The sequence below is a fragment of the Hydrogenophaga bisanensis genome (assembly GCF_042665135.1).
Taxonomy (GTDB): Bacteria; Pseudomonadota; Gammaproteobacteria; order Burkholderiales; family Burkholderiaceae_C; genus Hydrogenophaga; species Hydrogenophaga bisanensis.
On sequence record NZ_JBHTBX010000011.1, the window covers coordinates 53,937 to 105,734 of the forward strand.

Sequence of the window (51,798 nt, forward strand, 5' to 3'; positions counted from 1 at the left end):
CGCTTGGTCAGGCGCCGGACGATCGGATAGGCGCCCAGCGCCACCGCCAGGGCCACCAGACCGAGCATCCACGCAAAACCCGGGGGCGACTGCACCCAGTCGCGTGTGCGCGAGGACGACAGTGGGCTGTTGGGCGGCCGGTTGGGGCGGGGCAGCTGGATGTACAGGGTCTGGCCGTCCTTCATCTCGACCTGGAACTCCAGGCCAGCGCCCGGCACGCGCACCGCCTGCGCGGGGGCTTGCGCCAGGATGTCGCCATCGCTGTCGCGGATGATGAGGGTGCGGGCGGCGCGGTTGGTGTTCTGCTCGCGCTCCATGTCCATCGCGACCTGCCAGAGCCAGCCCACCACCAGGGTGAGCACGGCCACGGCGGCCACCACGGCCAGCCAGATGCGCAGGTACAGCTTCTGTCCGAGCAGGCTCTTCATTCCTGCTGCTTCGCAAACACGTAGCCGACGCCGCGCACGGTCAGGATGCGCTTGGGCTCCTTGCTGTCATCTTCGATGGCATTGCGGATGCGGCCGATGTGCACATCGATGGAGCGGTCAAAGGCCTCCAGCTCGCGGCCGCGCACCGCCTCCATGATCTGGTCGCGCGTGAGTACCCGGCCCGCCCGCTCGGCCATGGCCACCAGCAGGTCGAACTGGTAGGACGTCAGGTCACAGGCCTGGCCGCGCACCTGCACCATGCGGGCGTCGCGGTCAATTTCCAGGGAGCCGAAACGCAGCACCGGGGTGGTCCGCTCGGGCGAGGCGCCAGCCTCTCCCCGCCGGCGCAGGACAGCGCGGATGCGGGCGAGCAGTTCGCGCGGCTCGAAGGGCTTGGGCAGGTAGTCGTCGGCACCGAGTTCCAGCCCAATGATGCGGTCCATCGGGTCGCCCTTGGCGGTGAGCATGAGGACGGGCACGCGGGACAGGCCGTTGGGCAGGGCCCGGATGCGCCGGCACACCTCCAGGCCGTCGATGCCGGGCATCATCAGGTCCAGGATGACGAGCTCGGGTTGCAGCAGGGGCAGCTGCTCCAGGCCGCTCTCGCCGTCGCCGGCGTGGGTCACCTCGTAGCCGGACTGGCCCAGGTAGGCGCTGACCATCTGGGCCAGGCGGGCGTCGTCCTCGATCATCAGCAGTCGGGAAGTCATGGCAGGCAGTGTAGCGGGGAGATATCGGCGTTTTCCATGATGCCCGGACCCTGTTACCCGCCCTTGCACCTCGCGTAAAGTTGTGTGAATGTCCACATCCCTACCCTGGTCTGCCGAAGCACCGGACTGGCCCGCCCCATCGTTTGACGCCTTGCTGACCCGATGGCAGACCCGGGATCCGTCGCGCACGCTGTTGGCCTGGCGCGACCCGGCCGACGCCGCCAGTGCCTGGCAGCGGCTGGATGTGGGCAGTTTCGCCGCCGCGGTGGAGCGCATGGCCGCCGGTCTGCATGGGCAGGGCATCGGTCAGGGCGACCGGGTGGCCTGGCTCGGGTTCAATCACCCGGGGCAGCTGGTGCTGCTGTGGGCCCTGGCCCGCCTGGGGGCGGTGTTTGTCCCCCTCAACCACCGGCTCTCGCCGGCCGAGTGGGCGGCGGTGCTCGCCGATTGCTCGCCACGGCTGCTGGTGCATGACGCGGCCTGGGGCGAGCAGGCCAGGGCGCTGGGCGCATGGCCCGGGAGCATGGCCCACGAACGGGTCTGTGCGGTGGATGCGCTGGCGCGGGTTTCAGCGGAGCCTGCGCCAGCGCACCCCGACGATGCCACGCAGCCGCTGCTGCTGGTCTACACCTCGGGCACCACCGGGCACCCGAAGGCCGCGGTGCATACCCAGGCCAACCTCCTGGCCAACATGGCGATCGCGGGCCAGGTGCAGGCCCTGTCCGAGCAGGATGTGGTGCTGACCGTGCTGCCGCTGTTTCATGTGGGCGGGTTGTGCATCCAGACGCTGCCGGCGCTGGCGGCCGGTGCCCAGGTGCTCCTCATGGCCCGTTTCGACCCGGGTGCCACCCTGCAATCCATCGCTCAGGACCGCCCGACGCTGACCCTGCAGGTGCCGGCCACCTTGCAAGCGCTGGTGTCGAATCCCGCCTGGTCCACCACCGATGTGTCGTCCCTGCGGGCGGTCTGGGCCGGCTCCAGTGTGCTGCCACCGGCGCCGCTCCAGGCCTTTCTGGACCGGGGTGTGCCGGTCTGCAATGTGTACGGCAGCACCGAGACCGGGCCGTTTTCGGTGGCGCTGCCGCCGGCGTTTGCGGCCAGCCATCTCGGTTCCTGCGGCTGGCCGGCACCCGGTGTGCAGGTGCGCCTGCTGGGTGTTGACGGAGGCGAGGCCGCGCAGGGCGAGGTCGGCGAATTGTGCGTGCGTGGGCCCAACGTGGTCGCGCGCTACTGGCCCGACCGACCTGCGGTGGACACCCAGGGGTTCTTCCACTCGGGCGACCTGGCCCGGCAGGCACCCGATGGCAGTTACACCGTGGTCGGGCGGGCCAAGGACATGATCATCTCCGGCGGCGAGAACATCTACCCGGCCGAGATCGAGAACCTGCTGGTGCAGCATCCCGAGGTGGCGGAATGCGCCGTGATCGGTCAGCCGGATGCGCGCTGGGGCGAGGTGGCGGTCGCCTGCGTGGTGCTGCGCGAGCCGCAGGCGCCGCAGGCGCAGCCGTGGGCCGAGCGTGTGCAGGCGTTCCTGGACGGGCGGCTGGCGCGCTACAAGTGGCCCCGCCGATGGGTGGCGCTGGATCGGCTGCCGCGCACGGCCTTGGGCAAGGTGCAGAAGGGCGAACTCAGGGCGCTGCTGGACGCACGGCCACCGGCGTGAAGCGCGCGGCCAGCGCGATCAGCAGCAGCACCGGCAGACCCAGCGCGGCGGTGGCGGTGAAGAAGGTCGGGTAGTCGTAGGCGTCCACGAAGGCGCCCGAGAAGCCGGCGAGCCACTTGGGGGCCAGCAGCATCATCGAACTGAACAGGGCGTATTGCGTGGCCGAGTAGCTCACATTGGTCAGGCCCGACAGGTAGGCGATGAACGCGGCCGACGCGATGCCGGCACTCAGGTTGTCCGCCGACACCACCGCGATCAGCGCCGTCACGTCGTGTCCGTGGCCCGCCAGCCAGGCAAACAGCAGGTTGGTGGCGGCCGACAGCACGGCCCCGAGCATGAGCACCCGCATCACGCCCAGACGCAGCGACAACGCACCACCCAGAAAGGCACCGACCAGGGTCATGATCACGCCGTAGACCTTGGTGACGGCGGCGACCTCGTCCTTGGTGTAACCCATGTCCACATAGAACGGGTTGGCCATGATGCCCATCACCACATCGCTGATGCGGTAGACACCGATCAGCGCCAGGATCACCGCGGCGTGCCAGCCGTAGCGGCGCAGAAAATCGGCAAACGGCTCGACCAGGGCGCCGCGCAGCCATTCGGTGGCGTTGCGGGCGGGTGGCAGCAGGGCCGGCACCGGTTCGCGTGAAGCCAGCACCGTGACCATGCCCACCAGCATGGACGCGGCCATGACCAGGTACGCAGTCATCCAGGCGCCGTTCTGGTAAGCGGCTGCGCCGGTGAGGCCGGCCGGCACCTCGGCACGGGCGGCCAGCCAGAGTACCCCGGCGCCCGCCCAGATCATGGCCAGCCGGTAGCCGGTCTGGTAGGTGGCGGCCAGCACACCCTGGTGCTGCGTGTCGGCTGACTCGATCCGGAAGGCATCCAGCGCGATGTCCTGGGTCGCCGAGGCGAAGGCCACGACCAGGGCACACCAGACCACCGTGTCCAGCGCGCTGCGCGGATCGGACAGTGCCATCCCCACCAGACCGGCTGCCACCATGAGCTGTGACACCAGCAGCCAGCTGCGTCGCCGTCCCAGTGCCCGGGTCAGCCACGGAATGGGCAGGCGGTCGACCAAGGGCGACCAGACCCACTTGAAGCCGTAGGCCAGCCCGACCCAGCTCAGGTAGCCGATGGTGGTGCGGTCCAGCCCGGCCTCGCGCAGCCGGAAGCTCAGCGTGCCCAGCACCAGCAGCAGCGGCAGGCCCGCCGAGAAGCCCAGCGCAAACATGCGCAGGCTGGCGGGCTCCAGGTAGGCGCGCAAGGTCTGGCCCCAGGTGGGGTGGGGTGCGGCGTCGGCGGCGGATGGATCGGGGCGTGTGATGGCGTTCTCGGTCATCGATGGACAGTTCAGCGGGCCGGCGCGGCTTTGCCTATTATTGACGCATGTGCTTTCTGTGCGATCTCAAATCCTCAACGGTTGCGATGGAGGCGTCCGATCACCGATGGTCGGCGCGTCGCGGTTTCCTGCGCGCAGCGGCGGCCGGTGCGGCCACGGCGCTGGCCGGACCTGCGCTGGCCCAGGTCGATGTGGGCAAATCTTCATCGCTGCGCAAGCTGGTGCCGGCCGAGCAACTGGAGAGCGCCGCCAGCCAGCAGTATCTGCAGATGCTGCGCGAGGCCAGCGGCCAGAAGGCACTGCTGCCTGCTGCCCACCCGCAGGTGCAGCGCCTGCACGCCATCGCCAAGCGCATGATCCCCCACGCGGCGCCCTGGAACGAACGTGCGCGCGAATGGAAGTGGCAGGTCAACCTGATCCAGAGTGACCAGATCAACGCCTTCTGCATGCCTGGAGGCAAGATTGCGTTCTACACCGGCATCCTGGACCAGCTGCGGCTGGACGATGACGAAGTGGCCATGATCATGGGCCACGAAATGGCCCACGCGCTGCGCGAGCATGCCCGTGAGCGCGTGGCCAAAAGCACCGCCACCAACGTCGGACTGCGCCTGGGGGCCGCCTTGCTGGGGCTGGGTGACCTGGGTGACGCCGCGGCCAACCTGGGCTCGCAGCTGTTGACCCTCAAGTTCAGCCGCGAAGACGAGTCCGAGGCCGATCTGGTGGGCCTGGAGCTGGCCGCGCGCGGCGCCTTCAAGCCCCGGGCCAGCGTCAGCCTGTGGCAGAAGATGGCCGCGGCCCAGAAAGGCCGGGGGCTGGAGTTCCTCTCCACCCACCCCAGTGGCCCGACCCGTATTCGCGAGCTTGAAGCCAACGTGCCCAAGGTGCAGGGTCTGTACGAGGACGCGCTGCGCCGGGGTTGAGGCCTGTCAGCGGCCTTCGCCCACGAAAGGATTGAATCGCCGCTCCTCGCCAAAGCTGCTCTCCGGTCCGTGACCGGGGATGAACACCGTCTCATCCCCCATGGGCCAGAGGCGCTCGCGGATGCTGGCAATCAGCTGGGCGTGGTTGCCCTGCGGGAAGTCGGTGCGGCCGATGCTGCCGGCAAACAACACGTCGCCCACGAAGGCGCGCTGCGCCTGTGGGCTGTGAAACACCACGTGCCCTGGTGTGTGGCCCGGGCAGTGCCGCACGTTCAGCGTGCAATGGCCAATCTGCACCGTGTCGCCGTCGGCCAGCCAGCGTGTCGGCGTGAAATGCCCGGCGGGCGGAAAGCCGAACATCTGGCTCTGCTGGGGCAGGGCGTCGATCCAGAACTGGTCGCCGGGGTGTGGTCCGATGATGGGCAGTGCCAGCCGCTCGGCCAGGGCGGCCGTGCCACCGGCGTGGTCGATGTGGGCGTGGGTCAGCCAGATGGCCTTGAGGATCACGCCCAGCAGGCGTGCGGCCTCGATCAGGCGGTCGATGTCGCCGCCCGGGTCGATCACGGCGGCGTCCATGGTTTCGTCACACCACACGATGGAACAGTTCTGGGCAAAGGCGGTGACGGGAATGGTGCGGTACTGAAGCATAGGGTGGATGGGGAAAAGGTGGCTGGCCGAATCAGCGGATGAGTCCGCGCGCGCGCAGGGCAGCGATCTGCTCGTCGGTGTGGCCGAGTTCACGCAGAACGGCGTCGGTATCCTCACCCAGGCGCGGTGCCGGGCTGCGAATGCCGCCGGGTGTGACCGAGAGCTTGGGTACGATGCCCGGCACCTCGACCTCGTAGCCCTCGCGCGTGCGCTGGGTCAGGATCATGTCTCGGGCGCGGTAGTGGGGGTCCTCGGCAATGTCGCGGGCGGTGTAGATGCGGCCGACCGGCACCTGGGCCGCATCCAGGGCCGCCAGCACCTCGTTCACGGTCCGCTCGCCGGTCCAGTGGCCGATGGCGCCGTCGATTTCCGCCACCGATGCCACCCGCCCGGTGTTGCTGGCCAGGTCCGGCCGCTCGGCCAGATCGGGGCGCCCGATGGCCACCATCAAGCGCTTGAAGATGCTGTCACCATTGCCGGCCACCAGCACCTGGCCATCCTGGCAGCGGTAGGCATTGGACGGCGCAATGCCGGGCAGGGCGCTGCCGGCGGGCTCGCGCACCGTGCCGAATGCGCTGTATTCGGGAAGCAGGCTCTCCATCACGTTGAACACCGCCTCGTGCAGGGCCACATCGACCACCTGTCCGCGGCCGGTGGCCTGTCGGTGATGCAGCGCCGCGAGGATGCCGATGACGCCATGCAGCGAGGCCAGCGTATCGCCGATGGACACCCCGCAACGCACCGGCACGCGGCCTGGCTCGCCCGTCAGGTGGCGCAGGCCGCCCATGGCCTCGCCAATCACGCCGAACCCTGGTTTGTCGCGGTAAGGGCCGGTCTGGCCATAGCCCGAGATGCGCAACAGGATCAGGCCGGGGTTGGTGCTGGCCAGTGACGCATAGTCCATGCCCCACGCCTCCAGCGTCCCGGGGCGGAAATTCTCGACCAGCACGTCGGCCTGCGCGATCAGCTCGCGGGCAATGGCCTGTCCTTCGGGCTGGCGCAGGTCCAAGGCGATGGAGCGCTTGTTGCGCGACTGGACCTGCCACCAGACCGAGGTGCCGTCCTTGATCAGCCGCCATTGGCGCAATGGATCCCCGCCTTCGGGAGGTTCGATCTTGATGACGTCGGCGCCCAGATCACCCAGTGTCTTGGCGGCAAAGGGGCCGGCAATGAGCTGGCCCATCTCGACGATCTTCAGGCCCTGCAGGGGGCCGGGCGCGGTGGCGGTGCTGGCGTTCATTGGGCAATGCGGTGGCAGGGACTTCGCGCCGATTGTCCCTCAGTCATGTGCCTTCGCGGCCGTCAGAGGTCGGGAGCCTGACCACTCCCCGCTGCTGCTCAGGCGCTGCATCAGTGCCACCGCCAGTTCCGCCACCGCCTGACAGGCCGGTGAGCGGGGGATCTGGGCCGAACTGCACACCGCCAGTGTGCGGTCGAGCCGGGTAACCGGTGTCACCCTCAGCAGGCCCGCCTGGATCTCGGGCAGCAGGGGCATGACCGGCAACAGCGTGCGACCCATGCCGGCCAGCAGGGTGGTGCGCAGGATGCTGATGGAGCTGATGTCGGCCTCCACGCGCGGCGGGGGCAAGCCGGCCATGGCCGCAGCCGCCTCGATGATGGGACGCACGCCATGCGGGCTGGCCGGCAGGATCAGCGGGCGTGACAGCGCCTGCCGCAGCGAGAGGGGGCGTACCGGGGGGCGGCCTTTGGCCGGTGTCGGGCTGGCGTCCTCGGGTTCGATCAGATGCAGTTGTTCGCTGAGCACCCGGGTCACCGAAAAGCCGCCCAGCTGGCCATCCTCGAACAGCACCGCCAGCTGGATCTGACCGGTGCGCAACTGGCGCGTCAGGTTGCCCGTGAGTTCCTCGGTCAGTTCCAGCGTGACCTTGGGCAGGCGCTGGCGGACCTCACGCAGCAGCGGCAGGGCCAGGGCGTTCGACGCGCTGTGCGGGATGCCGAACACCACCTTGCCCTCGGGTTCCTCGTCGGTGCTGCGGGCGCTGGCCAGCGCTTCCTCGGCCTGACGCAGGATGGACACCGCGTGCGGAAAGAAGCGCTGACCCGCCTCGGTCAGCTCCACGCCCCGGCGGGAGCGGTCGAACAGGGGGGTGCCCAGCTCGTCTTCCAGCTGCGCCAGCTGGTGGCTCAAGGCTGATTGGGCCACGTACACCCGCTCGGCGGCCTTGGTGAAGCTGCCGCTGTCGGCAATCGCCACGAAGTAGCGCAGTTGTCGCAGTTCCATGGGGTTGGATCTTCCATCTGTTTTCCAGATGGTAGCGTCACCATTCTGTATTGGACAGATGGATCTGCCTGACGTCCAATCTCTTCACCAACCCGATCGGACGATCGGCCCTGACGGCCACCCGCCATCAGCCAGTGCCACACCCGGCCAGGCCCTTGTCCGAAGCACTGCTTACCGGTGGTGTGGATCCAGGGTCTCGGCGTCCCCGGATCAGAGTCCGAGTTCGTACTCGATGGTGATGGGCGCGTGGTCGCTGAACTTCTCGCCCTTGTAGATGGATTCGGTGCGCGCCGTGGCCGCCAGAGCCGGTGTGGCCAGGTGGTAGTCCAGACGCCAGCCCACGTTCTTGGCGTAGGCCTGACCCCGGTTGCTCCACCATGTGTAGCAGGCATCGGTCGCGTCGGGCTGCAGTTGCCGGTACACATCCACCAGACCGCCTTCGCCCAGCAGCCGGGTCATCCAGGCGCGCTCCTCGGGCAGGAAGCCGCTGTTCTTCTGGTTGCTCTTCCAGTTCTTCAGGTCCTTTTCGGTGTGCGCGATGTTGACGTCGCTGCAGATGACGAACTCGCGCTGCGCCTTCAGGGCCATCAGGTGCGGGTAGATCGCGTCCAGGAATCGGTACTTGGCCTCCTGCCGTTCCGGTCCTGAGGAGCCGCTGGGAAAGTACACGCTGATGACCGAGAGCTTGCGTGCGGGTGTGTCGAAGCGCAGTTCGACATAGCGCCCCTCGCTGTCGAACTCGCCACCGTCGAAGCCGGTGACCACCTCGCTGGGCTCGTGCCGGGTGTAGACCGCCACGCCTGAGTAGCCCTTCTTCTCGGCAAAGTGGAAGTGCCCGCGCAGGCCGGCCAGTTCCTCGAAGCGACCGCTCACGTCGGGCGCCTGGGCCTTGACTTCCTGCACACAAATACAATCGGGTGCATGCGTGGCCAGCCAGGTTTCCAGCCCTTTGCTGGTGGCCGAGCGGATGCCGTTGAGGTTGAGGCTGGTCAGTTTGAACAAGGACATTCCCATGGTCTCTGAAAAGGGTGCCGCACCGGCCGAAGGTGGTGTGCTGGCGCAGGATTTCGTGCAGTTCTGTGTCGATGCCGGTGTCTTGCGCTTTGGCGAATTCAAGACCAAGGCAGGCCGGATGAGCCCCTACTTCTTCAACGCCGGTCTGTTCGACGACGGTGCGAAGCTGGGCAGGCTCGCGCAATTCTATGCACAGGCCCTGATCGCCAGCGGCATCGAGTTCGACATGATCTTCGGGCCGGCCTACAAGGGCATTCCCCTGGGTGCGGCGGTGGCCATCGAGCTGGCCCGCCAGGGGCGCAACGTGCCCTTCGCCTACAACCGCAAGGAAGCCAAGGACCACGGCGAGGGCGGCACCCTGGTGGGTGCGCCGCTCAAGGGACGCGTGCTGATCGTGGACGATGTCATGAGTGCCGGCACCGCGGCGCGCGAGTCCATTGCGCTCATCCGGGCGGCGGGCGCCGCCCCCCATGCGGTGGCGATTGCCCTGGACCGGCAGGAGAAGGCCACCGAGACCGGTGCCGACGGCGTGCTCAGGGATGTGGACCACAGCGCCGTGCAGTACGTTCAGCGCGAACTGGGCCTGAAAGTATGCGCCATTGCACGTTTGGCTGATTTGATGCAGTATCTGGACTTAAAAGCCGGCGGGGATCTGGACGTCCACCGCGAACGTGTGCTGGCCTACCGGCAGCGATACGGCGTTCAGTGAGGAATCCCCATCTTGCCCAGGACCAGCCGCTTCCCCGTTCTTCTGTCCGGCGCCCGTGCCGGCGCGGGTGCCATGGCGGTGCTGGCCATGCAGGTCGCCGAGGTGCCCGCGCAGACTTCGCGCACGGAGGTCAAGCCGGGAATCTACAGTTGCACGGACGCGAGCGGCCGCCGCATCACATCCGACCGACCCATCACCCAGTGTCTGGACCGTGAACAGCGGGAGCTGGGCAGCAGCGGCACGGTCAAGCGGGTCATTCCGCCCAGCTACACCGCCGATGAGCGGGCCCGCATCGAGGCCGAGAAGCGCAAGGAAGCCGAAGCACAGGCCCGGATCGCCGACGAAAAGCGTCGCGACAAGGCCTTGTTCATGCGCTACCCGAACAAGGCAGCGCATGACCGCGAGCGGGCCGAGGCCCTGACCCAGATCGATGAGGTGATTGCGGCGGTCAACAAGCGGGCAGAGGCCCTGAACCAGCAGCGGCGCGAGATCGACACCGAGCTGGAGTTCTACCAGAACGACCCGAAGAAGGCGCCGGAGTGGCTGCGCCGCAAGCTCGAGGACAACGACCACGAACAGAAGACGCAGCAGCGCTTCCTGTTTGCGCAGGTCGAGGAAAAAGCCCGCGTCAACGCGCGTTTCGATGAAGAGCTGGCTCGCCTGCGTCGGCTCTGGGCGGAACATGGCGTCAGCGGCGGCAGCGGCAATGCCGCCACCGCGGTGACCCGGCCCTGACCGCCGCCTGCCAGGACAAAGGCCCGCATCGCGGGCCTTTCGTCATCGGGCGTCGGGCATTCAGCCCTGCAACTTCTGCTTGAGCAGCTCGTTGGCCTGTTGCGGGTTGGCCTTGCCCTTGCTGGCCTTCATGACCAGGCCCACCAGCGCGTTGAAGGCCTTGTCCTTGCCGGCACGGTACTGCTCGACCATGGGCGCGTTGGCGGCCATCACCTCGTCGATGATCTTTTCCAGCGCGCCGGAATCGTTCATCTGCTTGAGACCCTTGGCTTCGATGATGGCGTCGACATCCTGGCCTTCACCGGCCCACAGCGCATCCATCACCTGCTTGGCTGCGTTGTTGGAGATGGTGCCGTCGGCGATGCGCTTGAGCAGCGCGGCCAACGTCTCGGCGCTGACGGGCACCTGCGCGATGTCCTTCTCTTCGTGGTTCAGCCGGCGCGAGACCTCGCCCATGATCCAGTTGCTCGCCATCTTGGCCTGACCGGATGCCTTGGCGGCGGTCTCGAAGTAGGCGGCCATGGCCGGGCTCTGTGTCAGCGTGGTGGCGTCGTACTCGGGCAGGCCGTAGGCGGCCACCAGGCGCTCGGCCATCTGGCGCGGCAGCTCTGGCATGCTGGCCTTCACCTCATCGACCCACGAACGCGCGATCACCAGCGGCGGCAGATCGGGGTCGGGGAAGTAGCGGTAGTCGGCCGCGTCTTCCTTCGTGCGCATGGCGCGCGTCTCGCCGGTGTCGGGGTCGAACAGCACCGTGGCCTGCTGGATGGCGTGGCCGTCCTCGATCTGTTCGATCTGCCAGCGCACCTCGTAGTCGATGGCCTGCTGCATGAACTTGAAGGAGTTCAGGTTCTTGATCTCGCGGCGCGTGCCCAGAGGCGCGCCCGGCTTGCGCACCGAGACGTTGGCGTCGCAGCGGAACGAGCCTTCCTGCATGTTGCCGTCGCAGATGCCGATCCAGGTCACGATCTTGTGCAGCTCTTTCGCGTAGGCCACGGCCTCGGCGCTGGAGCGGATGTCGGGCTCGGTCACGATCTCCAGCAGCGGCGTGCCGGCGCGGTTGAGGTCGATGCCCGACTGGCCGATGAAGTCCTCGTGCAGGCTCTTGCCCGCGTCCTCTTCGAGGTGGGCGCGCACCAGGCGCACGGTCTTCTTCTCGTCGCCCAGGTAGAACGACACCTCGCCGCCCTGCACCACCGGGATCTCGAACTGGCTGATCTGGTAGCCCTTGGGCAGGTCGGGGTAGAAGTAGTTCTTGCGCGCGAACACGCTCTGCTCGGCGATGTGCGAACCCAGCGCGAGGCCCAGGCGAATGGCGTGCGCCACCGCCTCGCGGTTCATCACCGGCAGCGTGCCTGGCAGGGCCAGGTCCACCGCGCAGGCCTGGGTGTTCGGCTCGGCGCCAAAGGCCGTGGGCGCGCGGCTGAAGATCTTGCTCTGCGTGGCCAGCTGGGCGTGGGTCTCGAAGCCGATGACGACTTCGTAGCCTTGCACCAGCAGGGAAACTTGTTTCTTGTCGCTCATGTTCAGAAGCCCTCCGGCGACTTGGTGTGCCAGTCGGTCGCGCGCTGGAACGCATCGGCCGCTTGCAGCAGTTCGGCCTCACGGAAGTAGTTGCCGATCAGCTGCAGGCCCACGGGCAAACCGCCCGCCCCGAAGCCCGCCGGAACGCTCATGCCAGGCAGGCCGGCCAGCGAGGCCGGTAGAGTGAAGATGTCGGCCAGGTAGTTGGCGACCGGGTCGTCGCTCTTCTCGCCGATCTTCCAGGCGGTGGTCGGCGCGGCCGGGCCGGCGATCACGTCGCATTGGGTGAAGGCGTTCTGGAAGTCCTGCGCGATCAGGCGGCGGATCTGCTGCGCCTTGAGGTAGTAGGCGTCGTAGTAGCCGTGGCTCAGCACGTAGGTGCCGATCATGATGCGCCGCTGCACCTCGGGGCCGAAGCCCTCGCTGCGCGACTTCTTGTACATGTCGATCAGGTCGTCGTACTGCGCGGCGCGGTGGCCGAACTTCACGCCGTCAAAACGGCTCAGGTTCGACGAGGCTTCGGCCGGCGCGATGATGTAGTAGACCGGGATGGACAGCTCGGTGCGCGGCAGCGTGATGTCCACCAGCGTGGCACCGAGCTTCTCGTACTCGCTCAGCGCGGCACGCACGGCGGCCACCACATCGGTCGCACAGCCTTCGCCAAAAAACTCCTTGGGCAGACCGATGCGCAGGCCCTTGAGCGGCTGGGCGGCGCTGGCCCCTTCGCGCGGGGTGCCCAGCAGGCGCGTGTAGTCCTCGGCCGGGTGGTCCAGGCTGGTGGAATCGCGGTCGATGTCCGGACCGGCCATGGCCGTCAGCAGCGTGGCGCAGTCGGCGGCACTGCGCGCCATCGGGCCGGCCTGGTCCAGGCTGGAGGCGAAGGCGATCATGCCGTAGCGCGAGCAGCGCCCATAGGTGGGCTTGATGCCGGTGACGTTGCAGAAGCTGGCCGGCTGGCGGATGGAGCCGCCGGTGTCGGTGCCGGTGACAGCGGGCGCCAGGCGCGCGGCCACGGCCACGGCCGAACCACCGGATGAGCCACCGGGCACACGCGCGGTGTCCCAGGGATTGCGGGCCACGCCGTAGGCGGAGTTCTCGTTGCTGCCGCCCATGGCGAACTCGTCGCAGTTGAGCTTGCCCAGGGTCACGGCGCCGGCCTTGGCGAGGTTGGCAACCACGGTGGCGTCGAACGGGCTCTGGTAACCCTGCAGCATCTTGCTGCCGGCGGTGCTGGGAAAGTCCTTCGTGACGAAGATGTCCTTGTGCGCCAGCGGCACCCCCAGCAGAGGGCCGTGTTCGCCCGACGCGATGCGGGCATCGGCGGCGCGGGCCTGTGCCAGCGTGGCGTCTTCGTTGAAGGCCAGGTAGGCGCCGAGGTTCTGGTGCTGTTTTGCGCGCGCCAGCAGGGCCTGCGCGGCTTCGACGGCAGAGGTCTGCTTGTCAGCGATGGCAGCAGCCAGTTCGGCCACGCCCATCTGGTGGATGTCGTTCAAGCTCATTCAATCACCTTGGGCACGAGGAACAGGCCGCGCTCGACGGCAGGGGCGCTGCGCTGGTTGGCCTCGCGGTTGTTGGGCTCGCTGGCCACGTCGGGCCGCAGGCGCAGGCTGACATGGTCGATGACGGCGGTCGGGTGGGCCAGCGGCTCGACGCCGGTGGTGTCCACCGCCTTCATCTGCTCGACGATGTCGAAGAAGCCGTTGAGCTGGGTGAGCATGCGCTCGGCCTGGGCCGGCGGCATTTCCAGCCGGGCCAGGTTGGCGATGCGGTCGATGTCGGACAGGGTCAGGGACATGACGGGATGTTGAAAGTGCGCGTCAGGGGCGTGAAAGCTGCCGGTGGTCGGCTGACCCCCGAAACGGCGTGTAAATTGGGAAGAAACCGCCCCGTTGCGTGCAGTTATGCACAGGGGATACGGTATTATCCGTGGTTTGGCGGCGAAACCGGCGTGCGAGCGCTTTTTGCCGCCGAATCAACCACTTAGGCCTCCGGATTTCACCCCCTTTCTCGGCGACGGCCGGGCGACGCCCTGACCGTGCCCCACAGGTAACCTCGCACCATGTTTGAAGCGTTCCGTCGGCAGTTTTCCACCGACCTGGCCATCGACCTCGGCACCGCCAACACCCTCATCTACGTTCGCAACAAGGGCATCGTCCTGGACGAGCCGTCGGTGGTGTCCATCCGCCACGAAGGCGGCCCCCAGGGCAAGAAGACCATCCAGGCGGTCGGCCATGAGGCCAAGGCCATGCTGGGCAAGGTGCCCGGCAACATCGAGGCCATCCGCCCGATGAAGGATGGCGTGATCGCCGACTTCACCGTCACCGAGCAGATGCTCAAGCAGTTCATCAAGATGGTGCACCCGCGCTCGATGTTCAAGCCGAGCCCGCGCATCATCATCTGCGTGCCCTGTGGCTCGACTCAGGTCGAGCGCCGGGCCATCCGCGAGTCGGCCCTGGGCGCTGGCGCGTCCGAGGTCTACCTGATCGAGGAACCCATGGCCGCGGCCATCGGCGCCGGCCTGCCGGTGTCGGACGCTTCGGGCTCCATGGTGGTCGACATCGGCGGTGGCACGACCGAGGTGGGCGTGATCTCGCTGGGCGGCATGGTCTACAAAGGCAGCGTGCGCGTGGGTGGCGACCGCTTCGACGAGGCCATCATCGCCTATATCCGCCGCAACTACGGCATGCTGATCGGCGAACCCACGGCCGAGGCGATCAAGAAGCAGATTGGCAGCGCCTTCCCCGGCTCCGAGGTCAAGGAGATGGAGGTCAAGGGCCGCAACCTGTCCGAAGGGGTGCCGCGCAGCTTCACCATCAGCTCCAACGAAATCCTCGAAGCGCTGACCGATCCGCTGAACAACATCGTCTCGGCGGTCAAGATGGCGCTGGAGCATACCCCGCCCGAGCTGGGTGCCGACATCGCCGAGCGCGGCATGATGCTCACCGGTGGTGGCGCGCTGTTGCGCGACCTGGACCGCCTGCTGGCCGAGGAAACCGGTCTGCCGGTGCTGGTGGCTGAAGAGCCGCTGACCTGCGTGGTGCGCGGCTGCGGCATGGCCCTGGAGCGCATGGAGCGCCTGGGCACGATCTTCACCAGCGAGTGAGCGGACGCCGAGCCCGCCCGCAGGACTGACACCACCGCGACCGACCTGACATGCCACTGGGCACGCTGGACCGGACGCCCCCGCCGTTCTTCAAACAGGGCCCGTCGGCCCTGTCCAAGCTGGTCGTGTTCAGTGCGCTGGCCCTGTTCCTGATGGTGGCCGATCAGCGTTTTGGGGTGGCGCAGCCGCTGCGCTCGGTGCTGGCCACGGTGCTCTATCCCCTGCAATGGCTGGTGATGCAGCCGGTGGACGCGGTGCGGCAGGTCGGCGACTACGCCAGCACGGTGCACGCGGCCCGGCAGACCGAGGCCGAGGCGCGCCGTCAGCTGGCCGATCAGGCCCAGCGCAGCCTTCAGGTCGAGCAACTCGCGCTGGAGAATGAACGTCTGCGGGCCCTGCTGGCGATGCGTGATCGCGTGCAGACCAGTGCAGTCGGCGCGCAGGTGCTCTACGATGCGGCCGACCCCTATTCGCGCAAGGTCATCATCGATCGGGGGCAGGCGCAAGGCATCGAGCTGGGATCGCCGGTGATTGATGACCTGGGGGTGCTCGGACAGGTGACGCGCGTGTACCCGCTGGTGTCCGAGGTTACCCTGCTGGTGGATCGCGACCAGTCGATTCCGGTGCTCAACGCGCGAACCGGGGTCCGCAATGTGGCCTTTGGTCAGCCGGGCGTCCAGGGTGATGGACTGGAGCTGCGCTACACGCTGGCCAATGCCGACATCAACGAGGGCGATCTGCTGACCACCAGCGGGGTGGATGGGGTCTATCCGCCGGGACTCCCGGTGGCCCGGGTGATCAGTGTGGAGCGGCGGGCCGAATCCACCTTCAGTCGCATCCTGTGCGAGCCGCTGGCGCGCACCGATGGCGCGCTGCATGTGCTGGTGCTCACGCCCTTGACTTCCAGCCAGCCGGCCAGGCCCGAGGTTGATTCGGCCCAGGCCCGTGCCCCGCTGATCCGCCGTGCCGGTCCGGGCAGGCCCGAGGAGCCGCGACCATGATCATGCGTCCTGGTCAGCAATTGCTGCTGCCAGCCAATCCGGTGTTCATCTGGTTCAGCCTGCTGGCGGCGCTGTCGCTGAACATGCTCATGAACGTGGGCCTCTGGGGGCGTGCGCCGTGGATCCCCGATCTGCTGGCGGTGGTGCTGGTGTTCTGGAGCGTGCACCAGCCCTTGCGCATCGGTGTGGGCGTGGCCTTTCTGTTCGGGCTGGCGATGGATGTGCACCAGGGGGCGCTGCTGGGGCAGCATGCGCTGGCCTACACGGTGCTGGGTTTCTTTGCCATCTCGATGCATCGGCGCCTGCTGTGGTTTCCGGTGCCCAATCAGGCGATCCAGATTCTGCCCCTGTTTGCGGCGGCTCACCTGCTGTCGTTGCTGGTGCGCCTGCTGGCGGGTGATGGTTTTCCGGGTTGGTCCTACCTGCTCACACCGGTGTTCGAATCGATTCTGTGGCCGTTGGCGAGTGTGATTCTGCTGGCGCCGCAGCGGCGCGCGCCCGATCCCGACGCGAACCGTCCGCTGTAGTCGCCATGACCGAGATCAAGGACGTCGAAGCCGATCTCTCCCGGTTCCGCCTCCGGGTTGTGGTGGCGGGCCTGGCGGTGCTGGTGGCCTTCGGGCTGATCGTGGCCCGCATGGTCACCCTGCAGGTGCTGCGCCATGAGGATCTGTCGGCACAGGCCGAGAGCAACCGCACCGCCGTGCTGCCGGTCGTGCCCAACCGGGGCCAGATCCTGGACCGTCACGGCCGCGTGCTGGCGTCCAACTACTCGGCCTACACCCTGGAGATCACGCCCTCCAAGGTCGAGGACCTCGATGAGACCATCGAGGCACTCTCCGAGGTGGTGGAGATCACCCCGCGTGACAAGCGGCGCTTTCGCAAGCTGATGGAGGAGTCACGGCGCTTTGATTCGCTGCCCCTGCGCACCCGCCTCACGGACGAAGAGGTGGCCCGCTTTGCCGTGCAGCGCTACCGGTTTCCCGGCGTGGACGTCCGGGCCCGCCTCTTTCGGCAGTATCCCCACGGTGAAACGGCCAGCCATGTGATCGGCTACATCGGTCGCATCAACCAGCGGGAAAAGGAGGTCATGGACGACTGGCCCGATGAGGAGCAGGCCAACTACCGGGGTACCGAATACATCGGCAAGCTGGGGACCGAGCAGAGCTATGAACGTGAGCTGCATGGCATCACCGGCTTCGAGCGGGTCGAGACCTCTGCCGGGGGGCGCGCGGTGCGGTCGCTGGCCAACGAGCCCGCCACGCCGGGCAACACGGTGGTGCTGTCCATCGACATCAAGCTGCAGCACCTGATCGAGACGATGTTCGGCGAGCGCCGTGGCGCCCTGGTGGCCATCGACCCGCGCAATGGCGAGGTGCTGGCCTTTGTCTCCAAGCCCACCTTCGACCCCAATCTCTTTGTCGAGGGCATCGACGTCGAGAACTGGAAGGCACTGAACGAGTCGGTCGACAAGCCGCTGCTCAACCGTGCGCTGCGCGGCACCTACCCGCCCGGCTCCACCTACAAGCCCTTCATGGCACTGGCGGCCCTGGAGACGGGTACCCGCAAGGCCTCGACCGTCATCAACGACCCGGGCTTCTGGATGTTCGGCAACCACCGCTTCCGCAGTCACGGTGACCACGGGCTGGGTGCGGTCGACATGCGGCGCAGCATCATCAAGTCGAGCAACACCTACTACTACTCCCTGGCCAACGAGATGGGGGTGGACGCCATGCACGACTTCATGAAGCCCCTGGGCTTCGGGCAGATCACGGGGATCGACCTCAAGGGTGAGGTGCGGGGCGTTCTGCCCAGCCAGGAGTGGAAGCGCAACGCCTACAAGCGGCCAGAGCAGCAGAAGTGGTATGCCGGCGAAACCATCTCGCTGGGTATCGGCCAGGGCTACAACAACTTCACGATGCTGCAACTGGCGCACGCCATGGCCACGCTGGCCAACGGCGGGGTGAAGTACCGCCCGCGCCTGACCATTGCCACCGAGGATGTGGTGACCCGTGAGCGCCATCCGCTGCCCGACCAGCAGCCCGAATCCCTGGGGTATCGCCCCGAGCACGTGGAGACGGTCCTCTCGGCGATGCACGCTGTGACCACCGAGGGCACGTCGACCCGCGTGTTTGCGGGGGCGGGCTACGCCAGCGGAGGCAAGACCGGTACGGCTCAGGCGGTGACGATCGGACAGAAGGACCGCTACGATGCCCGCAAGCTGGAGGAGCACCAGCGGGATCACTCGCTCTATGTGGCCTTCGCACCGGTTGAGAAGCCGACGGTGGCGCTGGCCGTCGTGGTCGAAAACGCCGGCTTCGGTGCGGCCCACGCCGCACCGATTGCACGCCGGGTGTTTGACTACCTGCTGATGGACCAGTACCCGAATCCGCAGGATCTGGCGGCGGTGCAGAAAGGTCAGGCGGCGGCGCCGATCGGGACGCCACTCAAGGCCAGCGAGGTGCCTTGGCCTCCTCAGTAGGTCAGCGGACCCAGGCGTCGTAGCCGGTCTTGAGAATCAGGGCGATCACGACGACGATGAAGGCGCCACGGACAAAGCCGCTGCCGTGCTTGAGCGCCAGGCGGGTGCCCAGGAGGCTGCCGACCACGTTGGCCACCGCCATCGCCAGCGCGAAATGCCACCAGACATGGCCCTTCCAGGCAAACAGCATGACCGCCGCCAGGTTGGACGTGGTGTTCAGCAGCTTGGCGCTGGCGCTGGCGTGCAGGAAGTCGAAGCCCAGCCAGCGCACGAACAGGAAGATGAAGAAGCTGCCGGTGCCCGGTCCGAAGAACCCGTCGTAGAAACCGATGGTCAGGCCCAGGACCGCGGCCGCCAGGGCCTCCCGCCGGCCCTCGAACCTGGGGGCATGGTGCCGCCCCAGGTCCTTGCGGGCGAGGGTGTAGATGAGCACACCCAGCAGGATGACCGGCAGCAGGCGGCGCAGGAAGTCCGGTGAAATGACCGTCACGGTCCAGGCGCCAGCCATCGACCCGGCAAAGCACACGGCGGCCGCCGGCAGCAGGGAGCGCCAGGGCATGCTCACCCGGCGGGCATACTGGACGGTGGCCACGCCGGTGCCCCAGATGGAGGCGCTCTTGTTGACGCCGAACAGCGTGGCGGGGTGGGTGTTGGGGAAGACCGCGAACAGGGCGGGGACCAGGATCAGGCCACCGCCGCCCACGATCGAGTCCACAAAGCCGGCAAACAGCGAGGCCAGCGAGACGATCAGCAGTTCCATGAGGTTCCGTGGGGTGGGCTGCTGACGGGGCCGGGCATGGGATACCGGCCGCGACCGGGAAGTGACGCCCGGTCACGTCAAGGTGACACGGTCAGTGGTGGTGGCCCACCACCTCGCCGGCTGCCAGTTTGTAGACGGTGCCGCAATACGGGCACCGCGCCTCACCGGTGCGGGCCACGTCCAGGAACACGCGCGGGTGCCCGTTCCACAGCTTCATGTCGGCCTTGGGGTTGGGGCAGAACACGCCGCCGTGCTGGTTGAGGTCAGCGGCCTTGAGTTCGACAGTGCTCTTGCTCATGGCGGTGTTCCTCAGACCTTCGTCAGCCAGTGGGCGTACTTGGGATTGCGGCCGTTGACGATGTCGAAGAAGGCCGCCTGGATCTTCTCGGTGATCGGGCCACGTGAGCCGGCACCGATCTCGATGCGGTCGAGCTCGCGGATCGGAGTGACTTCGGCGGCGGTGCCGGTGAAGAAGGCCTCGTCGGCGATGTAGACCTCGTCGCGGGTGATGCGCTTCTGGATGATTTCCAGGCCCAGGTCCTTGGCGATGTGGAAGATGGTGTTGCGGGTGATGCCGTTGAGTGCACCAGCCGACAGGTCGGGGGTGTAGATCACGCCGTTCTTGATCACGAACAGGTTCTCGCCCGCGCCCTCGGAGACGAAACCGGCCGAGTCCAGCAGCAGCGCCTCGTCGTAGCCCTCGTCGGTGGCTTCCATGTTGGCCAGGATGGAGTTGGTGTAGTTGCTCACCGCCTTGGCCTGCGTCATCGTGATGTTGACATGGTGGCGGGTGTAGCTGCTGGTCTTGACGCGGATGCCGCGCTTGAGACCGTCCTCACCCAGGTAGGCGCCCCAGGACCAGGCGGCGACCATCAGATGGATGGTGTTGCCCTTGGGCGAGACGCCGAGCTTCTTGTCGCCGATCCAGGTCAGCGGACGCAGGTAGGCGCTTTCGAGCTTGTTCTCGCGCACCACGGCCTTCTGCGCCTCGTTGACCTGCTCCATGGTGAAGGGGATCTTCATGCGCAGGATCTTGGCGCTGTTGAACAGGCGCTCGGTGTGCTCCTGCAGGCGGAAGATAGCGGTCCCGTTGACCGTGTTGTAGGCGCGTACGCCCTCGAAGGCGCCGCAGCCGTAGTGCAGGGTGTGGGTCAGCACATGGATCTTGGCGTCGCGCCAGTCAACCATCTGGCCGTCCATCCAGATCTTGCCGTCGCGGTCGGACATCGAGGGAATCACGGGGGTCATGGAGAGTCCTCTTGGGGTGAATTGGGTTTCCCGGCCGCCACGTGGGCACTGTCGGGGCAACTGGGGATTTTACGGCGACCGGTCAGGCGCCGGCGACGGGTTCCGGTTCGGTGGGTCGCTGCATCTCCCAGCGCACCAGGCGACCGCCCTCGAATGTGGTCGTGACGGATGAGCCGCCGTTGTCGGTCCAGCGGTAAACCTCGGGCTGTGCGTCCTCGTCGCTTAGGCGTTCACCGATGGATCGCGTGATGGCCAGGGTCTGCACCAGGGCCATGCCGGGTTTGAGCCGGGCATTGAGCATCACGGCACTGTCCACCCAGCCAACCGGCCGGTCCGCCGCGCGCTTGAGGATGGTCATCACCCGGGTGAAGTGCAGCAGCAGCCACATCAGCACACCGCCCCCTGCGGCGGCCACGCCGGGCCAGCCCCAGGCGCGCCAGGCCGCCCAGAACAGGGCCAGGATCAGCAGGGGAATGAAGAGGCGCTGCAGTTTCATGGGCTGGATTGTCGGACCGCGAGGGCGGGGCCGGGCTGTGGAAGTTGCGGATAGGGGCGACTCAGTCCAGGCTGCGCACCAGCGACATGGCTTCCTCGATCCGTTCGACCGCGTGGATGGTCAGTCCTTCGAAGGCCTTGTCGTTCTTCTTCGGGGCATTGGCCTTGGGCACCACCGCCACCGAAAAGCCCAGCTTGGCGGCTTCCTTCAGGCGCTCCTGTCCGCGCGGGGCCGGGCGCACTTCGCCGGCCAGGCCCACCTCGCCAAAGGCGATGAAGCCCTTGGGCAGGGCGCGGCCACGCAGGCTGGAGGTGATGGCCAGCATCACGGCCAGGTCGGCCGCGGGCTCGCTGATGCGCACGCCGCCGACCGCGTTGACGAACACGTCCTGGTCCATGCAGGCCACGCCCGCGTGCCGGTGCAGCACCGCCAGCAGCATGGCCAGGCGGTCGCGCTCCAGGCCGACGCTCAGGCGCCGCGGCGACGGACCACCGGTGTCCACCAGGGCCTGGATTTCCACCAGCATGGGCCGGGTGCCTTCGAGCGTCACCAGCACGCAGCTGCCCGGCACGGGTTCCGCATGCTGCGACAGAAAGATGGCGCTGGGGTTGCTCACGCCCTTGAGCCCCTTTTCGGTCATCGCGAACACGCCGATCTCGTTGACGGCACCGAAGCGGTTCTTGATCGCGCGGATCAGGCGGTAGCTGCTGTGGGTGTCGCCCTCGAAGTACAGCACGGTGTCGACCATGTGCTCGAGCACGCGCGGGCCGGCCAGCGCACCTTCCTTGGTCACATGCCCCACCAGCACAATGGCGGTGCCGCTGGCCTTGGCCGCGCGGGTGAGGTGGGCAGCGCATTCGCGCACCTGCGCCACCGAGCCCGGCGCGCTGGTCAGCTGCTCGGAATACACCGTCTGGATCGAGTCGATCACCGCGATCGCGGGTTTCTGGGCCGTCAGCGTGGCCAGGATCTTCTCCAGCTGGATTTCCGCCAGCACCTTGACCTGGGAGCCGTCCAGCCCGAGCCGGCGTGAGCGCAGCGCGACCTGCGCGCCGCTTTCTTCACCCGTGACGTAGAGCGTGGGCAGCTGTTGCTTCTGCAAGGCATCCAGCGCCTGCAGCAGCAGGGTGGACTTGCCGATGCCCGGGTCGCCGCCGATCAGCACCACGCCGCCCTCGACGACACCGCCGCCGAGCACCCGGTCCAGCTCGCCGATGCCGGTGGGCGTGCGCGCCACGTCGGTGGCCTCGATGTCGGCCAGCGTGGTCACCTCGCTGGCGGGGGCCAGGGCCGCAAAGCGGTTCTTCGATGGGGTGGCGCTCTCGGCCACGGATTCGATCAGGGTGTTCCAGGCGCCGCAGTGCGGGCATTTGCCCAGCCAGCGCGGGCTGGTGCCGCCGCAGTCGTTGCAGGTGAAGAGGGTTTTTTCCTTGGCCATGTGGGCGGCAATATAGTCGAGTCCCTTCCCTTTGTCCGTGCCGACCGGTTTCCATGCCCCGCCCTTTTGAGGATGATCCCCGCTTTCGCGCCGATCCGGCCGATGCGCCCCAGGGCTCCGATCCCTTGGCCGGCCGGCAGGTCCGCGCCGTGGCGGGGGCTGGCAGGCCCTCTGAAGCCAGTCGGGCCTGGCAACAGCAGATGGCCCGGCTGGAGCGTCTGCAGCAGCAGATCGACGATCTGGAGGCCCTGGCCCGCGATGAACGGGAGCGGCGTTCCCGCGAATTGAACCCCCTGCAGCTGCGTCGGCGCGAGTTGATGGTGGCACTGGCCCAGGGCCTGGCAGGACGGCTCGAGGACAAGTCGCTGAGCGAGCGTCAGCGTCAGGTGGCGCGGGAGCGGGTCTGCGCCGTGGCGGCGCAGCTGGCCGACGAGGGCGATGCCGGCATGCGCGAACTGCATGACCGGTGCAGCCCGCGCAGCTGGCAGGACCGCCGCCGTGATGCCGCACAGGACCTGCGGCTCAAGCTCGAAGCCCGCCTGGGCGAGGTGCTGGACCTGGGTGACGCCCCGCTGAGTCCGGAGCTGGTCTGGCGCGTGGGCCTGGAGAAGTTGCGCGACCTGCAGGAAGGCCGACGTGGGCAGCGCCAGGAGCGCGCCCAGGCCCGGCAGGCCCGTCGGGGCACGGCCGCCACACCGGACGCAGTGCAGGCCCAGGTTGCCGAGGCCGATCAGACCTTGCGCCAGATCTACCGGCAGTTGGCCAGCGCCTGGCATCCGGACCGGGAGCCCGACGAGCAGGAGCGCCGGCGCAAAACCGAACTCATGGGACAGGCCAACGCGGCCTATGAGCGGCGGGACCTGCTGTCTTTGCTGAGGCTGCAGGGGCAGGCTGTGCAGGGCGGGGTGGGTGCTGTGGGCCAGCCGCCGGCCGATGAGCGTCTGGCGGCAATGACGCTGCTGCTCAAGCGGCAGGTGGCTGAGTGCGAGCGCAGCCGCGCCGCTTTGCAGTCCGACCTGGCGCTGGAATTCGATCTGCCCCCGGGTCAGGCCGCCCAGCCGCAGACGCTGGCGGTCGACCGGCAGGCCAAGCGCGAGGCTTTGCAGCTGGCCATTCGTGACCGCGAGCGGGATCTGCGCTGCCTGGATGAGGTGTCGGCCCTGCGCCGCTGGCTCAACGCGCCGTGGGTGGGCTGAGGATGCAGCCGCTCAGTCGCTGAAGCCGCGCAGCAGTTGCCGGGTGATCTCGCCGGCCGGCAGCGACCGGCAGCCGCTGGCGTTCTGGCCACTCCAAAGCGGCGAGAAATCCCCGCTCCCCCGTTTCTCCCAGTAGGTGCGCAAGGGTGCGATGGCGGCGGTGGCGGTCGGGAAGGCCGGTGCGGCCGGGTTCAGCGGGCCCAGTTCCCGCATGACGCGGTTGACGATGCCGCGTGCGGGTCGGCCGGAGAACAGGGTGGTCAGGGCGGTGTGGCGGGTGGCCTCGCTCTGCAGTGCGGCACGGTGGATGGCGCTGGTGGTGGCTTCATCGCTGCACAGGTAGGCGGTGCCCACTTGCACGCCTGACGCACCCAGCGCCAACGCCGCGCGCACGCCCGCCGCGTCGGCAATGCCGCCGGCGGCGATCACCGGCAGATTCACCGCGGCCACGACCTGGGGCAGCAGGGCAAAGGTGCCCATCTGGGTCGTCAGGTCGTTTGTACGGAACATGCCTCGGTGACCCCCAGCTTCAGCGCCCTGCGAGATCACCGCATCAACGCCCTGTGCTTCGAGCCACAGGGCCTCGTCCACCGTTGTCGCCGACGACAGCACCACGCTGCCCCAGCCCTTGACGCGCGCGAGCAGGTCCGGCGCCGGCAGGCCGAAGTGGAAGCTCACGATGGGCGGGCAGAACGGTTCGACCAGGTCGGCCACGGCGTGGCTGAAGGGCACCCGGCCTGCGCCGGCCGGAACGGCGTTGATGTCCAGCCCGGCCTCGGCGTAATAGGGCGAAAGGGCTTCGCGCCAGCGGGCTTCGCGTGCCGGATCGGGAAGCGGCGGCGTGTGACAGAAGAAGTTCACGTTCCACGGGCGGTCGGTGCCCGTGGAGAGGGTTTGGAGCTCTTGAGTCAGCGCTTCGGGCGACAGCATGGCCGCGGGCAGGGCGCCGATGCCGCCGGCACCACAGACCGCCAGCGCCAGAGCCGAGTCCTGCGACCCGGCCATGGGCGCCTGCAGCAAAAGGTGGGGAACGGAGAGGCGTGGGGCAAGCGTGTTCATGCAGACATTGTCGGCGGGTCCCGAAGGCAAGGGTTAACCCCGGGTGGGTGATGGCCTGAAAAACATTTAATATATTAAATAAATGTAAGACGCCACCCATGAGTGAATCCGACCGCCCTCCGCCCTTTGTCCACCGCAACCTGCCGCGCCTGCTGCTGGAGGCGCGCGAAGCGGTCATGCAGCACACCCGCCCCAGCCTGCGCGAGCATGGCCTGTCAGACCAGCAGTGGCGTGTGTTGCGGGTGCTGGGCGAGCACGCCGCCGATCCTGCTGGTGTGGAGACCGGACGTGTGGCTCGGGAGGCCCTGCTGCTGGGGCCCAGCCTGACGGGCGTGCTCACCCGCATGGAGCGCGATGGCCTGATCACCCGAAACCGCTGCCCGCTGGATGCACGTCGCACCGTGGTGCGCGCCACGCCCGCTGGACTGACCCTGGTGCGCACCCTTTCGCAGACCATCGAGGCGCACTACCAATGGATGGAGTCGCAACTGGGCAAAGAACGCCTGGCCCAGCTGTATGCGCTGCTGGATGACGTGATCTCGCTGGAAGCGCCGGAAGGCGTGAGCGCCGACGAAACCGAGGAATGAAAGATCCCGCATGAAACCCGACGCCTATCTGCCCCTTGGCACCGTCTATGGCACGTTGCTGAACTTCCGGCGCGAACACGCGCTGTGGGCGCCGCGCATGCAAGAGGCACCGTACAAGGCGCCACCGCAGGCGCCGGTGCTCTACATCAAGACCGCCAACACCTTTACTCCCTCGGGCCGCGCCATCACGCTGCCCAGGGGTGTGACCGAAGTCGAGGTCGCGGCCAGTCTCGGCCTGGTGGCGGGGGAGGGTGGTCGCGTGGCGGGTGCCGTGCTGTTCAACGACGTGGCCATCCCGCACGAGAGCTACTACCGCCCGCCGGTGAAGTACCGCTGTGTGGACGGCTTCCTGGGCGTGGGCGATGCGCTGCGGCCGCTCAGCGATTTGGCTGCACTGGAGTGGCTGGTGATGGAGCTGCGCGTGGATGGCGTGATGCGCCAGCGCACCGCGCTCGCCGACCTGGTGCGCGACGCCGCCACGCTGTGGACCGATGTGAGCGCCTTCCAGTCGATGCGGCCGGGTGATGTGCTTATGCTGGGCACCGACTGCCTGGAGGACGGCTCGCGGCCGCGTGTGAAGGCCGGCGATTCGGTCGAGATCACCGCCACCGGCTTTGCGCCGCTGGTCAACCACTTCGTGGGGGAAGACCAATGAGAAGAGCCCGCATCGCCTGGGCCGGCGCGGTCCACGACGCGGTCGAAGCCGACGGCCAGCTCGAACTGCTCACACCCGCTTTGCGGCGCCGCCGCATCGGCTTCGACGAAGTGGTCTGGTTGCCCCCGCTGGCGCCCATCAGCCGCCCGCGCACCGTGCTCGCCCTCGGCCTGAACTACGCCGATCACGCGAAGGAACTCGCCTTCAAGGCGCCCGAGGAGCCGCTGGCCTTCGTCAAGGGTGAGGCCTCGCTGATCGGTCACAAGGCCTACACCGTGCGGCCTGACGGTGTGAACTTCATGCACTACGAATGTGAGCTTGCGGTGGTGATCGGCCAAACCGCGAAGCGCGTGAAAAAGGCTGATGCCCTGCAATATGTGGCTGGCTATACCGTCGCCAACGACTACGCGATCCGCGACTACCTGGAGAACTGGTACCGCCCCAACCTCAAGGTCAAGAACCGCGACACCTGCACGCCCATCGGGCCGTGGCTGGTCGATGCCGAAGATGTGCCCGACCCCATGAACCTCAGGCTGTGCACCAGCGTCAACGGTCAAATCACTCAGCAGGGGAGCACGAAAGACATGATCTTCGACGTCGCAACGCTGATCGAGTACTTCAGCGGCTTCATGACCCTGATGCCCGGCGACCTCATCCTCACCGGCACGCCCGACGGCGTGGTCGAATGCCAGCCTGGTGACGTGATCGTCACCGAAATCGAGGGCATCGGCGCTCTCACGAACACCATCACATCTGAAAGCAAAGCATGACCCGCATCGACCACCTCATCAACGGCAAGACCGTTGCCGGCACCGACTACTTCGAGACCGTCAACCCGGCCACGCAGGGCGTGCTGGCCGAGGTCGCATCGGGTACTGAGGCGGAAGTGGACGCTGCGGTGCAGGCCGCCAAGGACGCCTTCCCGGCCTGGGCCGGCCTCCCCGCCACCGAGCGCGCCAGGAAGATCCGCGCCCTGGGTGACCTGATCGCCAAACACGTGCCCGAAATCGCCCGTACTGAGACCGAAGACACCGGCCAGGTGATCGCGCAGACCGGCAAGCAGCTGATCCCGCGCGCGTCGGACAACTTCACCTATTTCGCCGAGATGTGTACCCGCGTGGACGGCCACACCTACCCCACGCCCACGCACCTGAACTACACGCTGTTCCACCCGGTGGGCGTGTGCGCGCTGATCAGCCCGTGGAACGTGCCCTTCATGACCGCCACCTGGAAGGTCGCACCGTGTCTGGCCTTCGGCAACACGGCGGTGCTCAAGATGAGTGAACTCAGCCCGCTGACCGCGGCGCGCCTGGGCGAGCTGGCGCTGGAAGCAGGCATCCCGGCCGGTGTGCTGAACGTGGTGCACGGCTTCGGCAAGGAGGCCGGCGAACCGTTGTGTGCCCACCCGGACGTGCGCGCCATCAGCTTCACCGGCTCCACCGCCACCGGCAACCGCATCGTCAAGGCTGCGGGCCTCAAGAAGTTCAGCATGGAACTGGGCGGCAAGAGTCCGTTCGTGATCTTCGACGACGCCGATCTGGACCGCGCGCTGGACGCTGCGATCTTCATGATCTTCAGCAACAACGGCGAGCGCTGCACGGCCGGCTCGCGCATCCTGGTGCAGCAGAGCATCTACGCCGACTTCGCCGCCAAGTTCACCGAGCGCGCCAAGCGCATCGTGGTGGGCGACCCGCTCGATGAGAAGACCACCATCGGGCCGATGATCAGTAAGGCCCACCTGGCCAAGGTGCGCAGCTACATCGAGCTGGGCCCGAAGGAGGGGGCGACGATGTTGTGCGGCGGCATCGACCGGCCGAGCTACGCGGCCGAGCTGCCCGCGCATGTGCAGGCCGGCAACTACGTGTGGCCCACCGTATTCGCCGACGTGGACAACCGCATGAAGATCGCGCAGGACGAAATCTTCGGCCCGGTGGCCTGCCTGATTCCGTTCAAGGACGAGGCCGATGCGATCCGCATTGCCAACGACATTCAGTACGGTCTCTCCAGCTATGTGTGGACCGAGAACATCGGCAAGGCGCACCGGGTGGCGGCGTCGATTGAAGCGGGCATGTGCTTCGTGAATTCGCAGAACGTGCGGGATCTGCGTCAGCCGTTTGGGGGCACCAAGGCTTCGGGCACCGGGCGCGAGGGCGGGACCTGGAGTTACGAGGTGTTCCTCGAACCCAAGAACGTCGCGGTGTCCATGGGTTCGCACCACATTCCGCATTGGGGTGTTTGACGTGCTGTCTGCGGTTTCGCTCACAGACCAGGGCGGGATCGTGCGTGCGGGGTACCCAGCTCCGCGAATGTCCCCCGGCCCGGGCTGCGCCCGTGCCTCCTCCTTTATTTCGCTGCGCTGGGCACCCCACACACCCGATCTGGAGATGCCGGTTGGTGTGCCATGGGGGAGAGCCGATGCGCAGCGAGCGAAGGCGGTGATTCGGGTCTGCCGCAGCGAAATAAAGGAGGAGGGCCGGAACGGCCCGGGGGACATTCGCGGAGGCAGGCCCCCATCACCGCCTTCCACCAAATCCGTCAGCCGAGAAGAAAGCAACAGGAGACAAACCAAATGGGCAAAGTAGCACTGGTCGGCAAGATCACCCACGTCCCCTCGATGTACCTCAGCGAGCTTGACGGCCCCCGCAAAGGCACCCGCCAGGACGCCATCGACGGCCACAAGGAGATTGCGCGCCGCTGCAAGGCACTGGGCGTCGACACCATCGTCGTCTTCGACACCCACTGGCTTGTCAACGCCAACTACCACCTCAACTGCGCACCCCACTGGTCCGGCACCTACACCAGCAACGAGCTGCCGCACTTCATCAGCAACATGCCCTACGCCATTCCCGGCAACCCAGAATTGGGGCAACTGCTGGCCCAGGTGGCCAATGAACATGGTGTCGAAACCCTGGCCCATCACGCCACCACGCTCGGCCCCGAGTACGGCACCCTGGTGCCCATGCGCTACATGAACGAAGACCAGCACTTCAAGGCGGTCTCGGTCTCGGCCCTGTGCACTTCGCACTACCTGAACGACAGCGCGCGCTTGGGCTGGGCCATGCGCAAGGCGGTGGAAGACCATTACGACGGCACCGTGGCCTTCCTGGCCAGCGGGTCGCTCAGTCACCGCTTCGCGCAGAACGGCCTGGCACCCGAATTTGCGTTCAAGGTCTGGAGCCCCTTCCTGGAGCACCTGGACCACGAAGTCATCCGCATGTGGCAGGCTGGCGAGTGGAAAGCCTTCTGCGAGATGCTGCCCGAGTACGCCAGCAAGGGCCACGGCGAAGGCTTCATGCACGACACCGCCATGATGCTCGGCGTGCTGGGCTGGGGCGAATATACCGGCCAGGCCGAGATCGTCACGCCGTATTTCGGTGCCAGCGGCACCGGCCAGATCAACGCGCTGTTCCCGGTACTGCCGGTCAGCGGTTCGTCCATTCCCCAGCCGGTGGCGTCGCGCGCCGATGGCTACACCTCGGTCGCCACCCGACTGTGACCACGAGCAACACATGCCCCACCTCGTCATCCTCTACACCCCCAACCTGGACAAGCCGGCGGCCGATGGCGGTATCGACATGAGCAGCCTGTGCCGCGCGCTGTGCGACGCGATGCTCTCGGTGCGCGACGAGGAGGACCGCCAGGTCTTTCCCACCGGCGGCACGCGCGTGCTGGCCTACCCGGCGGCTCACTTCGCCATCGCTGACGGTGGTGCTGCCGGTGAGGCCGCTGGCTTGGGCAGCGACTACGCCTTCGTCTACATGAACGTGCGCATGGCCAAGGGCCGCAGTGCCCTGGTGCATCATCGTGTGGGCGAGACGCTCAATGCCTGCGTGCGCCAGTGGTTCAGGCCGCAGTTCGAACGCCGGCCCATCGGCGTGACCGTGCAGGTCGACGAAGGCCACGAAGTGTTCGACGCCAAGAACAGTTCCCTGCACCCGCTCTTCAACAAGACATAAAACAACCATGTTCGACGACGCCCTTGTCCAGCAGCTCGCCGCTGAGTTGCAGCGCTCCCAGCAGACCCGCACGCAGGTCGAGCACTTCTCCAAACGCCACCCCGGCATGACGATTGAAGACGGCTACCGCATCGGCCGGGCCTGGGTCGAGCTGGAGAAAGCTGCCGGCAAAAAAGTCATCGGCCACAAGATCGGCCTGACCAGCCGCGCCATGCAGATCAGCAGCCAGATCGACGAGCCCGACTATGGAACGCTGCTCGACGACATGCTCTATGTCGCCAATGCCGGCGAGGTGCTGGAGATTCCGGTCAAGAACTTCATCGCCCCGCGCGTCGAGGTCGAGCTCGCCTTCGTGCTCAAGGCGCCGCTGGCTGGCCCGAACGTGACGGTCGAAGACGTGCTGGCCGCGACCGACTACATCACGCCCGCCATCGAGATCATCGATGCGCGCATCGAGCAGTTCGACCGCCACACCAAGATGATGCGCAAGGTCTTTGACACCATCAGCGACAACGCGGCCAACGCCGGCATTGTCATCGGTGCGGGCGACCCCGCGTTCAAAGCCGACCCGCGCAGCACGAATCGCCCCTGGTGCGGCGCCATCCTGCGGCTCAACGGTGCGGTCGAAGAAACGGGCCTGGCGGCCGGCGTGCAGGGCGACCCGGCCATCGGCATCGCCTGGCTGGCCAACAAACTGGCGCCCTGGGGCGAGACGCTGCAGGCCGGCGAGATCGTGCTGGCTGGCAGCTTCACGCGTCCGGTGGCGGCCAGGGCCGGCGACCTGTTTGAGGCCGACTATGGCCCGCTCGGTTGCTTGCGCTTCCAGTTCATCTGATCGACCGAAGGAGACATGACATGGCCGACGCCTTCCTCAAACCCGCCCGCTTCAGCGACGCCGAATGGCAGGCGCGCGTGCAGCTCGCCGCCTGCTACCGCATGTTCGCGCACCTGGGCTGGGCCGAGCTGATCTACAACCACATTTCGCTGCGCGTGCCCGGCCCCGACGATCACTTCCTCATCAACCCCTTTGGTCTGCACTACACCGAGGTCACCGCGTCCAACCTGGTCAAGGTCGATGTGGACGGCAACATCATCGGCAGCAGCGACTGGCCCATCAACCCGGCCGGCTTCACCTTCCACGGCGCCATCCACGCCACCCTGCCCGACGCGCACTGCGTGATGCACGTGCACACCACGCCGACCATGGCCGTGTGCTGCAGTGAGGAGGGGCTGAGTTACACCAACTTCTATGCCGCGCAGCTCTGGGGTCAGGTGGCTTACCACGACTTCGAAGGCATCACCGTGCACCGCGAAGAAGGCGCGCGCATACTCGCATCGGCCGGCGGCAAAAGGGTGCTGCTCCTGCGCAACCACGGCCCTGTCGTCATCGGCCACACGCTGGCGCAGGCCTTCAATCTCATGTGGCTGGTGCAGCGCGCCTGCGAGATCCAGGTGGCGTCGGCTGCGCTGGGCCCGCAGCGCGCCATTCCCGTTCCGGTTCTGGAGGGCTGTGTGCGAGACTCCCTCAACTTCAATCCCAAATACGGCGCTGGTGAGGACTCGTTTGCCGCCATGCAGCGGCTCATTGACCGCATCGATCCAGGGTACCGCGCATGAGTGCACCGATGTTCAAGAAGATTGCAGTAGTGGGCGTTGGCGCCATCGGCGGCCTGTTCGCGGGCTGGCTCGGTTCGCGCCTGCCGGCCGGTCAGATCCAGCTCTCGGCCGTGGCGCGTGGCGACACGCTGCGGGCGCTGCGCGAGCGCGGCCTCGTCTGGGTCGACGCCGACGGCGCGGAGCACACGGTGCAGGTGAACGCCAGCGACGACCCCGCGAGCCTGGGCGTGCAGGACCTGGTGATCGTCTCGGTCAAGGGCCCGGCCATGCCGCAGGCGGCGCCCGCGGTGCGTGCCCTCATGGGGCCGCACACGGTCGTGCTGGTGGCCATGAACGGTGTGCCCTGGTGGTTCTTCGACGGCCTGCCCGGCGAAGCCGCGGGTCTGCAGCTCCACACCGTCGACCCTTGCGGCCTCACCGCCGAGAACATCCCCACAGCGCAGGTCATCGGCTGCGTGGTGCACGCCAGTGCAGCGGCGCCGCAGCCCGCGCGCATCGAGCGCATCAAGAACAACCAGCTCATCATCGGCGAGCCTTCCGGTGGCGTGTCGACGCGCGTGCAGGCCCTGAGCGAGCTGCTCACGCAGGCCGGCTTCGGCGTCACCGTCAGCGAGCGCATCCAGCGCGACATCTGGTACAAGCTCTGGGGCAACATGACCATCAACCCCATCTCGGCCATCACCGGGGCGCCTTGCGACCGCATCCTCGACGACCCGCTGGTGCGCGGTTATGTCAGTGCCATCATGCTGGAGGCCAAGGCCATCGGCGCGCGCATCGGCATCCCCATCGACCAGAGCCCCGAAGACCGCCACGCCGTCACGCGCAAGCTCGGCTCGTTCAAAACCTCGATGTTGCAGGACGTCGAAGCCGGCCGCCCCATCGAGCTTGACGCGCTGGTGGGCGCGGTGCGCGAGATCGGGCAGCACCTGGGCGTCGCTACTCCGAACATGGACGCGCTCATGGGCCTTACCCGTCTCATGGGCCAGATGAAGAAGCTCTATCCCGATACACCATGAAGATCCCCCAGAACACCTTCCGCGACGCCCTCCAGGCCGGCAAGCCCCAGATCGGCTGCTGGGTCGGCTTCGCTTCGCCCGACGTGGCCGAGGCCCTGGCCGGCTGCGGCTTCGACTGGCTGCTGATAGATGGCGAACACGCGCCCAACGACCCGCGCACTGCCCTTGAGCAATTGCGCGCCATCGCCCCCTACGGCAAGACCCACGCCGTCGTACGCGCGGTGCAGGCCGACGTGGCCCTGGTCAAGCAGTATCTCGACATCGGCGCGCAGACCCTGCTGATCCCCATGGTCGACACCGCCGAGCAGGCGGCGCTCATGGTGCAGGCTATGCGCTACCCGCCCGAAGGCATCCGCGGCATGGGCGCGGCGCTGGCGCGCGCCTCGCGCTGGAACCAGGTCGACGACTACCTCAACCAGGCCAATGCCCAGATGTGCCTGCTCGTGCAGGCCGAGACCGTGACCGCGGTCAGCAATCTCCAGGCCATTGCCGAGACCGAGGGCGTGGACGGCGTGTTTTTCGGCCCGGCCGACCTCTCGGCCAGCATGGGCTACCGCGGTCAGCCCAGCCACCCCGAGGTGCACAAGACCATCCTGAATGGCATCGCCACCGTTCGTGCGGCCGGCAAAGCCGCCGGCATCCTCGCCACCGACCCGGCGCTGGCACAGCAATACCTGGACGCGGGCGCGCTGTTCGTGGCGGTGGGGGTGGACACGACGCTGCTGGTCAAGGCGGCACGTGGCTTGGTGGAGCGGTTTGGCGGCGGGGTTTCAAAGGGGCCGGCCGCCCAGTCGGGCGGGTACTGAGCTGCTGGAATTCCTGATTGCTTGCGCCGAAGGGAAAAACTGGGCTTTGGCTGCGTGTTTAGATTCAGTGGGCTGCAGTTCAATGGAGATCAACTCCTTGCTTCCACCTGTTCGTAGTCAAGAATCGACCTGATCATGAGGAGCGAGGTTGAAGCGGTAGCCGGTCCAGGTGGAGTGCACGACTTCGAGGCAGGCGTAGGCGCCTTCCACGGCGGCGGCCACGGTGTGGCGGTCGACGGGCGCGTGCCGCGCGTCGAGGGCGGTCTTCAGGCGTAGCCCGATTTCGGGTTCGACCCGCGGCTGCACCAGGCGCTCGTGCACCGCGTCGCCCGAGGCCAGCAGCATCCGGTCGGTCAGCGGGCCGATGTTGGGCCGGTCGATGCCCATCTGGCGGCGCATCACTTCCGAGGTGTTGCCCAGCTTCCATCCGACCACGCGCTCGCCGGCGGCCAGGCGCAGGGCGAGCAGCGCGCGCTGGATGGCGTAGGCGGTGCCGCAGCAGTACCTCGACGCGGGCGCGCTGTTCGTGGCGGTGGGGGTGGATACGGCGCTGCTGGTGCAGCGGTTTGGCGCGGGAGCGTCAAAGGAATCGACTGCGCCGTCGGGTGGGTACTGAGGCGCCAGCGGATGTTCATGGTCGATCTGAAGTGAGACACTTCAGATGGTGTGTGCACCCCGAATGGCCTGGCAGACAAGCCTCTGCAGAATTGTTCTCGCTGGTGGCACACCGAAACAGACTGGAGGATGTGTCGATGTCGTCTTCAATGACCAAATGGCTCGCGATCTCGATGGCAGCGTTACTGTGCTGGGGAAATGCTGCATCGGCCCACGCCCAGCAGGCGCCACTGTCCGCGCAGGACTCCGATCCGCGCGTGATGGGCTGGATGCAGGGCTTTCCTCCACCAGCCGACAAGATCATCACCCAGCCGGATGCCAACTACTTCAGCTTTCCCAAGCTGCGCTGGTCTGTCTGCCACCTGCGCGAGTTCCTGCCGACCGAGGAGATCAGCCGCGGCATCGGCGCACCCGTGCCGCTGAGCCACGTGCCCGACGATGCACGCACCCGCATGGCGCGCGAGATCGACGCTCTCAGTTTCATGCCCTTGAAGGGCAACAAACCCATGACCTGGGAGCAGTCGCTGTATGCGAACTATACCGACGGGGTGCTGATCCTTCACAAGGGGCAGGTCGTCTACGAACGCTACTTCGGCTGCCTGAAGGAAGATGGCAAGCACGCCATCATGTCCATGACCAAATCGATCACCGGACTGCTGGCGCAGATCCTGGTGTCTGAAGGCAAGCTCGATGACCGGTTGCTGGTGCGGGATATGATCCCAGAGATCGGCAACAGTGCCTTCGCCACTGCCACTGTGCGGCAGGTCATGGACATGACCACGGGCGTGAAGTACTCCGAGGATTATTCTGATCCGAACGCCGACATCTGGCTGTATTCCCGTGCCGCCAGCCCGCTGCCAAAGCCCGAAGGCTATCAAGGCCCCGACGGTTACTGGGCCTACCTGCAGCAGGTACAGCCCGAAGGAAAGCATGGTGATGCGTTCCATTACAAGACGATCAACTCCGACATGCTCGGCTGGATCATCAGCCGCGTCACGGGCAAGGCCGTGACCGAGCTGGCTTCCGAGCGGCTCTGGCGGCCCATGGGGGCCGAGCAGGACGCCTACCAGACGGTCGATGGAAAGGGCGTCCCTTTTGCCGGAGGCGGCATCACGGCCGGCCTGCGCGATCTTGGAAGGCTGGGTCAATTGATGCTCAACGGGGGTGAGATCAACGGCAAGCGGCTGTTCCCGGCCGATGTGATCAAGCGGATCCAGGCGGGCGGTGACCAGTCGAAATTCAGTGGATTCCCGACCATTCCGAACGGCAGCTACACCAGCCAGTGGTGGGTATTCCACAACACCCACGGAGCCTATGCGGCACGCGGTGTCCATGGGCAGACCATTTACGTTGACCCCACAGCGCAGATGGTTCTGGTCCGGCTGGCATCGTTCCCGCAGGCCCAGAACGGCTTCATTGACCCGACGTCGTTGCCGGCGTATCAGGCGGTGGCCGAGCACCTGATGAAGTCAGCACAGGCAAGCAGGTCGGCGCGGTAAGAGCGCCTACCCTCACACCATGCCGATTCAGACCAATATGCCAGGAGCCTGTCCCAGCATGCCCTTCTCATTGATCACGACGAGTCTCGTTGCACCGACTGTTGGTGCAGGTGCCCGCATAGGGAACACCGCATGACCGAACCCCAGACCGTCCATGGCACCGACGGCCAGCCACGCTGCCGCTGGTGCGCCGCCACGCCCGAGTACGAGGCCTACCACGACCACGAATGGGGCTTCCCGGTGGGCGACGACATCCGCCTGTTCGAGAAGCTTTGCCTGGAGAGCTTTCAGTCGGGTCTGAGCTGGCGAACCATCCTGGTCAAGCGCGAGAACTTTCGCAAGGCGTTCGACGGGTTCGACTTTCATCGCATGGCCACCTACGGCGAGCCCCAGGTCACCCGTCTGTTGCTGGACGAAGGCATCGTCCGCCACCGCGGCAAGATCGAAGCGGTCATCCACAACGCCGCTCGCGCCGTGAGCCTGCAGGCCGAGTGCGGGTCACTGGCCGCCTACTTCTGGCGTTTCGAAGCAGACCGCGCCCAGGCCGCGCTCCCCCAGACCGTGACCACCTCACCCGAGGCGGTGGCACTGGCCAAAGACCTGAAGAAACGCGGGTGGAAGTTCGTCGGGCCCACCACGGTCTACGCCTTCATGCAGGCCATGGGCCTGGTGAACGACCATGTGCCGGGTTGCATCGTGGCCGGGCGGGTGGATCAGGCGCGAGCCATGTTCAGGGTGCCGGCGTCTGACCCGCGGTAGCGCGCCTCCCGAAGGCGGTGCGGACGCGAACAGCGTATTCAGCTGCCCAGCGCAGGAAACAGCTTGGTCAGCCCGGCCGCCATCACCTCCACCGCCAGCGCGGCCAGGATCAGGCCCATCAGACGCGTCATCACGTTGATGCCGGTCTGGCCCAGTGCCCGCGCAATCGGCTTGGCCAGCGAGAAGCAGACCGCCGTGGCCAGTCCGATCACCACGCCGTAGCCCACCAGGGCAGCGTGCTGGAAGAAGGTCTTGGCCTGGTCGGCGTAGATCACCACGGTGGACATGGTCGCCGGTCCGGTCAGCAGCGGAATCGTCAGCGGCACCACAGCAATCGAAGCGCGGGCCGAGGCATCGTCCACCTCGCCCTGCGTGGTCTTGGCCTCGGCCGGTTGTGCGTTGAGCATGGCCAGCGCCGAGGTCAGCAGCAGCATGCCGCCGCCCACCTGGAAGCTGGCCAGCGAAATGCTGAAGAACTCCAGCACCTGCAAACCCACGATGGCACAGGTGGCAATCACCGCAAACGCGCTGAACGACGAAATCAGGATCGTGCGCTTGCGCTGCGCCGAGCTGAACCCCTGCGTGTAGTGGATGAAAAAAGGGACGATCGCCAGCGGGTTGACGATGGCCAGCAGGGTGATGAGGGGCTTGAAATCCATCCCGCTATTGTGCGGGTTCTCTTCTTCTGAACATGCCGTAGCCCTCCATGTGAAGGACTTTTTCATCGCGCTGGTTGAACATCTCCCAGACCGTGCGCACCAGCCCCACATCCGGCCGCTTGCCCATGGGCCGCTTCTCGGTCACCGTGTGCTGCAGGCGCAGCACGTCGCCGGGGTAGACCGGCTTGGTCCACTTCAGGCTCTCGAGGCCGGGCGAACCCAGACTGGAGGTCTCGTGCAGGAAGTTCGTCACCATCAAGCGCATGGCCATGGCACAGGTGTGCCAGCCGCTGGCGCTCAGACCGCCGAACACCGAGGCCTTGCCCGCCTCCTCGCTCAGGTGGAAGGGCTGGGGGTCGAACTGGCTGGCAAAGGCGATGATCTCGTCCTTGGTCGGTGAAATCGTGCCGAGGTCGCGGACTTCGCCGACCTGCAGGTCTTCCCACCAGATCTTGATGTGCGGGCTGTTTTCGGGTGTTGTTGCAGTCATCGTTTGTCCTCTGTCAGGTGAGTTTCGCCGCCGGGCCGCCCCAAGGCGAAAACCAAAGGTTTCGCCAAACGCGCCCCCTCGGGGGGCAGCGACCCGCGTAGCGGCGGAGCGTGGGGGTCATGTTCTAGCGTCCGCCGGAGACTTCCAGCAGGCTCATGGTGGTGTAACTGGCTGCGTCCGACAGCAGCCAGACGATCGCCTGGGCGACCTCGTCGGCGGTACCGCCGCGTTGCATCGGCACCTGGTGTTTGAGGTCATTGACGCGGTTGGGCAGGCCGCCCGAGGCATGGATCTCGGTCTCGATCAGGCCGGGCCGCACCGCGTTGACGCGGATGCCGTCGGCGGCCACTTCCTTGGCCAGCCCGATGGTGAAGGCATCGATGGCGCCCTTGGCCGCCGCGTAGTCCACATACTGCCCGGGCGCGCCCAGTCGGGCTGCCGCGCTGGAGACATTGACGATGGCACCACCGTCGCCGCCGTGGCGCGTGGCCATGCGCCGCACCGCTTCGCGTGCGCACAGCAGCGAGCCCATGACGTTGATGTCGAACATCCGGCGCCAGCGCGCCATGTCCATTTCGTCCAGACGGGCGGTCACATCGACCACGCCGGCGTTGTTGGCCAGCCCGGTCAGTCGGCCCAGCTTGGCGTCGACCTTCTCGAACATGCGCAGCACCTGCGTCTCGTCCGCCACATCAGCCTCCACGGTGATGGCGTTGCCGCCGGCGGACCGGATGCTGCGCACCACCTCGTCTGCAGCCAGCGAATTCGCGGTGTAGTTGACCGCCACTGCCCAGCCCTGCGCAGCGGCCAGTCGGGCGGTTGCCGCACCGATGCCCCGGCTGCCGCCGGTCACCAGCAGTACCCCTGCCTGTGGCTTGCCCATGTCCCGTCTCCTGCGAATAATCCGCCCAGCGGTTACAACCGCACCTGCGCACCTTACACGAGCCCCGCATCCGGGCGGCGTCGCCAACCGGACGGGGCCAGGCAGCATTCTTCCATTCCAACGATCACAGGAGCCAGCCATGGGACAGTTCGTCAACCTCACCGCCGCCGACGGTGTCACCTTCCCCGCCTATGTGGCCCAGCCCGCCGGCACGCCCAAGGGCGGCCTGGTGGTGCTGCAGGAAATTTTCGGCGTCAACAGCCACATCCGTGCGGTGGCCGACGGCTACGCTGCCGACGGGTATTTCGTCGTGGCACCGTCCACCTTCCACCGTGTCCAGGCGGGGGTCGAGCTGGGCTACACCGAGGCCGACATGGGCACCGGCTTCGGCTACAAGACCGCCGTCGAGGCCCTGCCGGCCCCCGGCGTCATGGCCGACATCCAGGCGGCCATCGCCCATGCCTCGCAGGCGGGCAAGGTCGCCATCCTGGGCTACTGCTGGGGGGGGCTGCTCACCTGGCGCGCCGCCTGCACGCTCGATGGTCTGTCGGCCGCTGTTCCTTTCTACGGTGGCGGCATGACCGGCGAGGCCGAAGCGGCCCGTCAGCCCAAGGTGCCCGTCATGGCCCATTTCGGTGACCAGGATCATTGGATTCCGCTGGACACCGTGCAGGCCTTCCAGAAGGCCCAGCCCGCGGTCGAGGTGCATGTCTACGCAGCGAACCACGGCTTCAACTGCGACCAGCGCGGCTCCTTTGATGCCGCCGCCGCCAAGCTGGCGCGCGAGCGTACCCTGGCCTTCCTGGCCCGTCACGTGGGCTGACCATGCGCCGGGCCTTGGCCATCGGCCTGACCGCCATCGCGGTCCTGGGCGGCCTGTGGGTGTCGCCTATCCTGGCCCGGCAGCCCTACAACGGGCCGCTGTTCGATGCCCACCTGCACTACAACGACGAGGCCTGCGTGCACGACGCGCCGGCACCGGGTTGCCCGCACCCGCTGTCCGATGTGCTGGCCCGCATGCAGCGCAACGGTGTGCAGGCCATCATCGCCAATTCCCGGCCCAACGACGGCACCAAGGCGCTGGCCCAGGCCCGCGAACAGACCCGTGCGGCCGGCGTCACCGTGGTGCCGTTCATCCGGCTCTACCGCGATCGGGCCGACTACAACAACTGGTTTCGTGACCCCTCCATCGCCGAGCTGGTGCGCACCGAGCTGACACAGGGCACACCGTCGGGCCCCTACCGGGGTCTGGGCGAATTCCATCTCTATGACAGCGCCAACGCCCAGGGCGCCATCGCCCGTGAACTGATGGTCCTCGCCGACCAGCAAGACTTGGCCGTGCTGGCCCATGTGGATGATGTGGCGGTTGAACAGCTGCTGCGGCACACTCCCTCGCAGGGAAGGAACACGCGCTTGATCTGGGCGCACACGGGTATTGGTGGCACGCCCGTGGCGCGCGTCGACGAACTCATGGCCCGCTTCCCCCGCCTCATGGGCGAGCTGTCCTATCGGCCTGGCCTCACCTGCGACGACGGTCAGCTGTGCCCCGAGTGGCGTGCGCTCATCCTCAAGTACCCCGACCGATTCATGATCGGCTCGGACACCTGGATCAATCAGCGCTGGCTTTACTACGATGAGCTCATGAAGGCCTATCGGTTATGGCTGGGCGGATTGCCGCCCGAGGTCGCCCGCCAGGTGGCGTGGAACAATGGGGCCCGCCTGCTTGGTTTGCCCGATCCTGGCCCATGATCGAACTGCATCACTACCCCAGCACCGCCAGCACCATCCCGCACATCCTGCTCGAAGAGCTTGGCGTGCCGTTCGAGCTGCGCCTGGTCGATCGCCTGCGCGAGTCGCACCTCAGCCCGGAATTCCTGCGGCTCAACCCGAATGGCGAGTTCCCGGTCCTGATCGACGGCGACCTGGTGCTGTACGAAACGGCGGCCATCTGTCTGCACCTGTGCGACACGCACCCCGAGGCGGCGCTGGCGCCCCCAGTAGGCACGCCCGGGCGCGCCCAGTTCTACAAGTGGCTCATCTGGTGTTCCAGCACCCTGCAGGCCTCCCTGCTGGCCTGGTTCTACCCCTGGCGCTGGGTCGACGTCGACAACCCCATGGGGGCGGTGCAGGTGCGCCAGAACGCCCAGGTGCGTGTCGAGAAACTGCTGGTCCAGCTCGACAGCCATCTCGCCCGAAACCGGGGACCGTGGTTCCTGGGGGAGGATTACAGTGCCCTGGATCCTTACGTCCTGACCCTGTGCCGCTGGACGCGCGACTTCCCGGAACGCCCGGCGCGCACCTTCACCCACATCCGTCCCTACCTGCAGCGGGTGCTGGAGCGGCCGGCGGTCCAGCGTGTGTTCCGGCGCGAGGACACGCCGCCCCCGTACATCTGATGGCGCCTCAGCGCCCGCCCGTGCGGGCTAGGTAGCGCTTGCGCCAGAACAGGCCGGTCAGCACACCGGCGATCAGCGTCATCGAGCCCATCGCCCACCAGAAGCCGGCCTTCTCGTGCAGCAGCGGAATGAACTCGAAATTCATGCCGAAGATGCCCGCAATCAGGTTCAGCGGCAGGAAGATGGCCGTCAGCGCCGTCAGCGTGCGCATGATGTCGTTGGTGCGGTTGCTCTGGGCCGAGAAATGCATCTGCACGGCGGTTTCGGCGTTCTGCTCCAGCCGGCGAACATGGTGCACCACGCGCTCGATGTGCTCCAGCACGTCCCGGCTGCGCACCTTCAGCAGCTCCAGACCCCGGTGGCCGCCGAAGTGGTCGGGCTGACCCTCCACCACTTCCCAGCCGGCCAGCGCCTCGATCCAGTCCTGGATGGCCGATCGCTGGTCCTCGCAGATTTCGTCAAGCTGGTGCAGCGTGGTGCGCGCGTCCATCAGTGCGCTCCAGTTCGAAAACCGTGCGCGGGGGCTCAGCAACTCCGACTGCCAGTGGTCCAGCTGGCGGGTCAGCTCCCGGCGCAGATCCAGGTAGCCATCGACCATCTGGTTCACGATGCGCAGCATCAGGTCGGCCGGGCTGATCGGCTGCTGTACCCCGGCTGCGCGGGATGCCGCCGTGGCCGAGGACAGCAGGCGTTGGGCGTAGTGATCCAGCACCGTGCAGCCAGCGGGATGCACCGTCAGCAGCACCCGGTCGAACACGGCAAACCCCACCGGACTGGTGTCGATGCGGCGCAGCACCGGTGGGCCTCCGCGTCCGGAAGGACGGCTGAGCAACTGGCCAGGGTGCGACAGGTCGGTCTCGCTGTGACCGGCCGCGAGGCGCCGGAACACCAGCACGTCGTATTGCGACGTGTAGTCGAAGTGCGAGGGCAGCTGGTTGTTGAGCAAATCGCTGATGTGCAGGTCCACCAGCATCACGCCAGCCCACTGGTGCAGGGCCCCTTGCACGTGCGATTGCTCCAGCTCGAACTCGCGCCGGCCGCAGGCAATCCAGAGAAAGCCCTTGGCTGGCAGCCCCTCGGGCAACTGGGCCATTTCGGCCACCGCGCCCGGCTGGATGTGGAAGACGCGCACGGCGCGAATCTCAGGCGCGCAGCAGGCGCGCGGCGTCACGCGCGAAGTAGGTCAGGATGCCGTCGCAGCCGGCGCGCTTGAAGGCCAGCAGGCTTTCCATCATCACGGCATCGTGGTCCAGCCAGCCGTTCTGGGCGGCGGCCTTGAGCATGGCGTATTCGCCGCTGACCTGGTAGGCAAACGTGGGCATGGCGAACTCGTCCTTCACCCGCCGCACGATGTCCAGGTAGGGCATGCCGGGCTTGACCATCACCATGTCGGCGCCCTCGGCGATGTCCAGCGCGACCTCGCGCAGGGCTTCGTCGCTGTTGCCGGGGTCCATTTGATAGACCTTCTTGTCGGCCTTGCCCAGGTTGGCGGCCGAGCCCACGGCGTCGCGGAACGGGCCGTAGAAGGCACTGGCGTACTTGGCGCTGTAGGCCATGATGCGCGTGTGCACGGCGCCGCTCGATTCGAGCGCTGCTCGGATCGCTCCGATCCGGCCGTCCATCATGTCGCTGGGCGCGACCATGTCCACGCCGGCAGCCGCCTGGGTCAGCGCCTGCTGCACCAGGATCTTCACCGTCGGGTCGTTCAGGATGTAGTTGTGCTCGTCCAGCACGCCGTCCTGGCCGTGGCTGGTGTAGGGGTCCAGGGCCACATCGGTCATGACGCCCAGGCCGGGAAACTCCTTCTTCAGCGCCCGCACGACGCGCGGCACCAGCCCGTCCGGGTTCATGGCCTCCTGGCCGTCCGGTGTCTTCAGAGACTGGTCGATCACGGGGAACAGGGCCATCACCGGGATACCCAGCTTCACGCAGTCCTCGGCCACCGGCAGCAGCAGGTCCAGGCTCAGGCGCTCGACGCCGGGCATCGAGCCCACCGCTTCGCGTCGACCCTGACCGTCCAGCACGAACACCGGGTAGATGAAGTCCGACGGGTGCAACCGGTGCTCACGGACCAGTTCGCGGGTAAAGGCATCGCGGCGCAGGCGACGGGGACGGGAAAGGGGGTAGGGGGCGGGCGTATGCATCCGCCTATTGTGGCAAAACGCTTTCGGGCCTGGTGGGAGCCGCACGGACTGTGCACGTCCTCAAGTTACGGCATGTAAAAAATACCGAACGATTGAAAAACGCTCACGAATGTGTTGAACTCCACATTAAGTAGAAAAGACTGTTGCTTACCCGCTATGCGGATGGGTATTCAAGCGATACGTTTCATCCTGGGGCAGTTGTCCCGCTGGAGTCCGGACCGATCAACCTGCAGAGCCCGCCATGCTGACCACCAAGAAACCCTCCCCGTCGCCCGCTGCCGTGGGCAAGTCCCCTGCCGAATCGGAAGCCTGGTCCCTGGATGACCATTGGCCGGAAATGGTGTCCAACCTGGCCAGCCAGGTCACGGAAGGCGTGAGCCTGCTGCAGCATCACCTGGACCAGCTGCTGGTCAAAGGCCGGCTTTCCAAGCTGGAACACCGGTTGCTGAGCGTGCCGGCTGAGCGGATCAAGCTGGCCGGGGTCAGCGCCCAGCAGGTGCAGCGTTTTTATGGCGGCCGCATCCGGCAGTCGCACGAGAAGGTCAACCTGGCTGATCTGATCGAAGGCGTGCTGCAGGAGCGCAAGACCGAACTGGGTCAGCTGGGCATTGCCCTGCGCCGCAAGCTCAAGCCGCTGGAGGTTCTGATCGACCCCACCGTCGCCCACACCTTTGTCAACGCGGTGCTGGACTGGGCCTTGCCCTTCGGCAACCGGATCGATGTGCGCCTGGATCTCAACAGCTGGCCCCAGAACGCACGACTGCAGGTCCGGGTGGCCAACGACGGCCTGCCGCCATCGAGCAGCGCCCACATGGACAACCTCAGCTGGATGCTGATTCGCCAGATCGCCAACTCCGCCGGCGGGATCGAACCCACCCGGGACCTCAACGACGACGGTGTCAGTTTCACGGCCATGTTCACCCGCACCGTCCAGGCGGTCGATGGCATCTCGGCGGTCGATCTGTCGGACGATCACACCCGCACGTCCATGTTCAAGTCGCTGTCGGGCACCTATGTGCTGACGGTCTCGCCCAGTCTGCAGATCCGGGCCGACGTGCGCGATTCGCTGCGCGAGATCGGCATCGCTTCCGACAGCGTGGTGGATCTGCAGCAGGCACGCGAAGCCATGCGCGCGCGCATGCCCAACCTGATCGTCGTCGATTCGGAGCTCAAGGGTGACGATTTCGATGCCTTCCGCCGCGAGATCCTGCGTGAAGTCTTCGAGTTTCCCTTTGTCGAGATTTCGCCCGATGACAGCTCGTTCGACATGTCCGGCTTCGGGGAGTTCTCCATGGCCAAGGTGGGCCGGGGCAACATCCGTGAGGCCCTGGGCACGGCGGTCATGTTCGAATTGGCCAAGGCCGTCTGAGTGCCGCCACAGTCTCACCCCTGTCATTTCTGACAGGGGTGGATTCACACATCCCAAAAATATGTTGTAACATCTAGGCTGAGCGAACCGAAAGGCGAGCTCCCCGCTTTTCCTCCCTGAGCGGGTGCCTTAGTGTGTGACAGCAAAAAGGCTTCCCAACCCGGCCCATTGGCCGGGTTCTTTTTTTGGCCGCCGGCAGGGCGGTCGAAGACCTGTCCCCGCCCGACTACACTGGTGGACATGCTCTGGGTCAAGTCCTTTCACATCCTCTTTGTGGCCAGCTGGTTTGCGGGCCTGTTCTATCTGCCGCGCATCTTCGTCAACCTGGCCATGGTCCCGCCCGAGTCGGTGGCCGAGCGCCAGCGGCTGCTTCTCATGGCGCGCAAGCTCATGCGCTTCATGACCATCCTGGCGGTGCCGGCCCTGGTGCTGGGGCTGTGGCTCTGGCTGGGTTACGGCATCGGCAAGGGCCCGGGCAATGGCTGGATGCACGCCAAGCTGACCATCGTGGTGCTGTTGCTGGGTTACCACCACGCCTGTGGCGTCATGCTGCGCCGATTCGAGGCGGGCATCAACCGCCGAAGCCATGTCTGGTACCGCTGGTTCAACGAGGCACCGGTCGTCATGATGCTGGTGGCGGTCGTGCTGGTGGTTGTCAAGCCATTCTGATCCCGGGCGTGGCCAGCGGACGATCGACGGCCTCCATCCTGGCCTTCCTGTTCGCAGGCCTTGTTCTCTACGCCAGCCTGTACCCTTTTGAAGGGTGGGTCTTCCGGGGGCAGGCCCCGTGGGCGTGGCTGCGGGAACCCTGGCCCCGTTACTGGACCGCCTTCGATGTCATGGCCAATCTGGTGGGCTATGTCCCGCTGGGCTTGCTGATCGGTCTGGCACAGATCCGCAACCGCTGGCCAGCCTGGTCCTGGCCGCTGACGGCCTTGTTGCCGGTGGTGCTTTCCCTGGGCGTCGAGACCCTGCAGGTGTACCTGCCCATGCGTGTGCCCTCCCGCCTTGATCTGGTCCTCAACGCCACGGGCGGTTTGCTGGGGGTGCTCATGGCCGGCTTGCTGGCCCTGACCGGCACCGAGCGGCGCTGGGACGCCATGCGCCTGCGCTGGTTTGACCCGCAGGCCAGGGGAAGCCTGGTCCTGCTCGCCCTGTGGCCCTTTGCCTTGCTCTATCCCGCGCCGGTCCCGTTCGGGCTCGGGCAGGTGGCGATGCGCCTGTCCGAGCAGATGGACAGGCTGCTGGCGGACACACCGTTCCAGTCGTGGCTGACCGCAGGGCCATCCCCCCTGCCGCCGCTGGGTCCGTTGACGCAGTCCCTGTGCGTCATGCTGGGGCTGCTGGCGCCCCTGCTGCTGGCCTATGGGGACATGCCTTCGCGGGTCCGCCGCTTCTGGCTCATGCTGGCGCTCATCGGCACAGGTCTGGTGGTGTCCGGCCTGTCGGCCGCCCTGACCTGGGGGCCGGATCACGCCTGGTCCTGGATCAGTGCGCCCTTGTGGCTCGGCGTCCTGCTGGCCATGACCGGCGGGCTGGCGGCGGTCTTCCTGCCCCAGCGACTGTGCGCGGCGCTGTTGCTGCTGACCCTCGGGGTTCTGCTGGCCGTGCTCAACCGGGCCCCGGACAGCCCTTACCTGGCCGAGTCGCTCGAACTGTGGGAGCAGGGGCGTTTCATCCGCTTTCACGGCCTCTCCCAATGGCTGGGCTGGCTCTGGCCTTATGCTGCGCTGGTGTACGGTGCGGCAATGATCTTCTGTCGGACCGACCAGGCCCGGCATCCTTCGCGAAACTAGAATTCCCTCCCATGGACGCACCCAAGTCGTATTACCAGCGGCACATTTTTTTCTGTCTCAACCAGCGCGACAACGGCGAAGACTGCTGTGCCAACCACCGGGCGCAGGCGGCTTTCGACCGGTGCAAGTCGCAGGCCAAATCCCTGGGGCTGCTGGGGACTGGCAAGGTCCGGGTCAACAAGGCCGGCTGCCTCGATCGCTGCGCCGGGGGCCCGATTGCGGTTGTCTACCCGGAGGCGATCTGGTACAGCTATGTCGACGAGAGCGACATCGACGAGATCGTCCAGTCCCACCTGCGCGATGGCAAGGTGGTCGAGCGCCTGCTCACCCCGCCGGACGTCGGTCGTTGATGCCAGACCGCTCTGACCGCCGAGCCCGTTTGCCGGGACCGTTGTCGCACCTGCCATGAACGCACAGACCGAATACCTCGTCCATCCCGGCCCCGCGGGGCTGCTGGAGCTGGCTGTCGACCGGCCCGAAGGACCGGCCCAGGGCGTCGCCGTCATCGCCCACCCGCATCCGCTGCACGGCGGGACCATGACCAACAAGGTGGTCCAGACCCTGGCGCGGGCCTTTGTCCAGTCGGGCTGGACCGCGGTGCGTTTCAATTTCCGTGGCGTTGGTCGCAGCGAAGGGGTCTACGACGAGGGTCGCGGCGAGCTTGATGACCTGCTGGCCGTGGTGGCGGCACAGGCCGCCCAAGGCCCGCTCTGCCTGGCCGGTTTCTCGTTCGGCGCCTTTGTCACCAGCCACGCGGCGGCGCGCCTGCATGCCGCTGGACGCGACCTCCGCCGACTGGTTCTGGTTGGTACCGCTGCCAGCCGCTTTCAGGTGGCTACAGTGCCGGGGGAACTTCACCTGCAGACCCTGGTCCTTCATGGCGAGGCCGATGACACGGTGCCTTTGGCGTCCGTGCTCGATTGGGCCCGGCCCCAGAGCCTGCCCGTGCTGGTGGTCCCCGGGGGCGGGCACTTCTTTCACGGACAGCTGCCCCTGCTCAAGGACCTTGTCCTGCGCCATCTCCGCGCCTGACCCGCGTCAGGCCCGTTCACCCGATCCTGAGGAATCCTGTTTTGCTCAAGCGTTTTGTTTCCTGTCTCCTGATCGCTGGCTCGCTGGCACTGCCGCTGGCCCGCGCCCAGTCGCCCCAGCCCCCCGAGGTCGCCGCCAGGGCCTACCTGCTCATGGATGTCACCTCCGGGCAGATCCTGGCCAGCAAGGATGCCGACCAGGCGGTTGAGCCCGCGTCGCTGACCAAGCTGATGACCGCCTACCTGGTCTTCGATGCCCTCAAGGCCAGGAAGATCTCGCTCACGCAGACCCTGCCGGTCAGCGAGCGCGCCTGGAAGATGCCGGGCTCGCGGATGTTTATCGACCCCAAGATGCAGGTCCCGGTGGAAGACCTGATCAAGGGCATGATCGTCCAGTCGGGCAACGACGCCACGGTTGCCCTGGCCGAGGGCGTCGGCGGTACTGTCGAGCGCTTCGTCGAGATGATGAACACCCAGGCCAAGGCCTTGGGCATGACCGGCACCGGCTACCGCAATCCCGAGGGCCTGACCGCACCCGGCCACACCACCACGGCACGAGACCTGGCCACGTTGGCCACGCGCCTGATGCGCGACTTTCCCGAGTACGTTTCCTACTACGCCATCCAGCGCTACCGTTACCCGGGCACGCCGGCGGCCAACGACACCAACCGCAACCTGCTTCTTTTCCGCGATCCGACGGTCGACGGCCTCAAGACAGGGCATACCCAGGCCGCCGGCTACTGCCTGGTGGCCACCGCCCGCCGTGATGTGCCAGGGCTTGGCGCCGGCAAGGACGGTCAGCGTCGTCTGCTGAGCGTGGTGCTGGGTGCCGCCAGCGAGAACGCCCGCGCCGCCGAGAGCCAGAAGCTGCTCAACTGGGGCTACACCGCCTACGAGGCGGTGCGTCTGGTCGCTCCAGGTCAGCCAGTGGCCACGCCCAAGGTCTGGAAGGGAAAGTCGCCAGAGGTCCGCCTCGGACGTCCGGAGGGCATTGTGGTCACCGTGCCGGCTGGCGAGGGGGCTCGCCTCAAGACCGAGGTGGTTCGCCCTGATCCTCTGGTGGCGCCCTTGCAGCGCGGGCAGCAGCTGGGTACCCTGCGCGTGACCGGCACGACCGGTGCCACCGTGGCCGAGGTGCCCCTGACGGTTCTTGAGACCGTGGAGGAAAGCGGCATTCTTGGACGTGCCTGGGACGCCCTGCGACTCTGGATCCAGTAAGCCCTCGAGATCTCCTGCAGCCCCGCCGCCGTGCGGGGCTTGGTGTTTCTGGGGCCACGTGATACAGTAGAGGGCTTTTCGGAATTTTCCGAGGGGTGACTTTTTCCGTTTTCAAACGTTTAGGGACGTTTCTCAATGCCAACCATCAGCCAACTCGTGCGCCACGGCCGGGAGGTCGAAAAGACCAAATCCAAGAGCCCGGCCATGGAAAACTGCCCGCAGCGTCGTGGCGTGTGCACCCGCGTGTACACCACGACCCCCAAGAAGCCCAACTCCGCTCTGCGTAAGGTCGCCAAGGTGCGCCTGACCAACGGTTTTGAGGTGATCTCCTACATCGGTGGTGAAGGCCACAACCTCCAGGAACACAGCGTGGTGCTGGTCCGTGGCGGTCGTGTCAAGGATCTGCCCGGTGTGCGTTACCACATCGTCCGCGGTTCGCTGGACCTGCAAGGCGTGAAAGACCGCAAGCAGTCGCGTTCCAAGTACGGTGCCAAGCGCCCGAAGAAGGCCTGATCGGTTTTCTTTTATCGGTGCCGCCCGGTTTTGACGAGCCGGATCGGCGTAGTGATCCTGAACAAGGATCGAGTAAGTGCAGGTTCCTGATGAATCTGCGGGGTGTCCGGAGAACAGGACGTTCCGGTCATCAACTGAAGCAAGAGGTGAAAAAATGCCACGTCGTCGCGAAGTCCCTAAACGTGAAATCCTGCCGGATCCCAAGTTCGGCAATGTCGAAGTCGCCAAGTTCATGAACGTGATCATGCAAGGCGGCAAGAAGGCGGTTGCCGAGCGCATCATCTACGGCGCGTTCGAGCAGATCGAGAAGAAGTCGGGCAAGGACCCGCTGGAAATCTTCACGACCGCCATCAACAACGTCAAGCCCATGGTGGAAGTCAAGTCCCGCCGTGTCGGTGGCGCCAACTACCAGGTGCCCGTTGAAGTGCGTCCGGTGCGCCGCCTGGCCCTGTCGATGCGCTGGATCAAGGAATCCGCCAAGAAGCGCAGCGAGAAGTCCATGGCCCAGCGCCTGGCCAACGAGCTGATCGAGGCCACCGAAGGCCGTGGCGGTGCCATGAAGAAGCGTGACGAAGTGCACCGCATGGCAGAAGCCAACAAGGCCTTCAGCCACTTCCGCTTCTGATCGCGCAGCTCACTGCCGACGCATCGCAAGCGAGCCCGCAATCCCGGTTTCAGGGGTGGCGGGCTCTGTCAATATCTCCGGAGAATTTTCATGGCACGTACCACGCCCCTTGAGCGTTACCGCAACATCGGTATCTCGGCCCACATCGACGCTGGCAAAACCACCACCACCGAGCGCATCCTGTTCTACACCGGTGTGAACCACAAGATCGGTGAAGTGCACGACGGTGCCGCCACCATGGACTGGATGGAGCAGGAGCAGGAGCGTGGCATCACGATCACCTCCGCCGCCACCACCTGCTTCTGGAAGGGCATGGACCTGTCCTACCCCGAGCACCGCTTCAACATCATCGACACCCCCGGCCACGTGGACTTCACCATCGAGGTGGAGCGTTCCATGCGCGTGCTCGACGGCGCCTGCATGGTGTACTGCGCCGTGGGTGGCGTTCAGCCCCAGTCCGAAACCGTCTGGCGCCAGGCCAACAAGTACAAGGTGCCCCGTCTGGCCTTCGTGAACAAGATGGACCGCACCGGTGCCAACTTCTTCAAGGTCTATGACCAGATGAAGCTGCGTCTGAAGGCCAATCCGGTCGCCATCGTGATCCCGATCGGCGCCGAAGAAAACTTCAAGGGCGTGGTCGACCTCATCAAGATGAAGGCCATCATCTGGGACGAAGCTTCCCAGGGCATGAAGTTCGAATACCAGGACATCCCGGCGGAACTCCAGGCGCAAGCCGAAGAGTGGCGCAGCAAGATGGTGGAAGCTGCGGCAGAAGCCAACGAAGAGCTGATGAACAAATACCTTGAGGAAGGCGACCTGACGGAAGCCGAAATCAAGGCCGGCATCCGCGCCCGCACCCTGGCGGTCGAGATCCAGCCGATGCTGTGCGGCACCGCCTTCAAGAACAAGGGTGTGCAGCGCATGCTGGACGCCGTCATCGACTTCCTGCCCTCGCCGGTGGACATCCCGCCCGTGGCCGGTACCGACGACAACGAGAAGGAAACTTCCCGCAAGGCCGACGACGAAGAGAAGCTGTCGGCCCTGGCGTTCAAGCTGATGACCGACCCGTTCGTCGGTCAGCTGACCTTTGTTCGCGTGTATTCCGGCGTCCTCAAGAAGGGCGACAGCGTCTACAACCCGATCAAGGGCAAGAAGGAGCGCATCGGTCGTATCGTGCAGATGCACGCCAACAACCGCCAGGAAGTCGAAGAGATTCGTGCCGGCGACATCGCTGCCTGCGTGGGCCTGAAGGAAGTGACCACGGGTGAAACCCTGTGCGATCCGTCCGCCATCATCACCCTGGAAAAGATGGTCTTCCCAGAGCCCGTGATCGCACAGGCCGTGGAACCCAAGTCCAAGGCTGACCAGGAAAAGATGGGTATCGCCCTGGGCCGTCTGGCTGCTGAAGACCCGTCCTTCCGCGTCAAGACCGACGAAGAGTCCGGCCAGACCATCATCGCCGGCATGGGCGAGCTGCACCTGGAAATCATCGTCGACCGCATGAAGCGCGAATTCGGCGTGGAAGCCAACGTCGGCAAGCCGCAGGTGGCCTACCGTGAGACCATCCGTGGCACGGTCGAGGAAGCCGAAGGCAAGTTCGTGCGCCAGTCCGGTGGTAAGGGCCAGTACGGTCACGTGGTGTTCAAGATCGAACCCCAGGAGCCGGGCAAGGGCTTCGAGTTCGTCGACGCCATCAAGGGCGGCGTGGTGCCCCGCGAGTACATCCCTGCCGTGGGCAAGGGCGTGGAAGAGGCCCTGACCAGCGGTGTCCTGGCCGGCTATCCGGTGGTGGACGTCAAGGTCACGCTGCACTTCGGTTCGTACCACGATGTGGACTCGTCCGAGCAGGCGTTCAAGATGGCCGCCATCTTCGGCTTCAAGGAAGGCTGCAAGAAGGCTCAGCCCGTCATCCTCGAGCCCATGATGGCCGTGGAAGTCGAGACGCCTGAAGAGTACGCCGGTAACGTGATGGGTGACCTGTCCTCCCGTCGCGGCATGGTGCAAGGCATGGAAGACATGGTCGGTGGCGGCAAGGCCATCAAGGCCGAGGTGCCGCTGTCCGAGATGTTCGGCTACTCGACCACCCTGCGCTCCATGTCGCAAGGCCGTGCCACCTACACCATGGAATTCAAGCACTACAGCGAAGCTCCTCGCAACGTGCAGGAAGCCATCATCTCGGCCCGCGCCAAGTAATTCACCGATCTGTCTTCGGCACCCCCTCGGGGTGGGCCTGCTGCCCGTGGCAGGCCCGTGCCGGAGACGTAAAACACGCACGGGCATCGTTCTTTCATCGAGGTATTTGCAATGGCAAAAGAGAAATTTGAGCGGACCAAGCCGCACGTGAACGTGGGCACCATCGGTCACGTGGACCACGGCAAGACGACGCTGACGGCTGCCATCACGACCGTTCTGTCCAAGAAGTTCGGTGGCCAGGCCAAGGCCT

Annotated in this window: 56 protein-coding genes (1 of these 56 cut by a window edge); 34 read left to right on the plus strand and 22 right to left on the minus strand. The window is 66.5% G+C overall.

Features of this window, described 5'->3' with window-relative positions; genetic code table 11:
• On the minus strand, positions 1-428 hold the 5' end (the start) of the coding sequence (locus tag ACFQNJ_RS15305; protein ID WP_374639421.1) for a sensor histidine kinase. The gene continues 817 nt to the left of window position 1, outside the view; only the first 428 of its 1,245 coding nucleotides appear in the window; its start codon is at positions 426-428; its stop codon lies beyond the left edge, outside the window.
• Positions 425-1,138, minus strand: coding sequence for a response regulator (locus ACFQNJ_RS15310; RefSeq protein ID WP_374639422.1), 714 nt, complete (start codon positions 1,136-1,138; stop codon positions 425-427). The genes ACFQNJ_RS15305 and ACFQNJ_RS15310 overlap by 4 nt, the downstream gene beginning before the upstream one ends.
• 88 nt (positions 1,139-1,226) lie before the next feature.
• Here ACFQNJ_RS15310 and ACFQNJ_RS15315 point away from each other — a divergent pair, with 88 nt between their 5' ends.
• Positions 1,227-2,801 carry a class I adenylate-forming enzyme family protein gene (locus ACFQNJ_RS15315; protein WP_382259143.1) on the plus strand — a complete coding sequence of 525 codons (1,575 nt, stop codon included), beginning with the start codon at positions 1,227-1,229 and terminating at the stop codon, positions 2,799-2,801.
• On the opposite strand, the gene ACFQNJ_RS15320 is transcribed toward ACFQNJ_RS15315, so the two are convergent.
• The gene (locus tag ACFQNJ_RS15320; protein WP_382259145.1) at positions 2,767-4,146 is read right to left on the minus strand and encodes an AmpG family muropeptide MFS transporter; all 1,380 of its coding nucleotides are present in this window, start codon (positions 4,144-4,146) and stop codon (positions 2,767-2,769) included. The genes ACFQNJ_RS15315 and ACFQNJ_RS15320 overlap by 35 nt on opposite strands.
• Before the next feature lie 47 nt (positions 4,147-4,193).
• Here ACFQNJ_RS15320 and ACFQNJ_RS15325 point away from each other — a divergent pair, with 47 nt between their 5' ends.
• Positions 4,194-5,066, plus strand: coding sequence for a M48 family metallopeptidase (locus ACFQNJ_RS15325; protein ID WP_382259148.1), 873 nt, complete (start codon positions 4,194-4,196; stop codon positions 5,064-5,066).
• A 6-nt stretch (positions 5,067-5,072) separates the two neighbouring features.
• Here the strand turns inward: ACFQNJ_RS15325 and ACFQNJ_RS15330 are convergent, their stop codons facing one another.
• From ACFQNJ_RS15330 to ACFQNJ_RS15345, 4 genes are all read right to left on the minus strand, one after another.
• The gene (locus ACFQNJ_RS15330; protein WP_382259150.1) at positions 5,073-5,714 is read right to left on the minus strand and encodes an MBL fold metallo-hydrolase; all 642 of its coding nucleotides are present in this window, start codon (positions 5,712-5,714) and stop codon (positions 5,073-5,075) included.
• 31 nt (positions 5,715-5,745) lie between these two features.
• A complete protein-coding gene (locus ACFQNJ_RS15335; RefSeq protein WP_382259152.1) occupies positions 5,746-6,954 on the minus strand; it encodes a CaiB/BaiF CoA transferase family protein in 1,209 nt (402 codons plus the stop codon).
• Between the two features lie 39 nt (positions 6,955-6,993).
• Positions 6,994-7,956 (minus strand): LysR family transcriptional regulator, encoded by a 963-nt coding sequence (locus ACFQNJ_RS15340; RefSeq protein ID WP_382259154.1) that lies wholly within the window; start codon positions 7,954-7,956, stop codon positions 6,994-6,996.
• Positions 7,957-8,166: 210 nt separating this feature from the next.
• Positions 8,167-8,970, minus strand: coding sequence for an exodeoxyribonuclease III (locus tag ACFQNJ_RS15345; protein WP_382259156.1), 804 nt, complete (start codon positions 8,968-8,970; stop codon positions 8,167-8,169).
• Between ACFQNJ_RS15345 and pyrE the strand changes: the two genes are divergently transcribed.
• Complete coding sequence (pyrE, locus tag ACFQNJ_RS15350) at positions 8,969-9,679, plus strand: orotate phosphoribosyltransferase (RefSeq protein WP_382259158.1); 711 nt, start codon at positions 8,969-8,971, stop codon at positions 9,677-9,679. The genes ACFQNJ_RS15345 and pyrE overlap by 2 nt on opposite strands.
• Before the next feature lie 12 nt (positions 9,680-9,691).
• On the plus strand, positions 9,692-10,414 hold the full coding sequence (locus tag ACFQNJ_RS15355) for a DUF4124 domain-containing protein (RefSeq protein ID WP_374639432.1): 723 nt from the start codon (positions 9,692-9,694) through the stop codon (positions 10,412-10,414).
• 60 nt (positions 10,415-10,474) lie between these two features.
• Here the strand turns inward: ACFQNJ_RS15355 and gatB are convergent, their stop codons facing one another.
• Genes gatB through gatC form a run of 3 tightly spaced genes read right to left on the minus strand, consistent with a single transcriptional unit; the run spans position 10,475 to position 13,733 of the window.
• Complete coding sequence (gene gatB / locus ACFQNJ_RS15360; RefSeq protein WP_382259160.1) at positions 10,475-11,938, minus strand: Asp-tRNA(Asn)/Glu-tRNA(Gln) amidotransferase subunit GatB; 1,464 nt, start codon at positions 11,936-11,938, stop codon at positions 10,475-10,477.
• 2 nt (positions 11,939-11,940) lie between these two features.
• On the minus strand, positions 11,941-13,437 hold the full coding sequence (gene gatA / locus ACFQNJ_RS15365; protein ID WP_382259162.1) for an Asp-tRNA(Asn)/Glu-tRNA(Gln) amidotransferase subunit GatA: 1,497 nt from the start codon (positions 13,435-13,437) through the stop codon (positions 11,941-11,943).
• The gene (gene gatC, locus ACFQNJ_RS15370; RefSeq protein ID WP_374639435.1) at positions 13,434-13,733 is read right to left on the minus strand and encodes an Asp-tRNA(Asn)/Glu-tRNA(Gln) amidotransferase subunit GatC; all 300 of its coding nucleotides are present in this window, start codon (positions 13,731-13,733) and stop codon (positions 13,434-13,436) included. Before gatC ends, gatA begins: the two co-directional genes overlap by 4 nt.
• Positions 13,734-13,997: 264 nt before the next feature.
• On the opposite strand from gatC, the gene ACFQNJ_RS15375 reads away from it, so the two are divergent.
• The 4 genes from ACFQNJ_RS15375 to mrdA are packed head-to-tail and all read left to right on the plus strand — an operon-like array spanning position 13,998 to position 18,524.
• A complete protein-coding gene (locus tag ACFQNJ_RS15375; RefSeq protein WP_382259165.1) occupies positions 13,998-15,041 on the plus strand; it encodes a rod shape-determining protein in 1,044 nt (347 codons plus the stop codon).
• A 50-nt stretch (positions 15,042-15,091) separates the two neighbouring features.
• Positions 15,092-16,042: a rod shape-determining protein MreC gene (gene mreC, locus ACFQNJ_RS15380; RefSeq protein WP_382259167.1), complete on the plus strand. Its 951-nt coding sequence runs from the start codon at positions 15,092-15,094 to the stop codon at positions 16,040-16,042.
• Positions 16,039-16,569 carry a rod shape-determining protein MreD gene (mreD, locus tag ACFQNJ_RS15385; protein WP_374639438.1) on the plus strand — a complete coding sequence of 177 codons (531 nt, stop codon included), beginning with the start codon at positions 16,039-16,041 and terminating at the stop codon, positions 16,567-16,569. Before mreC ends, mreD begins: the two co-directional genes overlap by 4 nt.
• A gap of 5 nt (positions 16,570-16,574) precedes the next feature.
• Positions 16,575-18,524 carry a penicillin-binding protein 2 gene (mrdA, locus tag ACFQNJ_RS15390; protein WP_382259169.1) on the plus strand — a complete coding sequence of 650 codons (1,950 nt, stop codon included), beginning with the start codon at positions 16,575-16,577 and terminating at the stop codon, positions 18,522-18,524.
• A 1-nt stretch (position 18,525) separates the two neighbouring features.
• Here mrdA and ACFQNJ_RS15395 read toward each other — a convergent pair whose 3' ends face one another.
• The 5 genes from ACFQNJ_RS15395 to radA form a co-directional block, all read right to left on the minus strand.
• A complete protein-coding gene (locus ACFQNJ_RS15395; RefSeq protein WP_382259171.1) occupies positions 18,526-19,284 on the minus strand; it encodes a sulfite exporter TauE/SafE family protein in 759 nt (252 codons plus the stop codon).
• A 91-nt stretch (positions 19,285-19,375) separates the two neighbouring features.
• A complete protein-coding gene (locus ACFQNJ_RS15400) occupies positions 19,376-19,582 on the minus strand; it encodes a zinc-finger domain-containing protein (RefSeq protein WP_374643287.1) in 207 nt (68 codons plus the stop codon).
• A gap of 11 nt (positions 19,583-19,593) precedes the next feature.
• Positions 19,594-20,532, minus strand: coding sequence for a branched-chain amino acid transaminase (locus ACFQNJ_RS15405; RefSeq protein WP_374643289.1), 939 nt, complete (start codon positions 20,530-20,532; stop codon positions 19,594-19,596).
• 82 nt (positions 20,533-20,614) lie between these two features.
• Positions 20,615-21,028: a glycerate kinase gene (locus ACFQNJ_RS15410; protein WP_382259174.1), complete on the minus strand. Its 414-nt coding sequence runs from the start codon at positions 21,026-21,028 to the stop codon at positions 20,615-20,617.
• Between the two features lie 61 nt (positions 21,029-21,089).
• A complete protein-coding gene (gene radA / locus ACFQNJ_RS15415) occupies positions 21,090-22,466 on the minus strand; it encodes a DNA repair protein RadA (RefSeq protein WP_374643293.1) in 1,377 nt (458 codons plus the stop codon).
• A 53-nt stretch (positions 22,467-22,519) separates the two neighbouring features.
• Here radA and ACFQNJ_RS15420 point away from each other — a divergent pair, with 53 nt between their 5' ends.
• Positions 22,520-23,662, plus strand: coding sequence for a J domain-containing protein (locus ACFQNJ_RS15420; RefSeq protein ID WP_382259176.1), 1,143 nt, complete (start codon positions 22,520-22,522; stop codon positions 23,660-23,662).
• Positions 23,663-23,674: 12 nt separating this feature from the next.
• Here the strand turns inward: ACFQNJ_RS15420 and ACFQNJ_RS15425 are convergent, their stop codons facing one another.
• Positions 23,675-24,721, minus strand: a complete 1,047-nt coding sequence (locus tag ACFQNJ_RS15425; protein WP_382259178.1) for an NAD(P)H-dependent flavin oxidoreductase — start codon at positions 24,719-24,721, stop codon at positions 23,675-23,677.
• Between the two features lie 98 nt (positions 24,722-24,819).
• Between ACFQNJ_RS15425 and hpaR the strand changes: the two genes are divergently transcribed.
• The 10 genes from hpaR (at position 24,820) to hpaI (ending at position 33,358) form a co-directional block, all read left to right on the plus strand.
• Positions 24,820-25,308, plus strand: coding sequence for a homoprotocatechuate degradation operon regulator HpaR (hpaR, locus tag ACFQNJ_RS15430; protein ID WP_374643298.1), 489 nt, complete (start codon positions 24,820-24,822; stop codon positions 25,306-25,308).
• A gap of 10 nt (positions 25,309-25,318) precedes the next feature.
• Positions 25,319-25,963 carry a fumarylacetoacetate hydrolase family protein gene (locus ACFQNJ_RS15435; protein WP_382259180.1) on the plus strand — a complete coding sequence of 215 codons (645 nt, stop codon included), beginning with the start codon at positions 25,319-25,321 and terminating at the stop codon, positions 25,961-25,963.
• Entirely contained in the window at positions 25,960-26,733 is a 774-nt protein-coding gene (locus ACFQNJ_RS15440; protein ID WP_382259182.1) for a fumarylacetoacetate hydrolase family protein, read from the plus strand. Before ACFQNJ_RS15435 ends, ACFQNJ_RS15440 begins: the two co-directional genes overlap by 4 nt.
• On the plus strand, positions 26,730-28,202 hold the full coding sequence (hpaE, locus tag ACFQNJ_RS15445) for a 5-carboxymethyl-2-hydroxymuconate semialdehyde dehydrogenase (protein ID WP_382259184.1): 1,473 nt from the start codon (positions 26,730-26,732) through the stop codon (positions 28,200-28,202). The genes ACFQNJ_RS15440 and hpaE overlap by 4 nt, the downstream gene beginning before the upstream one ends.
• Before the next feature lie 330 nt (positions 28,203-28,532).
• Positions 28,533-29,459: a 3,4-dihydroxyphenylacetate 2,3-dioxygenase gene (gene hpaD / locus ACFQNJ_RS15450; protein WP_382259186.1), complete on the plus strand. Its 927-nt coding sequence runs from the start codon at positions 28,533-28,535 to the stop codon at positions 29,457-29,459.
• Between the two features lie 13 nt (positions 29,460-29,472).
• Positions 29,473-29,919, plus strand: coding sequence for a 5-carboxymethyl-2-hydroxymuconate isomerase (locus tag ACFQNJ_RS15455; RefSeq protein WP_382259188.1), 447 nt, complete (start codon positions 29,473-29,475; stop codon positions 29,917-29,919).
• Between the two features lie 7 nt (positions 29,920-29,926).
• The gene (gene hpaH / locus ACFQNJ_RS15460) at positions 29,927-30,754 is read left to right on the plus strand and encodes a 2-oxo-hept-4-ene-1,7-dioate hydratase (protein ID WP_382259190.1); all 828 of its coding nucleotides are present in this window, start codon (positions 29,927-29,929) and stop codon (positions 30,752-30,754) included.
• A gap of 20 nt (positions 30,755-30,774) precedes the next feature.
• The gene (locus ACFQNJ_RS15465) at positions 30,775-31,536 is read left to right on the plus strand and encodes a class II aldolase/adducin family protein (protein WP_382259191.1); all 762 of its coding nucleotides are present in this window, start codon (positions 30,775-30,777) and stop codon (positions 31,534-31,536) included.
• Positions 31,533-32,552 carry a 2-dehydropantoate 2-reductase gene (locus ACFQNJ_RS15470; protein ID WP_382259193.1) on the plus strand — a complete coding sequence of 340 codons (1,020 nt, stop codon included), beginning with the start codon at positions 31,533-31,535 and terminating at the stop codon, positions 32,550-32,552. The genes ACFQNJ_RS15465 and ACFQNJ_RS15470 overlap by 4 nt, the downstream gene beginning before the upstream one ends.
• Positions 32,549-33,358 carry a 4-hydroxy-2-oxoheptanedioate aldolase gene (gene hpaI, locus ACFQNJ_RS15475; RefSeq protein WP_382259195.1) on the plus strand — a complete coding sequence of 270 codons (810 nt, stop codon included), beginning with the start codon at positions 32,549-32,551 and terminating at the stop codon, positions 33,356-33,358. Before ACFQNJ_RS15470 ends, hpaI begins: the two co-directional genes overlap by 4 nt.
• 117 nt (positions 33,359-33,475) lie before the next feature.
• Here hpaI and ACFQNJ_RS15480 read toward each other — a convergent pair whose 3' ends face one another.
• Complete coding sequence (locus ACFQNJ_RS15480) at positions 33,476-33,793, minus strand: hypothetical protein (RefSeq protein ID WP_382259197.1); 318 nt, start codon at positions 33,791-33,793, stop codon at positions 33,476-33,478.
• A 272-nt stretch (positions 33,794-34,065) separates the two neighbouring features.
• Here ACFQNJ_RS15480 and ACFQNJ_RS15485 point away from each other — a divergent pair, with 272 nt between their 5' ends.
• Together ACFQNJ_RS15485 and ACFQNJ_RS15490 are read left to right on the plus strand one after the other, a co-directional pair.
• Positions 34,066-35,472, plus strand: a complete 1,407-nt coding sequence (locus tag ACFQNJ_RS15485; RefSeq protein WP_382259199.1) for a serine hydrolase domain-containing protein — start codon at positions 34,066-34,068, stop codon at positions 35,470-35,472.
• Positions 35,473-35,604: 132 nt separating this feature from the next.
• On the plus strand, positions 35,605-36,231 hold the full coding sequence (locus ACFQNJ_RS15490) for a DNA-3-methyladenine glycosylase I (RefSeq protein WP_382259201.1): 627 nt from the start codon (positions 35,605-35,607) through the stop codon (positions 36,229-36,231).
• 38 nt (positions 36,232-36,269) lie between these two features.
• On the opposite strand, the gene ACFQNJ_RS15495 is transcribed toward ACFQNJ_RS15490, so the two are convergent.
• The 3 genes from ACFQNJ_RS15495 to ACFQNJ_RS15505 form a co-directional block, all read right to left on the minus strand.
• The gene (locus ACFQNJ_RS15495; RefSeq protein ID WP_382259203.1) at positions 36,270-36,890 is read right to left on the minus strand and encodes a MarC family protein; all 621 of its coding nucleotides are present in this window, start codon (positions 36,888-36,890) and stop codon (positions 36,270-36,272) included.
• A 4-nt stretch (positions 36,891-36,894) separates the two neighbouring features.
• Positions 36,895-37,380 carry a MaoC family dehydratase gene (locus ACFQNJ_RS15500; RefSeq protein WP_382259205.1) on the minus strand — a complete coding sequence of 162 codons (486 nt, stop codon included), beginning with the start codon at positions 37,378-37,380 and terminating at the stop codon, positions 36,895-36,897.
• Between the two features lie 124 nt (positions 37,381-37,504).
• Positions 37,505-38,263 carry an SDR family oxidoreductase gene (locus tag ACFQNJ_RS15505; RefSeq protein ID WP_382259207.1) on the minus strand — a complete coding sequence of 253 codons (759 nt, stop codon included), beginning with the start codon at positions 38,261-38,263 and terminating at the stop codon, positions 37,505-37,507.
• A 139-nt stretch (positions 38,264-38,402) separates the two neighbouring features.
• Here ACFQNJ_RS15505 and ACFQNJ_RS15510 point away from each other — a divergent pair, with 139 nt between their 5' ends.
• The 3 genes from ACFQNJ_RS15510 to ACFQNJ_RS15520 are packed head-to-tail and all read left to right on the plus strand — an operon-like array spanning position 38,403 to position 40,659.
• Positions 38,403-39,086: a dienelactone hydrolase family protein gene (locus ACFQNJ_RS15510; RefSeq protein ID WP_382259209.1), complete on the plus strand. Its 684-nt coding sequence runs from the start codon at positions 38,403-38,405 to the stop codon at positions 39,084-39,086.
• A gap of 2 nt (positions 39,087-39,088) precedes the next feature.
• Positions 39,089-40,012: an amidohydrolase family protein gene (locus ACFQNJ_RS15515; protein ID WP_382259211.1), complete on the plus strand. Its 924-nt coding sequence runs from the start codon at positions 39,089-39,091 to the stop codon at positions 40,010-40,012.
• Positions 40,009-40,659 (plus strand): glutathione S-transferase family protein, encoded by a 651-nt coding sequence (locus ACFQNJ_RS15520; protein WP_382259213.1) that lies wholly within the window; start codon positions 40,009-40,011, stop codon positions 40,657-40,659. Before ACFQNJ_RS15515 ends, ACFQNJ_RS15520 begins: the two co-directional genes overlap by 4 nt.
• A gap of 7 nt (positions 40,660-40,666) precedes the next feature.
• On the opposite strand, the gene ACFQNJ_RS15525 is transcribed toward ACFQNJ_RS15520, so the two are convergent.
• Entirely contained in the window at positions 40,667-41,791 is a 1,125-nt protein-coding gene (locus ACFQNJ_RS15525) for a magnesium transporter CorA family protein (RefSeq protein WP_382259215.1), read from the minus strand.
• A 10-nt stretch (positions 41,792-41,801) separates the two neighbouring features.
• On the minus strand, positions 41,802-42,803 hold the full coding sequence (gene hemB / locus ACFQNJ_RS15530; protein ID WP_382259217.1) for a porphobilinogen synthase: 1,002 nt from the start codon (positions 42,801-42,803) through the stop codon (positions 41,802-41,804).
• Between the two features lie 241 nt (positions 42,804-43,044).
• Here hemB and ACFQNJ_RS15535 point away from each other — a divergent pair, with 241 nt between their 5' ends.
• The 10 genes from ACFQNJ_RS15535 to ACFQNJ_RS15580 form a co-directional block, all read left to right on the plus strand.
• Positions 43,045-44,172, plus strand: coding sequence for a hypothetical protein (locus ACFQNJ_RS15535; protein WP_382259219.1), 1,128 nt, complete (start codon positions 43,045-43,047; stop codon positions 44,170-44,172).
• Between the two features lie 240 nt (positions 44,173-44,412).
• Positions 44,413-44,841 (plus strand): CopD family protein, encoded by a 429-nt coding sequence (locus ACFQNJ_RS15540; protein WP_382259221.1) that lies wholly within the window; start codon positions 44,413-44,415, stop codon positions 44,839-44,841.
• A gap of 8 nt (positions 44,842-44,849) precedes the next feature.
• Positions 44,850-45,968 carry a VanZ family protein gene (locus ACFQNJ_RS15545; RefSeq protein WP_382259223.1) on the plus strand — a complete coding sequence of 373 codons (1,119 nt, stop codon included), beginning with the start codon at positions 44,850-44,852 and terminating at the stop codon, positions 45,966-45,968.
• 11 nt (positions 45,969-45,979) lie between these two features.
• Complete coding sequence (locus ACFQNJ_RS15550; protein ID WP_382259225.1) at positions 45,980-46,318, plus strand: (2Fe-2S) ferredoxin domain-containing protein; 339 nt, start codon at positions 45,980-45,982, stop codon at positions 46,316-46,318.
• 55 nt (positions 46,319-46,373) lie between these two features.
• Positions 46,374-47,000: an alpha/beta hydrolase gene (locus tag ACFQNJ_RS15555; RefSeq protein WP_382259227.1), complete on the plus strand. Its 627-nt coding sequence runs from the start codon at positions 46,374-46,376 to the stop codon at positions 46,998-47,000.
• 41 nt (positions 47,001-47,041) lie between these two features.
• Complete coding sequence (locus ACFQNJ_RS15560) at positions 47,042-48,217, plus strand: D-alanyl-D-alanine carboxypeptidase family protein (RefSeq protein WP_382259229.1); 1,176 nt, start codon at positions 47,042-47,044, stop codon at positions 48,215-48,217.
• A gap of 135 nt (positions 48,218-48,352) precedes the next feature.
• The gene (gene rpsL, locus ACFQNJ_RS15565) at positions 48,353-48,730 is read left to right on the plus strand and encodes a 30S ribosomal protein S12 (RefSeq protein ID WP_374643110.1); all 378 of its coding nucleotides are present in this window, start codon (positions 48,353-48,355) and stop codon (positions 48,728-48,730) included.
• A gap of 154 nt (positions 48,731-48,884) precedes the next feature.
• Positions 48,885-49,355 (plus strand): 30S ribosomal protein S7, encoded by a 471-nt coding sequence (gene rpsG / locus ACFQNJ_RS15570; protein ID WP_374643112.1) that lies wholly within the window; start codon positions 48,885-48,887, stop codon positions 49,353-49,355.
• A gap of 90 nt (positions 49,356-49,445) precedes the next feature.
• Positions 49,446-51,548, plus strand: coding sequence for an elongation factor G (gene fusA / locus ACFQNJ_RS15575; protein WP_382259231.1), 2,103 nt, complete (start codon positions 49,446-49,448; stop codon positions 51,546-51,548).
• A gap of 111 nt (positions 51,549-51,659) precedes the next feature.
• Positions 51,660-51,798: GTP-binding protein (locus ACFQNJ_RS15580; RefSeq protein ID WP_374641854.1), on the plus strand; the 139-nt coding region annotated here is incomplete at its 3' end.

Excerpts from the sequence above, each read along its gene's own strand:
- ACFQNJ_RS15310 (WP_374639422.1), bottom strand. The coding sequence starts at position 1,138 with ATGACTTCCCGACTGCTGATGATCGAGGACGACGCCCGCCTGGCCCAG.
- ACFQNJ_RS15315 (WP_382259143.1), top strand. The coding sequence starts at position 1,227 with ATGTCCACATCCCTACCCTGGTCTGCCGAAGCACCGGACTGGCCCGCC.
- ACFQNJ_RS15320 (WP_382259145.1), bottom strand. The coding sequence starts at position 4,146 with ATGACCGAGAACGCCATCACACGCCCCGATCCATCCGCCGCCGACGCC.
- ACFQNJ_RS15325 (WP_382259148.1), top strand. The coding sequence starts at position 4,194 with ATGTGCTTTCTGTGCGATCTCAAATCCTCAACGGTTGCGATGGAGGCG.
- ACFQNJ_RS15330 (WP_382259150.1), bottom strand. The coding sequence starts at position 5,714 with ATGCTTCAGTACCGCACCATTCCCGTCACCGCCTTTGCCCAGAACTGT.
- ACFQNJ_RS15335 (WP_382259152.1), bottom strand. The coding sequence starts at position 6,954 with ATGAACGCCAGCACCGCCACCGCGCCCGGCCCCCTGCAGGGCCTGAAG.
- ACFQNJ_RS15340 (WP_382259154.1), bottom strand. The coding sequence starts at position 7,956 with ATGGAACTGCGACAACTGCGCTACTTCGTGGCGATTGCCGACAGCGGC.
- pyrE (WP_382259158.1), top strand. The coding sequence starts at position 8,969 with ATGGTCTCTGAAAAGGGTGCCGCACCGGCCGAAGGTGGTGTGCTGGCG.
- ACFQNJ_RS15345 (WP_382259156.1), bottom strand. The coding sequence starts at position 8,970 with ATGGGAATGTCCTTGTTCAAACTGACCAGCCTCAACCTCAACGGCATC.
- gatB (WP_382259160.1), bottom strand. The coding sequence starts at position 11,938 with ATGAGCGACAAGAAACAAGTTTCCCTGCTGGTGCAAGGCTACGAAGTC.
- gatA (WP_382259162.1), bottom strand. The coding sequence starts at position 13,437 with ATGAGCTTGAACGACATCCACCAGATGGGCGTGGCCGAACTGGCTGCT.
- gatC (WP_374639435.1), bottom strand. The coding sequence starts at position 13,733 with ATGTCCCTGACCCTGTCCGACATCGACCGCATCGCCAACCTGGCCCGG.
- ACFQNJ_RS15375 (WP_382259165.1), top strand. The coding sequence starts at position 13,998 with ATGTTTGAAGCGTTCCGTCGGCAGTTTTCCACCGACCTGGCCATCGAC.
- mreC (WP_382259167.1), top strand. The coding sequence starts at position 15,092 with ATGCCACTGGGCACGCTGGACCGGACGCCCCCGCCGTTCTTCAAACAG.
- mreD (WP_374639438.1), top strand. The coding sequence starts at position 16,039 with ATGATCATGCGTCCTGGTCAGCAATTGCTGCTGCCAGCCAATCCGGTG.
- mrdA (WP_382259169.1), top strand. The coding sequence starts at position 16,575 with ATGACCGAGATCAAGGACGTCGAAGCCGATCTCTCCCGGTTCCGCCTC.
- ACFQNJ_RS15395 (WP_382259171.1), bottom strand. The coding sequence starts at position 19,284 with ATGGAACTGCTGATCGTCTCGCTGGCCTCGCTGTTTGCCGGCTTTGTG.
- ACFQNJ_RS15400 (WP_374643287.1), bottom strand. The coding sequence starts at position 19,582 with ATGAGCAAGAGCACTGTCGAACTCAAGGCCGCTGACCTCAACCAGCAC.
- ACFQNJ_RS15405 (WP_374643289.1), bottom strand. The coding sequence starts at position 20,532 with ATGACCCCCGTGATTCCCTCGATGTCCGACCGCGACGGCAAGATCTGG.
- ACFQNJ_RS15410 (WP_382259174.1), bottom strand. The coding sequence starts at position 21,028 with ATGAAACTGCAGCGCCTCTTCATTCCCCTGCTGATCCTGGCCCTGTTC.
- radA (WP_374643293.1), bottom strand. The coding sequence starts at position 22,466 with ATGGCCAAGGAAAAAACCCTCTTCACCTGCAACGACTGCGGCGGCACC.
- ACFQNJ_RS15420 (WP_382259176.1), top strand. The coding sequence starts at position 22,520 with ATGCCCCGCCCTTTTGAGGATGATCCCCGCTTTCGCGCCGATCCGGCC.
- ACFQNJ_RS15425 (WP_382259178.1), bottom strand. The coding sequence starts at position 24,721 with ATGAACACGCTTGCCCCACGCCTCTCCGTTCCCCACCTTTTGCTGCAG.
- hpaR (WP_374643298.1), top strand. The coding sequence starts at position 24,820 with ATGAGTGAATCCGACCGCCCTCCGCCCTTTGTCCACCGCAACCTGCCG.
- ACFQNJ_RS15435 (WP_382259180.1), top strand. The coding sequence starts at position 25,319 with ATGAAACCCGACGCCTATCTGCCCCTTGGCACCGTCTATGGCACGTTG.
- ACFQNJ_RS15440 (WP_382259182.1), top strand. The coding sequence starts at position 25,960 with ATGAGAAGAGCCCGCATCGCCTGGGCCGGCGCGGTCCACGACGCGGTC.
- hpaE (WP_382259184.1), top strand. The coding sequence starts at position 26,730 with ATGACCCGCATCGACCACCTCATCAACGGCAAGACCGTTGCCGGCACC.
- hpaD (WP_382259186.1), top strand. The coding sequence starts at position 28,533 with ATGGGCAAAGTAGCACTGGTCGGCAAGATCACCCACGTCCCCTCGATG.
- ACFQNJ_RS15455 (WP_382259188.1), top strand. The coding sequence starts at position 29,473 with ATGCCCCACCTCGTCATCCTCTACACCCCCAACCTGGACAAGCCGGCG.
- hpaH (WP_382259190.1), top strand. The coding sequence starts at position 29,927 with ATGTTCGACGACGCCCTTGTCCAGCAGCTCGCCGCTGAGTTGCAGCGC.
- ACFQNJ_RS15465 (WP_382259191.1), top strand. The coding sequence starts at position 30,775 with ATGGCCGACGCCTTCCTCAAACCCGCCCGCTTCAGCGACGCCGAATGG.
- ACFQNJ_RS15470 (WP_382259193.1), top strand. The coding sequence starts at position 31,533 with ATGAGTGCACCGATGTTCAAGAAGATTGCAGTAGTGGGCGTTGGCGCC.
- hpaI (WP_382259195.1), top strand. The coding sequence starts at position 32,549 with ATGAAGATCCCCCAGAACACCTTCCGCGACGCCCTCCAGGCCGGCAAG.
- ACFQNJ_RS15490 (WP_382259201.1), top strand. The coding sequence starts at position 35,605 with ATGACCGAACCCCAGACCGTCCATGGCACCGACGGCCAGCCACGCTGC.
- ACFQNJ_RS15495 (WP_382259203.1), bottom strand. The coding sequence starts at position 36,890 with ATGGATTTCAAGCCCCTCATCACCCTGCTGGCCATCGTCAACCCGCTG.
- ACFQNJ_RS15500 (WP_382259205.1), bottom strand. The coding sequence starts at position 37,380 with ATGACTGCAACAACACCCGAAAACAGCCCGCACATCAAGATCTGGTGG.
- ACFQNJ_RS15505 (WP_382259207.1), bottom strand. The coding sequence starts at position 38,263 with ATGGGCAAGCCACAGGCAGGGGTACTGCTGGTGACCGGCGGCAGCCGG.
- ACFQNJ_RS15510 (WP_382259209.1), top strand. The coding sequence starts at position 38,403 with ATGGGACAGTTCGTCAACCTCACCGCCGCCGACGGTGTCACCTTCCCC.
- ACFQNJ_RS15515 (WP_382259211.1), top strand. The coding sequence starts at position 39,089 with ATGCGCCGGGCCTTGGCCATCGGCCTGACCGCCATCGCGGTCCTGGGC.
- ACFQNJ_RS15520 (WP_382259213.1), top strand. The coding sequence starts at position 40,009 with ATGATCGAACTGCATCACTACCCCAGCACCGCCAGCACCATCCCGCAC.
- hemB (WP_382259217.1), bottom strand. The coding sequence starts at position 42,803 with ATGCATACGCCCGCCCCCTACCCCCTTTCCCGTCCCCGTCGCCTGCGC.
- ACFQNJ_RS15535 (WP_382259219.1), top strand. The coding sequence starts at position 43,045 with ATGCTGACCACCAAGAAACCCTCCCCGTCGCCCGCTGCCGTGGGCAAG.
- ACFQNJ_RS15540 (WP_382259221.1), top strand. The coding sequence starts at position 44,413 with ATGCTCTGGGTCAAGTCCTTTCACATCCTCTTTGTGGCCAGCTGGTTT.
- ACFQNJ_RS15550 (WP_382259225.1), top strand. The coding sequence starts at position 45,980 with ATGGACGCACCCAAGTCGTATTACCAGCGGCACATTTTTTTCTGTCTC.
- ACFQNJ_RS15555 (WP_382259227.1), top strand. The coding sequence starts at position 46,374 with ATGAACGCACAGACCGAATACCTCGTCCATCCCGGCCCCGCGGGGCTG.
- rpsL (WP_374643110.1), top strand. The coding sequence starts at position 48,353 with ATGCCAACCATCAGCCAACTCGTGCGCCACGGCCGGGAGGTCGAAAAG.
- rpsG (WP_374643112.1), top strand. The coding sequence starts at position 48,885 with ATGCCACGTCGTCGCGAAGTCCCTAAACGTGAAATCCTGCCGGATCCC.
- fusA (WP_382259231.1), top strand. The coding sequence starts at position 49,446 with ATGGCACGTACCACGCCCCTTGAGCGTTACCGCAACATCGGTATCTCG.